Annotated in this window: 56 protein-coding genes (2 of these 56 cut by a window edge); 24 read left to right on the top strand and 32 right to left on the bottom strand. The window is 58.2% G+C overall.

The features are described from left to right. On the bottom strand, positions 1-580 hold the 5' end (the start) of the coding sequence (gene pitA / locus NWV12_RS20765; protein ID WP_023309552.1) for an inorganic phosphate transporter PitA. Its footprint begins 920 nt before the window's first position; only the first 580 of its 1,500 coding nucleotides appear in the window; its start codon is at positions 578-580; its stop codon lies off the left edge, out of view. Between the two features lie 228 nt (positions 581-808). Here pitA and NWV12_RS20760 point away from each other — a divergent pair, with 228 nt between their 5' ends. Next, positions 809-2,005, top strand: coding sequence for an NAD(P)/FAD-dependent oxidoreductase (locus tag NWV12_RS20760; RefSeq protein WP_033147086.1), 1,197 nt, complete (start codon positions 809-811; stop codon positions 2,003-2,005). Between the two features lie 32 nt (positions 2,006-2,037). Here the strand turns inward: NWV12_RS20760 and NWV12_RS20755 are convergent, their stop codons facing one another. Together NWV12_RS20755 and NWV12_RS20750 are read right to left on the bottom strand one after the other, a co-directional pair. Next, entirely contained in the window at positions 2,038-2,976 is a 939-nt protein-coding gene (locus NWV12_RS20755; RefSeq protein WP_048981461.1) for an NAD(P)-dependent oxidoreductase, read from the bottom strand. Continuing rightward, entirely contained in the window at positions 2,976-3,668 is a 693-nt protein-coding gene (locus NWV12_RS20750; RefSeq protein ID WP_048981460.1) for an RraA family protein, read from the bottom strand. Before NWV12_RS20750 ends, NWV12_RS20755 begins: the two co-directional genes overlap by 1 nt. A gap of 169 nt (positions 3,669-3,837) precedes the next feature. Between NWV12_RS20750 and NWV12_RS20745 the strand changes: the two genes are divergently transcribed. Further along, a complete protein-coding gene (locus tag NWV12_RS20745) occupies positions 3,838-4,575 on the top strand; it encodes an IclR family transcriptional regulator (RefSeq protein WP_048981459.1) in 738 nt (245 codons plus the stop codon). Between the two features lie 37 nt (positions 4,576-4,612). On the opposite strand, the gene NWV12_RS20740 is transcribed toward NWV12_RS20745, so the two are convergent. Further along, the gene (locus NWV12_RS20740; protein ID WP_048981458.1) at positions 4,613-5,947 is read right to left on the bottom strand and encodes an MFS transporter; all 1,335 of its coding nucleotides are present in this window, start codon (positions 5,945-5,947) and stop codon (positions 4,613-4,615) included. Between the two features lie 317 nt (positions 5,948-6,264). Here NWV12_RS20740 and NWV12_RS20735 point away from each other — a divergent pair, with 317 nt between their 5' ends. Then, positions 6,265-6,663, top strand: a complete 399-nt coding sequence (locus NWV12_RS20735) for a potassium channel family protein (protein WP_048981457.1) — start codon at positions 6,265-6,267, stop codon at positions 6,661-6,663. Positions 6,664-6,829: 166 nt separating this feature from the next. Next, complete coding sequence (locus tag NWV12_RS20730) at positions 6,830-7,855, top strand: TerC/Alx family metal homeostasis membrane protein (RefSeq protein ID WP_024908851.1); 1,026 nt, start codon at positions 6,830-6,832, stop codon at positions 7,853-7,855. A gap of 60 nt (positions 7,856-7,915) precedes the next feature. Here the strand turns inward: NWV12_RS20730 and NWV12_RS20725 are convergent, their stop codons facing one another. After that, positions 7,916-8,578 (bottom strand): HAD family hydrolase, encoded by a 663-nt coding sequence (locus NWV12_RS20725; RefSeq protein ID WP_014885577.1) that lies wholly within the window; start codon positions 8,576-8,578, stop codon positions 7,916-7,918. Positions 8,579-8,898: 320 nt separating this feature from the next. Between NWV12_RS20725 and NWV12_RS20720 the strand changes: the two genes are divergently transcribed. Beyond that, positions 8,899-9,345 (top strand): NlpC/P60 family protein, encoded by a 447-nt coding sequence (locus tag NWV12_RS20720; protein ID WP_223862644.1) that lies wholly within the window; start codon positions 8,899-8,901, stop codon positions 9,343-9,345. 5 nt (positions 9,346-9,350) lie between these two features. On the opposite strand, the gene NWV12_RS20715 is transcribed toward NWV12_RS20720, so the two are convergent. Then, positions 9,351-10,145: an SDR family NAD(P)-dependent oxidoreductase gene (locus NWV12_RS20715; protein ID WP_045403298.1), complete on the bottom strand. Its 795-nt coding sequence runs from the start codon at positions 10,143-10,145 to the stop codon at positions 9,351-9,353. Positions 10,146-10,177: 32 nt separating this feature from the next. Further along, positions 10,178-11,059 carry a LysR family transcriptional regulator gene (locus NWV12_RS20710; RefSeq protein ID WP_048981455.1) on the bottom strand — a complete coding sequence of 294 codons (882 nt, stop codon included), beginning with the start codon at positions 11,057-11,059 and terminating at the stop codon, positions 10,178-10,180. 99 nt (positions 11,060-11,158) lie between these two features. Here NWV12_RS20710 and NWV12_RS20705 point away from each other — a divergent pair, with 99 nt between their 5' ends. The 8 genes from NWV12_RS20705 (at position 11,159) to arnF (ending at position 19,364) form a co-directional block, all read left to right on the top strand. After that, on the top strand, positions 11,159-11,662 hold the full coding sequence (locus NWV12_RS20705) for a phenolic acid decarboxylase (protein ID WP_008503103.1): 504 nt from the start codon (positions 11,159-11,161) through the stop codon (positions 11,660-11,662). Between the two features lie 326 nt (positions 11,663-11,988). Beyond that, positions 11,989-13,128 carry a UDP-4-amino-4-deoxy-L-arabinose aminotransferase gene (gene arnB, locus NWV12_RS20700; protein ID WP_023309541.1) on the top strand — a complete coding sequence of 380 codons (1,140 nt, stop codon included), beginning with the start codon at positions 11,989-11,991 and terminating at the stop codon, positions 13,126-13,128. A 1-nt stretch (position 13,129) separates the two neighbouring features. Next, entirely contained in the window at positions 13,130-14,113 is a 984-nt protein-coding gene (arnC, locus tag NWV12_RS20695; RefSeq protein WP_029740674.1) for an undecaprenyl-phosphate 4-deoxy-4-formamido-L-arabinose transferase, read from the top strand. Beyond that, positions 14,110-16,092 (top strand): bifunctional UDP-4-amino-4-deoxy-L-arabinose formyltransferase/UDP-glucuronic acid oxidase ArnA, encoded by a 1,983-nt coding sequence (arnA, locus tag NWV12_RS20690; protein WP_048981454.1) that lies wholly within the window; start codon positions 14,110-14,112, stop codon positions 16,090-16,092. The genes arnC and arnA overlap by 4 nt, the downstream gene beginning before the upstream one ends. Further along, complete coding sequence (gene arnD / locus NWV12_RS20685) at positions 16,089-16,991, top strand: 4-deoxy-4-formamido-L-arabinose-phosphoundecaprenol deformylase (protein ID WP_023309538.1); 903 nt, start codon at positions 16,089-16,091, stop codon at positions 16,989-16,991. The genes arnA and arnD overlap by 4 nt, the downstream gene beginning before the upstream one ends. Then, entirely contained in the window at positions 16,988-18,643 is a 1,656-nt protein-coding gene (gene arnT / locus NWV12_RS20680; RefSeq protein ID WP_048981453.1) for a lipid IV(A) 4-amino-4-deoxy-L-arabinosyltransferase, read from the top strand. The genes arnD and arnT overlap by 4 nt, the downstream gene beginning before the upstream one ends. Further along, positions 18,643-18,978 (top strand): 4-amino-4-deoxy-L-arabinose-phosphoundecaprenol flippase subunit ArnE, encoded by a 336-nt coding sequence (arnE, locus tag NWV12_RS20675; protein WP_039263049.1) that lies wholly within the window; start codon positions 18,643-18,645, stop codon positions 18,976-18,978. Before arnT ends, arnE begins: the two co-directional genes overlap by 1 nt. Then, the gene (gene arnF / locus NWV12_RS20670) at positions 18,975-19,364 is read left to right on the top strand and encodes a 4-amino-4-deoxy-L-arabinose-phosphoundecaprenol flippase subunit ArnF (protein ID WP_047059881.1); all 390 of its coding nucleotides are present in this window, start codon (positions 18,975-18,977) and stop codon (positions 19,362-19,364) included. The genes arnE and arnF overlap by 4 nt, the downstream gene beginning before the upstream one ends. On the opposite strand, the gene acpT is transcribed toward arnF, so the two are convergent. The 20 genes from acpT to NWV12_RS20570 all read right to left on the bottom strand — a co-directional run bounded on the left by acpT (position 19,312) and on the right by NWV12_RS20570 (position 36,404). Next, positions 19,312-19,929: a 4'-phosphopantetheinyl transferase AcpT gene (gene acpT / locus NWV12_RS20665; RefSeq protein WP_048981452.1), complete on the bottom strand. Its 618-nt coding sequence runs from the start codon at positions 19,927-19,929 to the stop codon at positions 19,312-19,314. The two genes, arnF and acpT, sit on opposite strands and share 53 nt — an antisense overlap. Before the next feature lie 2 nt (positions 19,930-19,931). Next, positions 19,932-21,161, bottom strand: coding sequence for a beta-ketoacyl-ACP synthase (locus NWV12_RS20660; RefSeq protein WP_048981451.1), 1,230 nt, complete (start codon positions 21,159-21,161; stop codon positions 19,932-19,934). Continuing rightward, positions 21,158-21,889 carry a 3-ketoacyl-ACP reductase FabG2 gene (locus NWV12_RS20655; RefSeq protein WP_048981450.1) on the bottom strand — a complete coding sequence of 244 codons (732 nt, stop codon included), beginning with the start codon at positions 21,887-21,889 and terminating at the stop codon, positions 21,158-21,160. The genes NWV12_RS20660 and NWV12_RS20655 overlap by 4 nt, the downstream gene beginning before the upstream one ends. Then, positions 21,886-22,359, bottom strand: coding sequence for a 3-hydroxy-fatty acyl-ACP dehydratase (locus NWV12_RS20650; protein ID WP_048981449.1), 474 nt, complete (start codon positions 22,357-22,359; stop codon positions 21,886-21,888). The genes NWV12_RS20655 and NWV12_RS20650 overlap by 4 nt, the downstream gene beginning before the upstream one ends. Next, the gene (locus tag NWV12_RS20645) at positions 22,356-23,525 is read right to left on the bottom strand and encodes a beta-ketoacyl-[acyl-carrier-protein] synthase family protein (RefSeq protein ID WP_048981448.1); all 1,170 of its coding nucleotides are present in this window, start codon (positions 23,523-23,525) and stop codon (positions 22,356-22,358) included. Before NWV12_RS20645 ends, NWV12_RS20650 begins: the two co-directional genes overlap by 4 nt. Position 23,526: 1 nt before the next feature. After that, complete coding sequence (locus NWV12_RS20640) at positions 23,527-24,105, bottom strand: DUF3261 domain-containing protein (protein ID WP_033146845.1); 579 nt, start codon at positions 24,103-24,105, stop codon at positions 23,527-23,529. Next, positions 24,102-26,426, bottom strand: coding sequence for an MMPL family transporter (locus NWV12_RS20635; RefSeq protein ID WP_048981447.1), 2,325 nt, complete (start codon positions 26,424-26,426; stop codon positions 24,102-24,104). Before NWV12_RS20635 ends, NWV12_RS20640 begins: the two co-directional genes overlap by 4 nt. Further along, a complete protein-coding gene (locus NWV12_RS20630) occupies positions 26,395-27,000 on the bottom strand; it encodes an outer membrane lipoprotein carrier protein LolA (protein ID WP_048981446.1) in 606 nt (201 codons plus the stop codon). The genes NWV12_RS20635 and NWV12_RS20630 overlap by 32 nt, the downstream gene beginning before the upstream one ends. Next, a complete protein-coding gene (locus NWV12_RS20625) occupies positions 26,997-27,419 on the bottom strand; it encodes a thioesterase family protein (RefSeq protein ID WP_023309526.1) in 423 nt (140 codons plus the stop codon). Before NWV12_RS20625 ends, NWV12_RS20630 begins: the two co-directional genes overlap by 4 nt. Positions 27,420-27,422: 3 nt before the next feature. Next, entirely contained in the window at positions 27,423-29,114 is a 1,692-nt protein-coding gene (locus NWV12_RS20620) for a glycosyltransferase (RefSeq protein ID WP_048981445.1), read from the bottom strand. Then, complete coding sequence (locus NWV12_RS20615; RefSeq protein ID WP_045888417.1) at positions 29,105-29,458, bottom strand: hydroxymyristoyl-ACP dehydratase; 354 nt, start codon at positions 29,456-29,458, stop codon at positions 29,105-29,107. Before NWV12_RS20615 ends, NWV12_RS20620 begins: the two co-directional genes overlap by 10 nt. Further along, positions 29,445-30,806 (bottom strand): AMP-binding protein, encoded by a 1,362-nt coding sequence (locus NWV12_RS20610; RefSeq protein ID WP_048981444.1) that lies wholly within the window; start codon positions 30,804-30,806, stop codon positions 29,445-29,447. Before NWV12_RS20610 ends, NWV12_RS20615 begins: the two co-directional genes overlap by 14 nt. Then, positions 30,799-31,386: a hypothetical protein gene (locus NWV12_RS20605; protein WP_029740658.1), complete on the bottom strand. Its 588-nt coding sequence runs from the start codon at positions 31,384-31,386 to the stop codon at positions 30,799-30,801. Before NWV12_RS20605 ends, NWV12_RS20610 begins: the two co-directional genes overlap by 8 nt. A 6-nt stretch (positions 31,387-31,392) precedes the next feature. After that, positions 31,393-31,644 (bottom strand): acyl carrier protein, encoded by a 252-nt coding sequence (locus tag NWV12_RS20600; RefSeq protein ID WP_024908875.1) that lies wholly within the window; start codon positions 31,642-31,644, stop codon positions 31,393-31,395. 10 nt (positions 31,645-31,654) lie between these two features. Next, a complete protein-coding gene (locus tag NWV12_RS20595; protein WP_008503081.1) occupies positions 31,655-31,912 on the bottom strand; it encodes a phosphopantetheine-binding protein in 258 nt (85 codons plus the stop codon). Then, on the bottom strand, positions 31,893-32,708 hold the full coding sequence (locus tag NWV12_RS20590) for a 1-acyl-sn-glycerol-3-phosphate acyltransferase (protein WP_033146839.1): 816 nt from the start codon (positions 32,706-32,708) through the stop codon (positions 31,893-31,895). Before NWV12_RS20590 ends, NWV12_RS20595 begins: the two co-directional genes overlap by 20 nt. Further along, positions 32,705-33,427 (bottom strand): beta-ketoacyl synthase chain length factor, encoded by a 723-nt coding sequence (locus NWV12_RS20585; protein WP_048981443.1) that lies wholly within the window; start codon positions 33,425-33,427, stop codon positions 32,705-32,707. The genes NWV12_RS20590 and NWV12_RS20585 overlap by 4 nt, the downstream gene beginning before the upstream one ends. A 66-nt stretch (positions 33,428-33,493) precedes the next feature. After that, on the bottom strand, positions 33,494-34,558 hold the full coding sequence (locus NWV12_RS20580) for a methyltransferase (protein WP_048977523.1): 1,065 nt from the start codon (positions 34,556-34,558) through the stop codon (positions 33,494-33,496). 69 nt (positions 34,559-34,627) lie between these two features. Beyond that, the gene (locus tag NWV12_RS20575; protein WP_048981442.1) at positions 34,628-35,017 is read right to left on the bottom strand and encodes a lipoprotein; all 390 of its coding nucleotides are present in this window, start codon (positions 35,015-35,017) and stop codon (positions 34,628-34,630) included. Positions 35,018-35,354: 337 nt separating this feature from the next. After that, positions 35,355-36,404: an AI-2E family transporter gene (locus tag NWV12_RS20570; protein WP_032662225.1), complete on the bottom strand. Its 1,050-nt coding sequence runs from the start codon at positions 36,402-36,404 to the stop codon at positions 35,355-35,357. A 145-nt stretch (positions 36,405-36,549) separates the two neighbouring features. Between NWV12_RS20570 and NWV12_RS20565 the strand changes: the two genes are divergently transcribed. Further along, positions 36,550-37,767 (top strand): MFS transporter, encoded by a 1,218-nt coding sequence (locus NWV12_RS20565; RefSeq protein WP_039263064.1) that lies wholly within the window; start codon positions 36,550-36,552, stop codon positions 37,765-37,767. Between the two features lie 4 nt (positions 37,768-37,771). On the opposite strand, the gene NWV12_RS20560 is transcribed toward NWV12_RS20565, so the two are convergent. Further along, positions 37,772-38,329 carry a DcrB family lipoprotein gene (locus tag NWV12_RS20560; RefSeq protein ID WP_023309515.1) on the bottom strand — a complete coding sequence of 186 codons (558 nt, stop codon included), beginning with the start codon at positions 38,327-38,329 and terminating at the stop codon, positions 37,772-37,774. 72 nt (positions 38,330-38,401) lie between these two features. After that, a complete protein-coding gene (locus NWV12_RS20555) occupies positions 38,402-39,067 on the bottom strand; it encodes a 7-cyano-7-deazaguanine/7-aminomethyl-7-deazaguanine transporter (RefSeq protein WP_023309514.1) in 666 nt (221 codons plus the stop codon). Between the two features lie 167 nt (positions 39,068-39,234). On the opposite strand from NWV12_RS20555, the gene tusA reads away from it, so the two are divergent. Continuing rightward, on the top strand, positions 39,235-39,477 hold the full coding sequence (tusA, locus tag NWV12_RS20550; RefSeq protein ID WP_008503071.1) for a sulfurtransferase TusA: 243 nt from the start codon (positions 39,235-39,237) through the stop codon (positions 39,475-39,477). Positions 39,478-39,541: 64 nt separating this feature from the next. Here the strand turns inward: tusA and yhgN are convergent, their stop codons facing one another. Further along, positions 39,542-40,135 (bottom strand): NAAT family transporter YhgN, encoded by a 594-nt coding sequence (yhgN, locus tag NWV12_RS20545; RefSeq protein WP_003861574.1) that lies wholly within the window; start codon positions 40,133-40,135, stop codon positions 39,542-39,544. A 179-nt stretch (positions 40,136-40,314) separates the two neighbouring features. Between yhgN and asd the strand changes: the two genes are divergently transcribed. The 6 genes from asd to glgP all read left to right on the top strand — a co-directional run bounded on the left by asd (position 40,315) and on the right by glgP (position 51,036). Further along, positions 40,315-41,418: an aspartate-semialdehyde dehydrogenase gene (asd, locus tag NWV12_RS20540; RefSeq protein ID WP_033146834.1), complete on the top strand. Its 1,104-nt coding sequence runs from the start codon at positions 40,315-40,317 to the stop codon at positions 41,416-41,418. 249 nt (positions 41,419-41,667) lie between these two features. Next, on the top strand, positions 41,668-43,854 hold the full coding sequence (glgB, locus tag NWV12_RS20535) for a 1,4-alpha-glucan branching enzyme (protein ID WP_048981469.1): 2,187 nt from the start codon (positions 41,668-41,670) through the stop codon (positions 43,852-43,854). Continuing rightward, on the top strand, positions 43,851-45,824 hold the full coding sequence (glgX, locus tag NWV12_RS20530) for a glycogen debranching protein GlgX (RefSeq protein WP_101744693.1): 1,974 nt from the start codon (positions 43,851-43,853) through the stop codon (positions 45,822-45,824). The genes glgB and glgX overlap by 4 nt, the downstream gene beginning before the upstream one ends. A gap of 17 nt (positions 45,825-45,841) precedes the next feature. Beyond that, positions 45,842-47,137, top strand: a complete 1,296-nt coding sequence (glgC, locus tag NWV12_RS20525) for a glucose-1-phosphate adenylyltransferase (protein WP_023337914.1) — start codon at positions 45,842-45,844, stop codon at positions 47,135-47,137. Beyond that, entirely contained in the window at positions 47,137-48,570 is a 1,434-nt protein-coding gene (glgA, locus tag NWV12_RS20520; protein ID WP_039263066.1) for a glycogen synthase GlgA, read from the top strand. The genes glgC and glgA overlap by 1 nt, the downstream gene beginning before the upstream one ends. 18 nt (positions 48,571-48,588) lie before the next feature. After that, positions 48,589-51,036: a glycogen phosphorylase gene (gene glgP / locus NWV12_RS20515; protein WP_029740650.1), complete on the top strand. Its 2,448-nt coding sequence runs from the start codon at positions 48,589-48,591 to the stop codon at positions 51,034-51,036. 95 nt (positions 51,037-51,131) lie between these two features. On the opposite strand, the gene glpD is transcribed toward glgP, so the two are convergent. Further along, the gene (glpD, locus tag NWV12_RS20510) at positions 51,132-52,640 is read right to left on the bottom strand and encodes a glycerol-3-phosphate dehydrogenase (RefSeq protein ID WP_048981441.1); all 1,509 of its coding nucleotides are present in this window, start codon (positions 52,638-52,640) and stop codon (positions 51,132-51,134) included. 302 nt (positions 52,641-52,942) lie between these two features. Between glpD and glpE the strand changes: the two genes are divergently transcribed. The 3 genes from glpE to NWV12_RS20495 are packed head-to-tail and all read left to right on the top strand — an operon-like array spanning position 52,943 to position 54,928. Beyond that, on the top strand, positions 52,943-53,275 hold the full coding sequence (gene glpE / locus NWV12_RS20505) for a thiosulfate sulfurtransferase GlpE (RefSeq protein WP_006177908.1): 333 nt from the start codon (positions 52,943-52,945) through the stop codon (positions 53,273-53,275). A 47-nt stretch (positions 53,276-53,322) separates the two neighbouring features. Beyond that, entirely contained in the window at positions 53,323-54,153 is an 831-nt protein-coding gene (gene glpG / locus NWV12_RS20500; protein WP_048977532.1) for a rhomboid family intramembrane serine protease GlpG, read from the top strand. 16 nt (positions 54,154-54,169) lie between these two features. Then, positions 54,170-54,928 (top strand): DeoR/GlpR family transcriptional regulator, encoded by a 759-nt coding sequence (locus tag NWV12_RS20495; protein WP_008503060.1) that lies wholly within the window; start codon positions 54,170-54,172, stop codon positions 54,926-54,928. Positions 54,929-54,990: 62 nt separating this feature from the next. Here the strand turns inward: NWV12_RS20495 and malT are convergent, their stop codons facing one another. After that, positions 54,991-56,706: the 3' portion of an HTH-type transcriptional regulator MalT gene (gene malT / locus NWV12_RS20490; RefSeq protein WP_048981440.1), read on the bottom strand. 990 nt of this gene lie beyond the right edge of the window; the window shows 1,716 of its 2,706 coding nt (coding positions 991-2,706); the start codon falls outside the window, past its right edge; it ends in the stop codon at positions 54,991-54,993.

Here is a 56,706-nt window from a genome sequence, read left to right as displayed (position 1 = left end):
GCGTCAGGTGGATACGCGCACGTTTTTTCGTGTTACTCCAGTAGCGACGCAGGATGAAAATCAATCCCCCCGCGACTACCAGACCCACGATAGGGGAGATGATCAGGGAGCCGAAAATGCCCAATACTTTAGGCAGGTTCAGCGCATCAACAACCGATGTCCCGGTCATCAGGGCGTTGGTTAACCCGATACCGATAATCGCGCCGATGAGGGTGTGAGAACTGGATGCAGGCAGGCCAAAATACCAGGTACCGAGGTTCCAGATAATTGCAGCAAGCAGCATTGAGAACACCATAGCGAGGCCATGGCCAGAACTAACGTTAAGCAGCAGATCCGTTGGCAGCATATGCACGATGGCATACGCAACGCTCAGTCCGCCCAGGAGAACACCAAAAAAGTTAAATACCGCCGCCATAACAACCGCAAGCTGCGATCGCATTGCGCGAGTGTAGATAACCGTCGCTACTGCGTTTGCAGTGTCGTGGAAGCCGTTGATCGCTTCGTAAAACAGTACAAAAACCAGAGCAAGCAATAATAAAAGCCCGGTATGTAAATCCAGGCCGGCAAACAAATGTAGCATAGGACGTTACGCCATTTTGAGGACATGAACGCGGCGCATTATCCAGGACAAATGCGCGGCGGGCAAAGTGAAATATAGACTTTTTTTGACATACCACCTGATTTGAGAAAAGCACTAGAAAGGATATTCTTTAAATTTCAATGAAATGGCTTTGTAATATCTTTTTACGCTGGTGTGACCACAGAGGAAACTTTACAATCCGCGGCAGTTAACAAAGAGGGTTTTGACGTGGAAAGGTTTGATGCCGTGGTAATTGGCGCCGGTGCGGCGGGTATGTTTTGTGCGGCAATGGCCGGACAGGCGGGTCGTCGCGTGCTGCTGCTGGATAACGGTAAAAAGCCCGGCCGTAAGATCCTGATGTCCGGCGGCGGGCGCTGCAACTTTACTAATCTGTATGTTGAACCCGCGGCCTATTTGAGCCAAAACCGTCATTTTTGTAAATCTGCGCTGGCGCGCTACACCCAATGGGATTTTATCGACCTTGTGGGTAAGCACGGTATCGCGTGGCATGAAAAGACGCTGGGGCAGCTGTTCTGCGACGACTCCGCGCAGCAGATTGTCGATATGCTGGTGGCCGAGTGCGAGAAGGGCGGCGTCGTCATGCGCCTGCGCACGGAAGTGCTGGAGGTCGCGCGCGACGACCAGGGCTATACGCTGCAGTTGAACGGTGAAACCGTCAGCGCTGACAGCCTGGTGATCGCCAGCGGCGGCCTGTCTATGCCGGGGCTGGGCGCCTCCCCGTTCGGCTATAAGATTGCCGAACAGTTTGGCCTGAAAGTCTTGCCCACGCGCGCCGGGCTGGTGCCGTTTACGCTGCATAAACCGCTTCTGGAACAGCTTCAGACGCTGTCTGGCGTGTCCGTTCCCTCCGTCATTACCGCCGAAGACGGGACGGTGTTTCGCGAAAATCTGCTCTTTACCCATCGCGGCCTCTCCGGCCCGGCGGTACTGCAAATCTCCAGCTACTGGCAGCCGGGGGAGTTTGTCACGGTTAACCTGCTTCCCGATTGCGATCTCGACGCGTTCCTTAACGAGCAGCGTACCGCGCACCCGAATCAAAGCCTGAAAAACACCCTGGCAATGCAGCTGCCAAAACGTCTGGTGGAATGTTTGCAGGCGCTGGGGCAGATCCCGGACGTGTCGCTCAAGCAGCTTAACAGCCGCGAGCAGGAAACGCTGGTCGAGACCCTGACAAACTGGCGCGTTCAGCCAAACGGCACCGAAGGCTACCGCACGGCGGAAGTGACGCTGGGTGGCGTTGACACGAATGAGCTCTCGTCCCGCACCATGGAAGCGCGCAACGTGCCGGGGCTCTATTTTATTGGCGAAGTGATGGATGTGACCGGCTGGCTCGGCGGGTACAACTTCCAGTGGGCATGGGCAAGTGCCTGGGCGTGCGCTCAGGCGCTGGCAGAAGACAAGTGACATAAGAGCACAGCCACTCGTCACGGTTGGCTTTACGAGCTGACGGTGGTGACGTCTGTCACAGCAAGAATATTGCTCGCGGCCACGGTCCCCATCCTGATATATGACGCTGCGGTAACGCCGCCAATATGCGGTGAAATAACCACGTTTTCTACGGACTGCCAGAGGTGCGGCGCGGTCAGCGGCTCGTGGGTAAAGCTGTCCAGCGCGGCGCTGTGCAGCGTGCCATCCCTGAGCGCCGCCAGTAACGACTCATCGTGGATCAGTCCACCGCGTGCCGTATTGACCAGAATTGCGTTCCGCTTGCAGTGTGCGAGCGTTTCGCTATTGATCATCCCCCGATTCTCATCGGTCAGCGGACAGTGCAAAGAGATGACATCGGAACGGGAAAGAAGTCCGTTCAGCGTTTCTGCGCGTTCGCACAGGGCAGGCATAGTCTTAGCATAGGGATCGTAAGCCAGCACCTTCATGCCGAAAGCGTGACCAATAGTCGCCACGCGCGAGCCGATAGCACCCAACCCAATTAGCCCTAACGTTAAGCCCTCCAGTTCAATGGATTTATGCGTCGCCTTATCCCAGTGCCCGTTTCGCAACCGCTTGTCCAGAGGCACCACTGACTTTGCGCAGGCGAGGATCAGCGCCCAGGTATGTTCAGCCACTGCCGCCGCGTTTGCGCCTGGCGCAGACCGGACGGCGATGTTGCGCTCGGCCGCTGCCGTCTGGTCTATCACATCGATCCCGCTTCCGTGCTTGGAAATAACCTGCAAAGCCGGGGCGGCATCCATAACTTTCTCGGTGATCCTGCCGTAACGTACCAGGATCGCCACAGGATTGTGTCGTTTACATAGCGCGATCAGGTCATCTTCTGTGGGCTGGCGGCCCGCAAACACCACTTCAAAGCCCTGTAACATCACCATGGCCTGCTCCGCCAGGTCGCTTCCGGTAACCAGCACTACGTCTTTGCCCCCCATCACAGCGTCTCCCCGTCGCTCAACATACCTGCCTTACGAAGCGCGTCATCAAGCCAGTGTGGACGTAAATCGCCTTCACGGATGGCAGCAAGACGCCGGGTCTCCATCTCCAGCTTTTCTTTTGCCAGAGCGATAACCTCCTGAACCTCATCGCGCGGGATGACGACCACGCCGTCGATATCCGCGACAACCAGGTCTCCGGCCTGAACCGTCGCCCCGGCGACTGAAATGGGATGATTAACCCGGCCAGAAATTAACTTTGTCGGGCCGCAGGGGTTCAAACCGGCAGAAAAGACGGGGTAGTGACCTTTGCTCAGGGTGTCGGCGTCACGTACAGCGCCATCAATAATAATGCCCGCAATGCCGCTCGCCTGAGCCTGAGTGGCCATGATTTCCCCAAGCAGCGCGCAGCTCAGGTCGCCTTTGCCATCGACGACCAGGACATCGCCGGGCTGCGCCACCGCCATCGCGGCATGAATCGCCAGATTATCACCCGGACGGACTTCAACGGTGATGGCCGGACCCGCAACGGACATGTGTGGGGCCAGCGGTTTGATGCGGCCATGAAGCGTACCGCGGCGACCGGCCACGTCGGCCAGAATAGCTGCCTGATACTCGGCAGCCCGACGAACGTCCTCGGCAGAAACACGCTCGAAATGGCGATTAATCGGTTTTTTTTCATTAACGGACATAAATGCCTCCATATTGTTTTACTGAGTACAATGCAGGTGTACAGAACAAAACAACTATAGCGGTGTTGCTTTCCTTTTAGCCAGACCCGAGGTGGCGTTTGTGATGTAAACACGAAGTGACTCACAAAATTTGAGGTACACTCACTGCCGGGCTAACAAGGAGATAATGATGGGGAATGAAGGCGTTGTAGCGGTTGAAAAAGCGCTGGCTTTACTGGATTGCTTCCGTCCTGGAGATGAGAGCCTGACGCTGACCGCGCTGGCACAGCTGTCGGGTTATCACAAAACCACGGTTTACCGCTTGATGAATTCTCTTGAACGGATGAATTACGTCGTCAGGCATGAAGACGGCAATTATGCGCTGGGCCCACGTCTGCTTTACCTCGGCAAGCTGTATGAACAATCTTTCCATCTTTCCCGGGTGGTTCAGCCAGAGCTTCAGGCCTTATCCCTGGCGTCTCAGGAGAGTGCCAGCTGGTATGTGCTGGAGGGAGGGCAGCGGCTTTGCCTGTTTCGCGCTGAAGCGTCGCATGGCCTGCGACACAGCAATCTTCCCGGCAGCCAGTTCCCGCTCGATAATTCGGCCATCAGTAAGGTATTACGCCATTGGGGGCTCAATGAAAGCCTGCCGGAGGGAGAAGCTGAACTCCCATTCTACACGTCAGGCGCGCGCGATCCCCACACCGCTGCGTTTGCGATGCCTGTCTTCGGCGTTCACGACAAGCTGGTTGCGGCGTTAGCCCTGACCGGCCCCATCTCGCGGCTGACGGAAGATCGTCGTGAGAAGGAGATAGGGCAGTTGATGAAGGTGGCTGCAAGCCGTCTGTCGCAGAAAATGGGCGCCAGCAAGCCCTTCTGTCAGCAGTTCTTTGGTGAAACGAGCGACGCGGCGGAAGAAAATCTTTAAATGCAGAAGCGGGACAAATGTCCCGCTTCTGTCATCGTTAATGCGTGACCTGTTTTTCGTGTAGCTGAGCGCGGCGGGCCTGCCGCCCCATAATGAGCACCGCGATACCCCCGGCCACGCACAGCGCGGCCAGCGGAAGCATTGCCAGCGTGTAGCTGCCTGTCCGCTCATTGATAATGCCGTACGCGTTTACCATCACCGCCCCACCTATCAGGTTTGCGATGGCGCCAATCGCGGCCAGTCCCGCCGCCGCTGAGGTACTGCTCATCCAACCGGACGCCAGCGCCCAGAAAGGCCCTTTCATTGAATAAGCGCCTATCAGCATAATGCTCAGGATAACGATCGTGGCAGACAGCGAGACGCTTACAAAGGCGGCGAACACACCTGCGGCAATCATGAACAGCGTGAGTGCGGTATGCCAGCGGCGTTCGTTGGTACGATCGGAATTCCGTCCCCATACAATCATCAGAACCGATGCCAGACCGTAAGGAATGGCGTTAAACAGACCTGTCTCAAGGTTATCCAGATGGAAGGATTTCAGCAGTTGAGGAGACCAGACGCTGATCGTGGTGCCCGCGGAAGATGCACCCGCGTAAATCAGGGCCATCAGCCAGATTTGACGATGCTTTAGCAACTGCCACGTGGTCTGGTGTCCGATACTCTTTTGCTGATTGCGCTCGGTTTCCAGCGTGGTTTCCAGCCACTGTTTCTGTTCGCTGCTGAGCCAGCTCGCCTGATGAGGGCGATCCCGGAGAATAAACCAGGCTGCAATACCCAGCAGCACCGCCGGCAAGCCTTCAATAATGAACAGCAGATGCCAGCCGCGAAGGCCCAGCCAGCCATCCAGTGACAGTATCAACCCGGAAAGCGGGGAGCCGATGAAGTTAGCGAGCGGGATGGCGACCATAAAGGACGCAATAATGCGTGCGCGGTAGCGGGACGGGATCCACCAGGTCAGATACAGCACGACGCCCGGGAAGAAGCCCGCCTCTGCAGCACCGAGAAGAAAACGGACGATATAGAGCGACGTGGTGTTCTGCACCAGGGCCATACACATGGAGACGATGCCCCAGCTGATCATAATGCGCGGGATCCACAGCCGGGCGCCGACTTTCTGCATGGCCAGGTTGCTGGGTACTTCAAACAAAAAATAGGCCACGAAATAAAGACTGCTGGCGAAGCCAAACGCGGCTTTGCTGAGGCCAAGGTCCTCATTCATCTGCAGCGAAGCCATGCCGATATTCCCGCGATCGATAATGGAGACCAGGTAACTGACAATCAGAAACGGGAGAATACGCCAGATCACCTTCCGCATCGTCTCTCTTTCTATGTCCTCGGTGGCGGTAGCGCCGTTACGTAAATGTTCTGTCATTGTGTCCTCGCAGGGTTTGTTCTTTGTTTTATTAGGTACAACTCAGTTTTATTAAACAAAACCACTATAGCGACGGCGCGTTATTTTTATCCAGTTAATGGAAGGTTTGAATGATGTAAATAAGAGGTGACTCACAGATAGTGCGCTGCAGATATATCGCTCACAGCAGTCGAACCAGCCTCAAAGAGGGCTCTCTACAAGGGAGATAATCACGCAACGCAATTATTGCACCAACTTTTCCTCGTCATTCAACTAAGCTTCGACCAGGTGCCCCGCCTCGTTCGCGGGGCCAGATTCCTTTTGGTCGAGCACGCATCATGCAGCTACTCAGTATTATTATTTTGCTTACCCTTACCGTGGTGATCCATTCGCTGTGGATGTTTGGCGTTTTAAAGTTCATCAAATTAGAAGTCGATTCGGCGGTACGCATCGTTTTACGCAATGTCAGTATCGTGATCTCCATGATCTTCGCCCACCTCCTTGAGGCCGGACTGTTTGCTGCGTTTTATTATGTCATCGACGCGTTTAATGACTGGAACACCAGCTTCTATTTTTCACTGGTCAGCTACGCTACCGTGGGATACGGCGACGTCACGTTACCCCAGCACTGGCGGCTCATCGGCGGAGTGGAAGGGCTGGTGGGCGCGTTGATGGTGGGCTGGTCTGTGGCGGTTCTGGTGGCGGTGCTGCAGCGTTTGCGCGGCATGAGCGCCTAAACGGCAGATGCGCGATCCCCGTCTGGTAAGGTAAAGTACTCCTCCTTGCGCGGCCCGAAGGTCGCGAATTTGAGGGCGAAGAGGCTGATTAACGGCCCGCCCTTTTCTGTTCCTGGTTTACGCCAGTTTGCATGGTGTTGTGTTTTGTCTGCCAAAAGGGTGTTGTATGTCTGCTGCTCATCTCGGTTTCCCGACGGAAACCGTTGTTGTCTTTGTGGTGATGGCCGTAGGGGCGATGTTTATCGACCTCTTTATGCACCGTCACGATAAACCCGTCTCGCTGAAAAGCGCGGCGATGTGGTCCATTTTCTGGGTCATGATGGCGATGGCCTTCGCCGGATTCCTGTATGTTCACCACGGCGCCGAGATGGCGAGCCTGTTCCTCACCGGCTACGCGCTGGAAGAGGTGCTCTCCGTCGATAACCTGTTTGTGATGATGGCAATCTTCGCCTGGTTCGGCGTGCCGGATAAGTACCGTCACCGCGTGCTCTACTGGGGCGTGCTGGGGGCGATAGTCTTCCGCGGCATCTTTGTGGCTATCGGCACCAGCCTGCTAAGCCTGGGGCCGTACGTTGAGGTGATCTTCGCGCTGGTCGTTGGCTGGACGGCGGTGATGATGCTCAGGCGCAATGAAGAGAGCGACGAAGTGGAAGATTACTCGGGTCATCTCGCCTATCGCCTGGTGAAGCGCTTCTATCCGGTTTGGCCGAAAATCAGCAGCAACGCCTTTATTCTGACCCAGAAAGAGGTGGATGCGGAGCTGGAGAAACCGGAAAACCAGGACGTGATGGTCGGACGCGTGAAGAAGGCGAAGCGCTATGCGACGCCGCTGCTGCTTTGCGTAGCCGTCGTCGAGCTCTCTGACGTCATGTTCGCGTTTGACTCCGTGCCGGCCATTATTGCCGTGAGCCGCGAGCCGCTGATTATCTACAGCGCCATGATGTTCGCCATTCTCGGCCTGCGTACGCTTTACTTCGTGCTGGAAGCGCTGAAGCAGTATCTGGTGCACCTCGAGAAAGCCGTGGTTCTGCTGCTATTCTTCGTGGCGTTCAAGCTGGGGTTAAATGCCACCGATCACTTCTGGCATCACGGTTACAGCATTGGCGCCACGGCCAGTCTGTTTGTGGTATTAGGCGTGCTGGCGCTGGGGATTATTGCGAGCGTGATGTTCCCGGGGAAACGTGAGGCCTGATGTACCGCCTTTCTCCCTCTCCCTGTGGGAGAGGGCCGGGGTGAGGGCACCGGACCGCACCTAACCCTTAATCGGTGAATTCCGACGCTTTCGCGGGTGATGGAAGTGCCGCCAGTGCGGATCCTGCGCCGCCGCCAGCAGTTCGTGGTCGCCGCGGGTGTCGCCCCAGGCGCGCAGGTGATAGGCGTTCAGATCGCCATACACTTTTTCCAGCCTTGCCACCTTCTGGGCGCAGCGGCAGTTATTGCCCGTGATGCGCCCCGTCAGCTTGCCGTCTTTCACTTCCAGCTGCGTGCCAATCAGCTTAATGCCGAGCTTATCAGCCCACGGCTGGAGCACCAGCGCCGGGGATGCGGAACAGATGGTCACCTCCGCACCGGAATTTACCTCAGCCGCCACCGCCAGAACCCCTTCGGGGCGCATCAGCTTGTTCCAGTATTTTTCGCAAAAGGCTTCCGCCTGCTGGCGCAGCCAGTGTTCATCCACGCCCGTCAGGAAGGTTTTAATCAGCACTTCCTTCAGCTCATCGCGCGTCAGCTTGCGACGCACGCAGTGGAGCGTGGGCAGCGCCATGCGCACCAGGCGGCCCGCGAAGTAACGTTTGCCGAAGGCAAAACGCAGGAAAGGAATAAAGCTGTCGTGGTGCGTTAATGTCCCGTCAAAGTCGAAGACAGAGAGCACGCTGGATTTAGCCACCGTCTCGTCGGCAATCATATTGGTCATAAATACGTCTTAGCTGAAATACACATTCTGCGGATCAGTTTACCTGCTTTAGCTGGACAGTCCTTATATCACCACTCTTTTTTTCTCGATCTTGCGATCTCAAAGTGAGTCCATTTTTGGCCTCGATAACAATTGGTGAAAAAACGAGCTGTCTATATTATCGCCACATCGCAAGATATTTAGGGGAACCATTGGCCCCCACAGGTAAGGAAAAACTCACTCACTACTTCTTTCTTGATATGACTCTTAGATCGCTTATTTCAATCCTCACGTTAAGTTTTGCTTCGTTTTCTGCGTTCAGCTTTCAGCTTTCAGCGTCGATGTTATCGATGAACAGCGAGCTGGCGGCATCACCGGCGAAATCTGCGCTGGTGCATCAGGAAACAGGTCCGCTGCGCTCGCGTATTCTCGATCAATACCAGAAATGGAAAGGCACCCAGTACCGATGGGGCGGAACCACGCATCGCGGGGTGGATTGCTCCGCGCTCATGCAGCACCTGTTCACCGATGCGGCGCATCTTAATTTGCCGCGCACGACGAGTGAACAGATCCATCGCGGCGTGCAGGTCGCCCAATACCGCCTGAGAGCCGGCGATCTGGTCTTCTTCCAGACGGGCCCGAACCGCAAGCACGTCGGCGTTTATATTGGCAAAAACCAGTTTATTCATGCCTCAACCAGTCAGGGCGTAACGGTCTCAACCCTGACGGATGATTACTGGCAGGCACACTACATTACCGCCCGTCGCATCGCAGGCAGTGCGGCCTGACAGCGTCAGATGATGTCATCCACGACGCCACCGTCGACGCGCAGCGCCGCGCCCGAGGTGGCGGAGGCCTGGGTCGAACAGACATAAATCACCATATTGGCCACCTCTTCAACCGTGGCCGCGCGCTGGATAACCGAGCTGGGGCGGTTGGCCATCACAAACTCTTTCGCCAGCTGCTCCAGCGATTTGCCGGTTTTTTCGATTTCATCTTTCATCATCTCGGCGAAACCGTCAGACATCGTCGGGCCCGGCAGGACGCTGTTGACCGTCACGCCGCTCCCCGCCACAAACTTCGCCAGACCGCGCGCCAGCGAGAGCTGCGCCGTTTTGGTCACGCCGTAGTGGATCATATCCGCCGGAATATTGCAGGCCGACTCTGACGAGATAAACACCACGCGTCCCCAGCCTTTCTGCACCATACCCGGCAGCAGGGCGCGGGACAGACGCACGCCGGACATCACGTTGGTCTGCCAGTAACGCTCCCAGGTTTCATCGTCGGTGGCATAGAAGTCCTGCGGACCGTAAATCCCGGCGTTGTTGACCAGAATATCGACGTTATTCGCCACCTTCAGAAGCGACTCGACCCCTTCCGCCGTGCTGAGATCGGCAATCGCGGCACGCACCTGTACGCCCGGCACCACCTGCTGGAGCTGCTGAATGCCTTTATTCACCGATTCAGTGCTGCGGCCATTGACGATCACTTCCGCACCGCTTTCTGCCAGACCTCTGGCAATGGCGAACCCGATCCCGCCGGTTGAGGCGGTCACCAGCGCCACTTTCCCCGCAAAGTCGATTTTCATCATCTGCTCCTTCTCGTTTTAACGTTCGGACCTTAAAGCGTAGCAGGTGAGGATGACGGCTCCTGGCTAAAAAGGCGCAACAGCGTCTCAACCTGTTCATCAAGCGGGGCGAGGGAACGTTTAACAATCAGGTGAAGCGGCGTTGCCCTGCGCGCGCCGTGGCTCAGCGGCAGCCGTTTTAGTACACCCTGATCCAACTGGGTCTGGATGCGTTCCTCTGGCAGCCAGCCGTAGCCGACCTGAGAGACGACGGCTTCAATCGCGGCATCGATGGTGGAGAAGGTCCACGACTCGCCGGCAGCACGCGCGGCGGGCCGGCTGTCCGCAATCTGGATGAGCGGCCACGGGCGCAGCATCTCATCATTGAGCGGCGCGTCGAGGAGAAACAAGGGGTGCCGGGAATGGGCCACGGCAACAAAGTCGATATTCATCAGCCATTCTCCGAGCCCGGTAATGTCCTGGCGGCGGGTTAAGACCATCACATCGGCTTCGTCGTTAATGGCATCAGCGCGGGTATTTTCCAGCACCTCGGTCAGACGTACCTGAGTCTGCGGATACTGCTGCTGGAACTGACGAAGAATAGCGAACAGGCGGCGGCGCGGGAAAATGGAGTCCACCACCAGATCTAACCGCGTTCGCATCCCGTTGCGAAGGGTCGCTGCGCGCGTCTCAACGTACGAAAACGCTTTCAGCAGCGGTTTAACCTGGTTGAGAAGAAGTTCTCCGGCCGGAGTTAACACCGCCCGTCGCCCCTCCGGGACCAGCAGCGCCACGCCGAGCCGCTCCTGCAGCAGCGACAGGTTATAGCTCACCGAGGACTGGCTGCGGTGGGTTTCTTCCGCGGCTTTGGCAAAGCTGCCCGCTTCCACCACTCTTTCCAGTAAAGCCCATTGTTCCAGCGTCGTCTTATGCATGATTTATCTAAAATTTGGATGGATTTGATTAAAACATAGCGTTATTCATTCATTTTTTGAAGGGGTACGATCGTCTCATCAAAACAAAGGAGACATCTTATGAACACCTTCGATAAACACGACTTAAGCGGCTTTGTTGGTAAACATCTTGTATATACCTACGATAACGGCTGGAACTACGAGATTTACGTAAAAAATGAGACCACGCTTGATTACCGTATTCACAGCGGTCTTGTGGCCAACCGTTGGGTGAAAGATCAGCAGGCTTATATCGTGCGGGTAGGCGAGAGCATCTATAAAATTTCCTGGACCGAACCAACCGGTACCGACGTCAGCCTGATCGTGAACCTGGGCGACAAGCTGTTCCATGGCACCATCTTCTTCCCACGCTGGGTCATGAACAATCCGGAAAAAACCGTCTGCTTCCAGAACGACCATATTCCGTTGATGAACAGCTATCGCGATGCGGGTCCGGCGTATCCAACGGAAGTGATTGATGAATTTGCTACGATCACCTTTGTGCGCGACTGCGGAGCCAATAATGAAAGCGTTATTGCCTGTGCGGCCAGTGAATTACCGAAAAACTTTCCAGATAATCTCTAATAAGCGCGACAATTAACTAAAAAGAAAAGTTCCCGGCTATTTCATATTATTTTGAAATGGCCGGGATTTTTTTTGTTTGTTGATGATTGGTTTAAATGAATCCATTTCAAAATGTTGCGAAAGATCACATTAAAAATATTTAATATTAATTTAACTTGTTGTTTTTCAACTAGCTGCTAGTTGTCTTATAACGTTGCAAACGTTGTCTTAATTTTTCCCTAAGGAAAGAGAGCTACTTTGATATAAGTTTATGGTTCGTTGAAATAAACGGGCTGGCATTTGGTTAATATCAAAAACATGCCATTTTTATTGCAAGGAAATTAATAATGAGTGATTTTCTGCCTTTTTCGCGGCCGTCGATGGGCGCTGAGGAAATTGCGGCGCTTCAGGACGTTTTGATGTCGGGCTGGATCACCACTGGGCCTAAGAATCAGGAACTTGAAGAGGCATTCTGTCAGCTTACCGGGAATCAGCATGCGATTGCCGTCTGTTCAGCCACCGCGGGTATGCACGTCACGCTGATGGCGCTGGATATTGGCCCGGGCGATGAAGTCATTACCCCTTCCCAGACCTGGGTATCCACGCTGAATATGATCGTGTTGCTGGGTGCCACACCGGTTATGATTGATGTGGACAAAGATACATTAATGGTGACGCCAGAAGCCGTTGAAGCCGCCATTACCCCGCGTACCAAAGCCATTATTCCCGTTCATTATGCCGGCGCGCCGTGTGAAATCGACGCCATTCATGCCATCGGTGAACGTCACGGTATTCCGGTTATTGAAGATGCGGCCCATGCCGCCGGAACCTACTACAAGAACCGTCATGTGGGATGGAAAGGAACGGCGATATTTTCCTTCCACGCCATTAAAAATATGACCTGCGCGGAAGGCGGCTTAGTCGTCACGGATAATGCCCAGCTGGCGCAGCGGATCCGCAGCCTGAAATTCCATGGCCTGGGCGTAGATGCCTATGACCGCCAGACGCACGGCCGCGCGCCGCAGGCGGAAGTGATCGCGCCGGGCTATAAATACAACCTGGCGGACATCAACGCCGCGCTGGCGCTGGTGCAGTTAGGCAAGCTGAAAGAGGCCAACAGACGCCGCCAGGAAATTGCTGAACGCTACCTGCGTGAGCTTGCCGATACGCCGTTCCAGCCGCTCACCATTCCGTCATGGCCGCACGTGCACGCCTGGCACCTGTTTATTATTCGCGTTGACGAAGCGCGCTGCGGAATTTCCCGCGACAACCTGATGGCGGCGCTGAAAGAGAAAGGCATCGGTACCGGCCTCCACTTCCGCGCGGCGCACACCCAAAAATACTACCGCGAGCGTTTTCCTGATGTATCGCTCCCGAATTCTGAATGGAATAGCGCGCGTATTTGTTCTCTCCCTCTTTTCCCGGACATGACTCATGACGACACAACCCGCGTCATTACCGCACTCCATCAGCTTGCAGGACATTGATATGTTCAGTGCACCGCCTGTACAAAAAGTTTCCGTGGTAATCCCGGTTTATAACGAGCAGGAGAGCCTGCCCGAACTGATCCGTCGTACAACCGCCGCCTGCGACACGATGGGCAAGGCTTATGAAATTCTGCTGGTAGATGACGGCAGTAGCGATAATTCCGCGCTGATGCTGACCGAGGCCGCGCAGGCCGAAGGCAGCCATATTGTTGCCGTGCTGCTCAACCGTAACTACGGCCAGCACTCGGCGATTATGGCGGGGTTTAGCCACGTTACGGGCGATCTGGTCATCACCCTGGACGCTGACCTGCAAAACCCGCCGGAAGAGATCCCGCGTCTGGTTGCCAAAGCCGATGAAGGCTATGACGTGGTCGGCACGGTACGTCAGAACCGTCAGGACAGTCTGTTCCGCAAGCTGGCCTCACGCACCATCAACCGCCTTATCCAGCGCACGACCGGTAAAGCGATGGGCGATTACGGCTGCATGCTGCGCGCCTACCGCCGCCATATTGTCGACGCCATGCTGCACTGCCATGAGCGCAGCACCTTTATTCCGATCCTCGCCAACACCTTTGCCCGCAAGGCAACGGAGATTCCGGTTCTGCACGCCGAGCGCGAGCACGGGGAATCGAAGTACAGCTTTATGCGTCTCATCAACCTGATGTATGACCTCATCACCTGCCTGACCACCACGCCGCTGCGTCTGCTGAGCGTTTTCGGCAGCATCATCGCCGTGGCCGGGTTTGCGCTGTCCGTTCTGCTGGTGGTGCTGCGCCTGGTCTTTGGCCCGCAGTGGGCGGCGGAAGGGGTCTTCATGCTCTTTGCCGTGCTGTTTATGTTCATCGGCGCCCAGTTTGTCGGGATGGGCCTTCTCGGTGAATACATTGGCCGTATCTATAACGATGTTCGCGCGCGTCCGCGCTACTTTATTCAACGTGTTGTCCGTCAGGAACACAAAGCATCTCAAGAGGAAATTCACCCATGAAAGCTGTTGTATTTGCCTATCACGATATGGGGTGCACGGGCACGCTGGCCCTGCTGGAAGCGGGCTATGACATTGCGGCAATCTTTACCCATCCGGACACGGCCGGAGAGAATAACTTTTTTGGCTCCGTGGCGCGTATCGCCGCCGAGCGCGGGATCCCGGTTTATGCACCGGACGATGTAAACCATCCGCTGTGGGTGGATCGCATCCGCGCGCTCGCGCCTGACGTAATCTTCTCGTTCTACTATCGCAACCTGCTCTCTGACGAGATCTTAGGTCTGGCCGCAAAAGGCGCCTTTAATCTTCACGGTTCTCTGCTGCCCGCCTACCGCGGCCGCGCTCCGCTGAACTGGGTGCTGGTGAACGGTGAAACGGAAACGGGCGTGACGCTGCACCGCATGGTGCGCCGTGCGGATGCGGGCGCTATCGTGGCACAGCAGAAGGTCGCTATTGATGCGGACGAAACTGCGCTGCAGCTGCATCAAAAGCTGAATGCAACGGCACAGACGCTGCTGCGTGATGCACTTCCAGGCATCCTCAATGGCACCTTCAGCGAGACCGCGCAGGATGAGAGCAAGGCAAGCATCTTTGGCCGCCGCGCGCCGGAAGATGGTCGTCTGGACTGGAACAAGCCTGCCCGCCAGCTGCACAACCTGGTGCGCGCCGTGACCGACCCGTGGCCGGGCGCGTACAGCTTTGCGGGCGTAAGCAAATTTATCGTCTGGAAATCCCGCGTGCGTGACGATATTCCGGCTGCCAAACCGGGCACCGTCGTCTCTGTCTCTCCGCTGATTGTGAGCTGCGGCGAGCAGGCGCTCGAGATCGTCACCGGACAAACCGACAACGGCCTGTACGTTCAGGGCACGCAGCTGGCGCAGTCTCTGGGTCTGGTGGCTGGGGCGCTGATCACCAGCGCACCGGTTGTTGCCATCAAGCGCCGTACCCGCGTGCTGATCCTCGGCGTGAACGGCTTTATCGGTAACCACCTGACGGAACGTCTGCTCAAAGACGATAACTACGAAATCTACGGTCTGGATATTGGCTCTGACGCCATCAGCCGTTTCCTCGACAACCCGCGTTTCCACTTCGTGGAAGGGGATATCAGCATCCATTCCGAGTGGATTGAATACCACATTAAAAAATGCGACGTGGTGCTGCCGCTGGTCGCCATTGCCACGCCAATCGAGTACACCCGTAACCCGCTGCGCGTGTTCGAGCTGGACTTCGAAGAGAACCTGAAGATCATCCGCGACTGCGTGAAATACGACAAGCGCATCATCTTCCCGTCCACGTCTGAAGTGTACGGCATGTGTACCGATAAGAACTTCGATGAAGACACCTCCAACCTGGTGGTCGGGCCGATCAACAAACAGCGCTGGATTTACTCCGTCTCCAAACAGCTGCTGGACCGCGTGATTTGGGCCTACGGTGAGAAAGAAGGCCTGCGCTTTACCCTGTTCCGTCCGTTCAACTGGATGGGCCCGCGTCTGGATAACCTGAACGCGGCGCGTATCGGCAGCTCCCGTGCGATCACCCAGCTGATCCTGAACCTGGTGGAAGGCTCGCCAATTAAGCTTATCGAAGGCGGGAAACAGAAACGCTGCTTTACGGACATCAGCGACGGTATCGAAGCGCTGTTCCGCATCATCGAAAACAAAGATAACCGCTGCAACGGTGAAATCATCAACATCGGTAACCCGGAAAACGAAGCGAGCATTCGCGAGCTGGCAGAGATGCTGCTGGCCAGCTTTGAGCGCCATCCGCTGCGCGACAAGTTCCCGCCGTTTGCCGGTTTCCGCGAAGTGGAAAGCAGCAGCTACTATGGCAAAGGATATCAGGACGTTGAGCATCGTAAGCCAAGCATTCGCAACGCGAAGCGCTGCCTGAACTGGACGCCGACGGTGAAAATGGAGCAGACCATTGACGAAACGCTCGATTTCTTCCTGCGCACCGTGGAGCTGTCGGAACAGGCCTCATGAAAAAAGTCGGTTTACGCATTGATGTCGACACCTTCAGGGGAACGCGTGACGGCGTACCCAAACTGCTGGAACTGCTGAACAAACACGATGTGCGTTCCAGCATTTTCTTCAGCGTGGGGCCTGACAACATGGGACGCCATTTATGGCGTCTGATTAAACCGGCATTTCTGTTCAAAATGCTGCGCTCGCGCGCAGCATCCCTCTACGGCTGGGATATTTTGCTGGCTGGCACCGCCTGGCCCGGCAGACGCATCGGCGCGGGTAATGAAGCCGTTATCCGCGAGGCGGCGCAGCATCATGAGGTGGGTCTGCACGCCTGGGACCACCATGCCTGGCAAGCCTGGGCGGGCGTCTGGGATATCCCGCGCCTGTCCCGTGAGGTCGAGCGTGGGATGCTGGAGCTGGAGGCCATTACCGGTCAGCCCGTGCGCTGCTCCGCCGTGGCGGGATGGCGTGCGGATCAGCGCGTCGTGAAGGCCAAAGAAGCCTTTGCGTTTCGCTACAACAGCGACTGCCGCGGAACCGGACCCTTTTTGCCGCTGTTAGGTGAAAATCGCTACGGAACGGTGCAAATTCCGGTTACGCTTCCCACCTGGGATGAAGTGGTCGGGCGCGAGGTGAAGGCGGATGAGTTCAATCGCTACATTCTGGACCGCATCCATCGTGACGCCGGCACGCCGGTGTATACCATCCATGCCGAAGTGGAAGGGATTGCGTATCAGCATGATTTCGATGAACTGCTGACGATGGCCGCTCAGGAGGGCATTGAATTTTGCCCGCTGAGCGAGCTGCTGCCGGACGATCTCAGCACCCTGCCCGTGGGCAAAGTCGTCCGTAATGAAATGGCTGGCCGGGAAGGCTGGCTTGGCTATCAACAAACCGTGAGTCCGGTCCCATGAAAACAGCCCGTTATGGCTTAGCGCTTCTCGCACTGTTTATCGTTTACTACCTCATTCCGGTCGATATTCGTCTGCTCTGGCAGCCTGATGAAACGCGCTATGCGGAAATCAGCCGCGAAATGCTGGCATCCGGAGACTGGGTAGTCCCGCATTTTCTGGGGCTGCGTTACTTTGAAAAACCGATTGCTGGCTACTGGATCAACAGCATCGGGCAGTTGCTGTTCGGGCACACCAACCTCGCCGTGCGCGCCGGATCTATATTCTCAACCGGGTTAGCGGCGCTGCTGGTCATCTGGATGGCCTGGCGTCTCTGGCGAGATAAGCGGACCGCCATTTTCTCCGGTCTTATCTTCCTGACCCTGTTCCTGGCGTATGGCATCGGCACGTATGCGGTGCTGGATCCTATCATCACCCTGTGGCTGGTGGCGGCGATGTGCAGCTTCTGGCTGGCCTCACAGGCCCAAACCGTTGCCGGAAAAGCGGGCGGCTATGTGCTGCTTGGGCTGGCCTGCGGGATGGGGGTGATGACCAAAGGCTTCCTGGCGCTGGCGGTACCGGTGATTGGCGTGCTGCCGTGGGTGATCGCCCATAAGCGCTGGAAAGAGGTGCTGATTTTTGGCTGGCTCGCGATCCTGAGCTGCGTGCTGATTGTTCTGCCGTGGGGGCTGGCCATTGCGCAGCGTGAACCTGACTTCTGGCGTTATTTCTTCTGGGTTGAGCATATTCAGCGTTTTGCCCAGAGCGACGCGCAACACAAAGCCCCGTTCTGGTACTACATACCGTTCCTGATCGCGGGCAGCCTGCCGTGGCTTGCGCTTTTGCCCGGTGCGATTCGTCTCGGCTGGAATGACCGACAAAACGCGGGTGGCGGATTCTATCTGCTGGGATGGGTAGTGATGCCGCTGCTGTTCTTCAGCATCGCCAAAGGCAAGCTGCCGACCTATATCCTGCCGTGCTTTGCCCCGCTGGCTATCCTGATGGCGCGCTATGCCTGCCTCGCGGCGGAAAAAGGTGCCAGAGCGTTACGCATTAACGGCGGGATTAACCTGGCGTTTGGCGTTATCGGCGTGGCGGCGGCGCTGGTGGTCTCGCCGTGGGGGCTGTCTAAGCATCCGGTCTGGATGTCGGTCGAACTGTATAAAGTCTTCTGTGCGGTGGTGGCGTTCCTCATCTGGGCCGCGGTAGGCTGGTTTACCTTCAGACAGAGCCAGCAGCGCTGGTGGCTGGCGGCACTGTGCCCCGCAGGGCTGGCGCTGCTGATTGGTTTTGCCATTCCTAACCTGGTGGTGGATTCCAAACAGCCGCAGTCGCTGGTCGATACCGTGCGCGAGCCGCTTCAGGAAAGCCGATTCGTGCTGGCCAATAACGTGGGCGTGGCCGCGGGCCTGGCGTGGGAGCTGAAGCGTAATGACATCACGCTGTTTGGTCAGAGCGGCGAACTGCGCTACGGGCTGGATTATCCCGATGTGAAAGATCGTTTTGTCAGTGAGGACGACTTCGCGCAGTGGCTGGCGGAGCACCGTCAGCAGGGGCGCGTATCGCTGGTGATGCTGCTGTCAAAACGCGACGATATTTCACGGGCGAATTTACCGCAGCCGGACAATCTCTATATCCAGGGGCGTCTGGCCTTGCTGGAGTACCTGCCGAAGTGATGACCTGGATCTGGCTGATACTGGCAAGCCTGCTCAGCTGCGCGGGGCAGCTGTGCCAGAAACAGGCCACCCGTCCGGCGAAAGCCGGGCGGCGCGGGGCGCATATCGCGCTGTGGCTTGGCCTGGCACTGCTGGCGCTGGGTAGCGGGATGCTGGTCTGGCTGGTGGTGCTGCAACGCCTGCCTGTCGGCATCGCGTACCCTATGCTTAGCCTCAATTTTGTCTGGGTGACGCTGGCGGCGAAGGCGTTCTGGCGTGAGCACGTTGCTGCGCATCACTGGCTGGGAGTAGGGTTCATCATCATTGGGATTGTTATCCTGGGAGGGAGCCTGTGAAAGGAGCGTTCTGGGCCTTATGCAGCGTGCTGTTAGTCAGCGCGGCGCAGCTGTTGCTGCGCAATGCCATGCAGGCATTGCCACCGGTCAGTGAGATCCTGGCGTTTGTTTCCGCGCTGTGGCACTTCTCGTCCGGCACGGGCGCGCTGCTGCTGGGGTTGACGGGGTACGTGGCCTCGATGGGCTGCTGGTATCTGGCGCTGCATCGCATGGCGCTCAGCAAAGCGTATGCCCTGCTGAGCCTCAGCTATATTCTGGTGTGGGCCGCCGCGATCCTGCTGCCCGGCTGGGGAGAGCGCTTCTCCTGGCACGGGCTGGTGGGCGTCGGGTTTATTATTCTGGGTGTGTTAGTGATTTTTCTGCCCCGAACGTCCCAACGTGAATAATCGACTCGTGGGTCAGGGTGTAAGGGGTCGATGTGCAGACGGCAAGGCTCAGCGAGCCGACCTGTAGCTGGCTTACCGCGTGCGTCTGCGCCGTGCTGTCGATGCTGACAATCTGCCAGGCGCTGCCGCCACGCTGTTTCACAATCGCTTCTTTCCGCGTCCAGATACGCCAGAAGGCGGAAAGCCGTTCCTCGGGCGCTTCACGCTCCAGCTCGTCATGCTCGGTCATGCTGAATACCGCATTAGCCAGCGCCTGCCAGTTCTTCCTCGGGCGAATCACTTCGATATCGCAGCCGACTTCACCTTCATCGCTCATCAGCAGGGCGATATCGTCACCGCTGTGGCTCAGGTTGAACCACAGCGGATGACCCTTCGCAAAGGCCGGTTTGCCCTGCTCGCCGTAAATGATGTCGGGGAGCGGGCGAGGGGATAACGTTCTGGCGAGCAGCGTTCTCCCGGCCAGCCAGGAGGCCTGTCGGGCACCCTGAGGCGCCCTGTCTGCGAGCGCTGACGCCAGCGGGTCCGCGCAAAGGGTGGAGATTTTTCCCAGTACAAACTGGTACATAGTTACGCCCAGCGTTTAATGATGATCGAGGTGTTGATGCCGCCAAACGCGAAGTTATTGCTCTGCAGATACTCGCAGTCAATCTGGCGGGCTTCTCCCATAATATAATCTAAAGCACCGCATTGCTCATCCGGCTGCGTTAAATTGAGCGTCGGGGCAAACCAGCCTTCACGCATCATCTGCAGGCTCATCCACGCTTCCAGCGCGCCGCAGGCACCCAGCGTATGGCCAAAATAGCTCTTCAGCGAGGAAACCGGCACGCTGTCACCGTAGATGGCGGCAGTGGCCTGGCTTTCGGCGATATCGCCGCGATCGGTGGCGGTACCGTGCGCGGAGATATACCCCATATCCCGGGCGCTTAATCCCGCCATGGCCAGCGACTGCTCCATGCAAATCTGCATGGTGTCACGCTGAGGCTGGGTGATATGGGCCGCGTCACAGTTGGTGGCAAAGCCCACGATCTCACCGTAGATTGTCGCCCCGCGCGCTCTGGCGTGCTCCAGCTCTTCCAGAATCAGGGTGCCTGCGCCTTCCCCAATGACCAGACCATCGCGCTGCGTATCGAACGGTGAAGGGGTGGTTTTGGGTTCGTCGTTACGCTGACTGGTGGCAAACAGCGTGTCAAACACCGCCGCTTCAGACGGACACAATTCTTCCGCGCCCCCCGCGACCATCACGGTCTGATACCCGTGGCGAATCGCCTCCCAGGCGTAGCCAATCGCCTGGCTGCCGGAGGTACAGGCGCTCGACGTCGGGATCACGCGGCCGCGTAGCCCAAAGAACAGGCCGGTATTCACCGCCGTAGTGTGCGGCATCATCTGGACGTAGGTTGTCCCGGTGATGTTATTGGTGTGCTTTTCGGTGAGCATGGTCGCGAATTCGCTGACCGGACCGGTGCTGCCAGTCGAAGAACCGTAGGCGATACCGGTTTGACCGTTGGTGAGCACCGCTTCGCCAATCAGCCCCGCCTGCTCCAGCGCCAGCTCGGTGGCGCGGGTCGACATCAGCGACACGCGGCCCATGGCGCGAATACGCTTGCGGGTATAGTGTTCCGGCAGCGTGAAATCGTCGATCGGCGCGCCCAGCAGGGTATGCAGGCCATCGTACACCTGCCATTCCGGCATTTTACGCACCGCGTTTTCATACGCCAGCAGCCTGCTGGAAACGGATTGCCAGGTTTCGCCAAAGGCGGTCACGCCGCCCATGCCCGTAATCACCACGCGACGCGTCATAGCATGCCTCCGTTAATGGAAATGACCTGGCGGGTAACGTAGCCCGCAATATCTGACATCAGATAGCTTGCCAGCCCGGCGACCTCCTCAGCCTGGCCCATCCGTTTCATTGGGATGATGGACATGGCTTCCTTCAGCGCGGCCTCTTCCATCTCAATCATGCCGGTATCAATCAGCCCCGGGGCAATGCAGTTGACGGTGATTTTGCGTTTTGCCAGCTCAATCGCCAGCGCTTTGGTGGCGCCGATAATGCCCGCTTTGGCCGCGCTGTAGTTCACCTGTCCGCGGTTGCCCATCACGCCGGACACGGACGATAAGGTGATAATGCGCCCGCCTTTACGGGTGCCAATCATCGGCATAATGCAGGGGTGAATGACGTTATAAAAACTGTCGAGATTGGTGTGGATCACGCTGTCCCAGTCGTCTTCGCTCAGCGCCGGAAAGGCGCCGTCACGGGTAATTCCGGCGTTGCTGACCACGCCATACCATGCGCCATGGGCTTCAATCTCCTGCTCCAGCACCTCGCGGCACTGTTCGCGGTTGCCCACATCAAAGGCGAGTAAACGACCGTTGCCACCCGCCTGCGTGATGGCGTCCAGCGTATCCTGCGCGCCTGCGGCATCACGATGGTAATGCACGCCTACGGTAAACCCGTCGGCGGCAAGCTGACGAGCGATGGCGCGCCCTATGCCTTTGCTGGCCCCGGTGACCAGTACGGAACGACTCATGCGTTAGATCCCTGATTAAAAAGCGATGTTAATTCTTCTGCGCTCGGCTGGAAGGTGTTGACCCGGCCCGTGGCCAGCGTCTCTTCATTAGCGGAAATCGCGCATTCAAAGCTGCCGAAGCGTTCGTCCTGCATCAGCAGCTTAACGGTGATGTCCAGCGTCAGGCCTGCGGCGAAACGCCCGCTGGCGCAGACCAGCTCGCGCGCGCCGAGCACCATGCCCAGCGCGATATGTTCCTGCCCCTGCTGCTGGCGATGCCAGCCTGACCAGACGCCGACGGTCTGCGCCATCAGCTCGAGCGCGTACCAGCCCGGCAGATCGCCATCGGCGTTGAGAAACGGCGCCAGCACGCTTTGCCCGTTGACGGCCACGCGGCAGACCGCCGTGTCGTCCGAAACGTTCTCAACGGACCCCAGCAGCATCATCGGCGCCTCGTGCGGCAGATAGGCTTCGGGTGATAAGTAGCTCATGAGGCTCTCCCCAGCAGAATACTGGCGTTGTTACCGCCAAACGCGAACGAGTTAGACAAAATGACCGGCTTTTTCAGAGCGGTGCGCTGGTGCAGCAGGCCGCACGACGCCAGCGTGTCGTCCGGCGCGTAGCGGGCGAAGTCCTGCGGCGGCAACGGCAGGTCGCGCGTCAGAATCAGCCAGCTTAGGGCCGCTTCGGTAATACCGGCGGCGCCCAGCGTATGGCCGGTAAGGTGTTTGGTTGAGCTGCACGGCACGCTTTCCCCGAAGAGATCGTGAACCACCTGCGATTCAATCTGATCGTTGAGCGGCGTGGCCGTGCCGTGCAGGTTGATGTAGCCGATATCCTGCGGCTGCATATCCGCTTCGTTAAGCGCCTGCGCGATAGCCCTTATCGCCCCTTCACCCTGCGGATGCGGGGCGGAAATATGGTACGCATCGCTGGATTCGCCCGTTCCGAGCAGCGCCACGTCCGCGGGCTCCCGGCTCAATACCATCAGCGCGGCGGCTTCACCAATGGTGATCCCCCGGCGGTCGCGACCAAACGGCTCGCAGAGCGTAGGGGAGAAGGATTCAAGGCTGTTAAAGCCGTTGACGGGCATCCGGCTCAGGGTATCGGCTCCGCCGACAATGGCGATGTCCACCAGCCCGGCTTCAATCAGACGTTTGCCGCCGATCATCGCCCGCGCGCTGGAAGAGCAGGCCGTGGAGATCGTATAGGCCGGGCCTTCGAGCTGAAGCCAGTTGGCGAGGAAGCGGGACGGATCGCCAAGCTCCTGCTGCGGATACTGCCAGCGCGTGCTCGCTTCGCCATGGGTCATGCGGCGCACGTGCTCATCGCCCTCATCCAGCCCGGAGGTGCTGGTCCCCAGCACCACGGCCACGCGGTCGCGACCGACGCGGGCGATGGCCTCGTCAACGGCGGGCTGAATCTGCGCCAGCGCGGCCAGCAGCAGCTGGTTATTGCGGGTACGGTGTGCGGCGAAGGCGTCCGGGATGTGCGGAAGCTCGCCTTCCACGCCGCCCAGAACGGCTTCGGGTAAACCCTGCAACCAGCCGGTCCGGGCGTGCATCCCCGGCGCCACGCCTGCCGTCAGGTTCGCGGCAATCTCGTCAGGCGAGTTGCCCAGCGCGTTGACCATGCCAACAGCGGATATATAAATCATCTCAGTCACCCAGATATTGAATGGTGATGTGGTATTTAAAGACGTGTTGCTCGATGCTGATCGGCTCGCGCTTGCCTTTGCGCTGCAGGTAGACAATCTCCGTCACCAGCTTGCCGCTGGCGTTACGCAGCTCGCGCCGATCGCCATTGTCCGTTAACGTCCAGCCCTTCGGCAACTGCGGCTGCCAGGCGCTAATCGGCCAGTGGCTGAGCATCACGTCGGCCAGCACCTGGCTGGCGGGCGGCAGCTGCGGCACGACGATCGACTGCTCGGTATGAATACCGGTCTCATCGTACGTTGCCAGGAACAGACGAATGCCCACGGAAGAAAGCCCGGCCAGCGTCACCTTATGCGCATCCGCGTTGAGCATCACCAGCAGGGACTGCGTTTGTCCGTTAAAGCTGCCGGTCAGCAGCTGCTGGGAGCTCACCGCCGGGCTAATGCCGGGCGGCGGCAGCGTCACTCTGGTGCCCGGCTGGAGCCAGGCCTGAGGCCGCGTCTCTTTGGTATCGGTCGAATGGCTGCAGCCCGCCAGCAGCAGCGCCGCGGCCAGCGCAACGGCGCGATAAAAAGCGTTCATTTACGTTTTCTCTCTTTCTTATCCGGCATCGCCAGCGGAGCCAGCAGGAAGGCGGTAAAAATACCGCTCACCAGCACGATGCCAAAGCTGCTGATGGCCTGGGTGGCGCTGAAGACGAGCATGCCCAGCGTCAGCAGCGTGGTCATCATGGCCAGCGTAATCGCCAGCATCGAGGTCAGCGGCGTACCGCGCGGGTTGCTGAAAAACAGCGTGTAGTTAATGCCAATGCCGAGCACCAGTACCAGCGCCAGCAGTGAGAACAGATTCACCGGGTGGCCCGTTACGGCCAGCACCGCCAGGCCGCAGCTCAGCGACAGCACGGACGGCACCAGGCTTATCAGCCCTTTACGCCAGCCGAGGCGCAGCATCGCCCCGCAGGCAATCACCGCCAGCGCGGCAAACAGTAGCCCCGTCAGCAGCGTGCGGTAGAGGGCAAACAGGCTGTCAAAGCTGGCTTTGCGATCGACCCAGACGACGCCGTCATGGCGCGCGGCCAGTTCACCGAGGTAAGCGCTGTTTTTCGCGCCGTCCACCGGCACCAGCACGCCGCTTTCCCCGTTGGGCAGGGTCAGCCAGAGCAGACGCCAGCCTTCGCTGGCCGGGCTTTTAAGCCACGCGTCCACGCTGACCGGCATGGCGTCGAGATTCGGGGATACGGCGCTGAGCCCGGCGCTTTTCAGCACGTTAGTTACCGCAGGGGCAGCGTCGTGCAGCAGCGTAAGATCGCTTTTCTGGCGCGCCAGCGAGTTCAGCGGCAGCGTACGCCAGCGGGCGATCTCTCCGGCTTTTTGCGCCTGTGCCAGCGCCGGGGTAAAGGCTTCCAGCCGCTCCAGCGTTTGCTGAGGCGAGGCGCCATGAACCACAAACCATTTCTGATCGACGCTCTGTCCGGTCAGGGCGGTAATGGCCTTCTCCTGCGCCAGAATATCTTTCGGCAGGGCCTGCAGCTGGGCGATGTCGTCGTCCACCCTCAGGGTGCTCATCCCCACGGCGGAGAGCAGCGCCAGCGCGACGGGCAAACCCACGGACAGTTTTTTATTGCGTCGCCACGCGGCCAGCCAGCGCAGCATGATAACCATCAGCGGAACCGGGCGCACCGGTAATCCCCGGCACAGCCACGGATGCCAGAAAATCACCGTCAGGCAGGAGGCGCTCAGCCCCACGGCGGCGAACACCGCCATCTGGCGGATCCCGGGGAAGGGGGCCAGCATCATAATCAGGTAGGCGGCGACGGTCGTCAGCAGCGCCAGCAGCAGCGCATTGCGCACTTTCGCCAGGCTTTGCCAGGGGGAGTGCTCCGCGCCGTGCACCATCCGTTCGGTCAGGTAGTAGAGCGTGTAGTCGGCTGAAATACCGATGATGCTCATGCTCATCACCAGCGTCATCAGGTGCAGTTCGCCAAAGAGCAGCAGGGTCACCACCGTACCCGCCAGCGCGCCGATGGCAATGGAGAGCACGCTCAGCAGCAGCGGGCGCAGAGAGCGGAACACCGCCACGATGAGCAGGAACACGCCAAGCAGGGTGGCGATGCCCAGCGTCGAGACGTCACGTTTGGCCTGCTGGCTGGCGTAATCGCTGTAGAACACGGTCCCGCGAGAAAGCAGCTGCGCCTGCGGGAAACGCGCTTTTAGCGTCTCCTGCAGCGCGTTAAGCGTCGTCACCAGCCGGTGGGTCTGCTGCATATCAAATGACGAGCCCGCCAGCTCGCCGTGCAGCAGATACCAGTAGTTTCCCGCCTCATCCTGTGTGACCAGCCAGCCGTCCATCAGCCGCAGCTTCTGGCCATTTTGCGCCAGAGCGAGCTGCGAGCCGCGCATCAGCATCAGGGGATCGTTTTGCAGCTCTTTGCCGCTGACGCCGGAGAAGGCCGAATAGAGCTGAGATAAAATCCACTGCGCCTGCGCTTCTCCGCCGTTTTGCAGGCGGGCGCGGGTGGCGGGATCGATCAGGCCATTTCGGTGCTGCCAGAAGAACTCTCCCCAGGCCTTTTGCCCGGCGGCGTCCATCGGGCCTTTGACCTCGCTGAGCGAATCGCTGCTTTGCAGCAACGCCAGCCACTGCTGCGCCACGCGCGGATCGGGCTCTTTGCCGGGGCTGACCAGCCAGACCAGCTGGCGGTCGAGACGCTGCATAAACCCGTCGTTGAGCGCCGACGGGATCGCCCCCAGCGTCTGCTTCGGCAGCATGGCCAGCACGCTGCTGTTCAGACGCGCGCCGGGCAGAAGCGACAGCAGCACGCCCAGCAGAATCAGGCATAGCGTGGCCCACAGCAGCGCCGGGCGCAGGGATTTACGGTGCGGCAAAGCGTTGGCGTTCGTCATCGGTCAGGCTGGCGGGCGTCAGTTGGTGGCGTGAAAGGGCGATATCGGTACGGTCGCCCTGTTTGTCGTTGAGGCGAATCGTCTCCAGATAGGTCGCGCCGCCCAGATCGAGGGTGGCGAAAATCTTGTCCAGCGGCGTCGTTTTTGGCGTAAGCACCAGCGACCAGCGGCCGGCGCCCAGGTCTTTAAAATCGATGCGGAAGTTCTCTTCAAGCACCCTGCGATCGGCCTGGAACAGGGCCCGCAGAAGATGGTTGAACTGGAACATCTGCGGATTATTGTCGGCGGTGACGGTCTGCGGCGGCTGGCCGTTAATGGCCTGAACCATCCGCTTGTCGTCCAGCAGGAGCGTCATCGGAAACGGCGCTTTTTGATCCCACAGCAGGCCGCTGTCGCGGGCGATCAGCATCTCGCCCTGCGAGCGCAGCGGCTGCGGCATATCTTTTATGGTGCGAACCTGTTCGAAGTGCGCGCGCACGACGGGCTGCCCGGTGAAGCGCTGCTGCAGTTCATCCAGCGTCACGGCGCTGACCAGCGGGCTGACGAGAAGCGCCAGCAAAGGCAACCATTTCATGGCGTCACTCCCATTCGTTCAAACAGTATTGCCGGGCTCACAAAGCACATCTCGCGGGTGGCTTCTTCCACCGCCACCTGGATGGTGTAGCCGGTCGTGGTGCGTTTGCCGGTCTGCGCATCGAAAATTTGATAGGCAATGCGCAGGCGGTTTTCATACTCTTCAACGTGCGCGCGGACGCGAATACGCTGCTCAAAGGTCACCGCATCGCGGTATTTCACCCGGGTATCGACGACGGGCCAGACGTAGCCGGAGGCCTTCATCTGGCGATAGCCATAGTCAAACTGATTGAGCAGCGCCTCGCGGGCGATCTCAAAGTAGCGGAAATAGTTACCGTGCCAGACCACGCCCATCATATCGACGTCGTGGAACGGAACGGTGATCTCAACTTCAGTCGTAAAGCGGGGATCGGTCAGCACCCTTTACTCCTTCTCTCTGGACTCTGGCAGATGCCAGAAATCGAAAAAATTAAACCAGTCGAGCGGCGACATGAGGGCGTAATGCTCCAGCCGCTGCGCGTAGCGATCGACGGTCTCCTGCAGCGCCTGCTGGCGTTCACCGCGCGGCAGGTGCAGCGGGTCGGCAAACGGTTCGCTGTGCAGGACGAGCTTACCCTGCTGGCGCAGGGCAAAAATCAGCACCACCGGGCAGCGCAGGATGGAGGCCAGGATAAACGGCCCCTGTGGGAACGGCGCTGGCTGGCCCATGAACGGACTCCAGATCACGCGCCACTCGCCGCCACGCTGCGGATTCACCGCGATGCGGTCGCCCACAATCGCGACCCATTCTCCCCGCTCAAGCTTCTCTTTGATGGCAATCGCGGTGTCCGGGCCGATGTCGGTAACCGACATCAAATTCACGCCCGCCTGGGGCGCCATTTCGCTCATGATTTGCTTAAAGCGCCGGGCGTTTTCGCTGAAGACCAGGGCGGTGATAGTTTTGCTGCCGTCCAGCTGGGCCAGCGCCCGGCAGGCCTCAACGTCGCCAAGATGCGAGGCCAGCAGCAGCTTGCCCTGCGGCGCCGCGACGTTAAGCGTTTCGCTCGCGCCGGGGGCAAAGACCACGTCGCGATCAAACTTCAGCTCACCGCGCCAGCTGGCGACTTTATCCAGCATCGCGTTGCCGAAGCGCATGAAATGGAAAAAGCTGTTGAGCCGCGGGGGAACGGGCATGTTCCGCTGACGCAGCTCGTGCTTCACTCTCTCAATCCACTGCCGCGAGGCCAGCCGCGCCGGACGTGCGATAAGCCAGTACACGCCGATGACCGGCCACAGCAGCACGGTAAAGGCCCGGCGGCCCATCAGCTTCCAGACGCGCAGCATCAGGCGCATGCCCCACAGGCCCTTGACCTCGTCCTGCTGCGCCCAGTGCTGGCGGCGTCGACGGAAAAGCAGGCCGGGCATGCGGGGCAGCATGCCGAAGAACAGCCGGGTATGCATCAGGGAGATCCGCACGTTATCTTTTAACGCGTCGAAGTGGGACAACCCGTCCTGCGGGTAGGTGACGCGGGTGGGCAGAAAGATGCTGGTGTTGCCCTGCCAGTAGAGACGGACCATCACTTCGGTGTCAAAGTCCATCCGTTTGCCGAGCGTTTCACGCGCCGCCAGCCGCAGCGTGGGCGAGACCGGGTAGACCCGAAAGCCGCACATGCTGTCTTTAAGCTGCAGGGATAAGGTCTCAATCCACACCCAGACGTGGGTTACCCAGCGCCCGTAGAGCCGCGAGCGCGGAATGGAATCATCGTAAATGGGCTGGCCGGAGATCAGCGCGTCCGGGTGGCGCTCCGCCAGCGCCAGCAGTTTGGGGATATCTTCGATGGCGTGCTGACCGTCCGCGTCCACCTGCACGGCGTGGGTATAGCCCGCGCGCGCGCACTCCTCCAGCCCCCTGATGACCGCGGCACCTTTCCCGGCGTTTTGCGCCAGGCGGACCAGCGTTACCTGCGGCTGCTCCGCCGCCAGGCGCTCGAGCTCCTGTCGGGTGCTCGCTTCGCTGCCGTCATCCACCACCAGGCACGGCAGGCCAAACGGCGCGAGACGCGACAGCACGCGGGCGATCATGGCGCCGTGGTTGTAGCACGGGATCAGCACGCAGGGGCGAAAGATCACTGACATAGCCGAATTTTCCCGCTGCTGGCGGTATGGCGCTCCGCCCCGGCGTGACGCTGGTAGCTGAAGGTCAGCATCTGACGTTCGGCATGCCACTCAAGCACCAGCGTCACCGTGGTTTCCGGCAGCAGAGGCGCCTGGAACTTCACGTTTTGAATGCTGTGAAAGCGGTAGCCCGGCGCCAGTAACGTCGTGGCGTAGTGCATCACCCAGTCAAGCTGCGCAACGCCGGGCAGCAGCGGCTGTACGGCAAAATGGCCCTGAAACCAGAACAGCGCCGCGTCGAGATGCAAAATGATTTCCAGCTTCTCCGGCTGTGTCTGGCGGCGCTCAATTTCATGAATTTTCATGAAATAACTCCTCTAGCTGCGCATAGACACGCTTGTTCATACTGTTTACCGGCATTTCATCGACAATGCGCCAGTAGCGCGGAACGGCGACCGGCTCAAGCCACGGCAGTAGGGCGCGACGCCAGGCGAACTCCTGCGCTTTTTTATCCTGCATATAGCCGCGCTGGCGAACCGCTTCGTCCAGCACCAGCAGTGCGCCAATCCCCTGACGGCCTCCGCGCGTGACCGGCAGCGCAGCCGCTTCGCAAATGCCGTCGAGCTCCAGCAGGCGACGTTCGATCTCGTTAAGCGAGATGCGCTTTTCTTCAATTTTGACCACCCGCCCGCGACGACCGGCGATGCTGAACAGCCCCTCGCTGTCGAAGTGCAGGATATCGTCCAGCTGGAGTCCTTCAGCCTCGTGGATCAGTGGCGACGTGACGCGACAGGCGTCATCTTCCTGATGGAAGATAACGCCGGGGAACGCCAGCCACGGGACGTTATCCTGCTGGCGATGGCGCCAGGCGAGGATCCCGGTTTCGGTGCTGCCATAAATTTCATCCGGGCAGATGTTAAGCCAGCCCGCGGTGGTGGCGACGTCACACCACGGCAGCATTCCGCCTGCTGAAATCAGCATTCTGACGGGCGGCGCGGGCAGCTCCGTATCCAGGCGCTTCAGGAACGCCGGGCTGCTGATGAACAGATAATGCCGGTCATGAGGAAGGGCGGCCAGCTGCTCGGCGTAGTAGAGCATTGCGGCATGCAGCGGCAGGCCCAGCGCCATCGGCAATACGATGCGGAAGGTCAGGCCGTACAGATGTTGCGGTACGACCGAGGCGACAACGCTACAGCCGGTCAGACGTTCGCCGAAGCGGTCAGCCAGCAGACGGGCTTCGCGATCCAGGCTGACGATGTGCTTAATCACCCGGCGCGGGGTACCCGTGGAGCCGGAGGTGAACAGTTCAACGAAGCGGCTTTCGTCAATGGCCGGCAGGGGCGCCCAGCGGCGAGCGGTCTGATGGCTGGAGGCCACCACAATCAGCTTGCCATGGAAATCGAGAGAGCGATCGCTCAGGATGCCGCTAAACAACGCCTGCTGTTCTTCAAGCTGCGAGACGCGGCTATGGCCGGGAATGACCGGCGTTTTACCGGCATGCAGCGAGGCCAGCAGCGCAACGATAAACAGGTAGCTGTTTTCAAAGCACAGCGCCCAGCGCTCGCCTTCCTGCTGACGAAGGGTTTCGACCAGCAAGGTCACGTCGTGGCGCAGCTGGCCAAGCGTCCAGGTACGATCGTCAAGCCAGGCAACGGGCATGTCGTCAGGGCGGGGCGCGTTTAGCCACTGGCCCAGCGGAAGGGGGTTAGTCATTGTGCATCTCTTTTTTTATCACCCGCTGGCGCACCAGCCACTCGGTCGCCATCAGCGTTCCCATCAGGATGTAGGCCACCATACCGTTCCACAGCGTCCACAGATGCATGTCGCCGTGGAGCACGGTGAACAGCGCCATCGCGCCGTTTCCGATGAAAAAGCCGCACCAGACGAGGGTCACCTTGCGGGTATAGCGCACGCCCTCCGGGGGCAGGTTTGGCTCGCGCAGGCGCGCCAGCCGTTCGACCAGCGGCATCGCGGTCCACAGCGAACCGCCGAACACGGCCAGCATCACAAGGTTGACGACCACCGGGTAGAACAGCAGCCACTGGTGGGTTTTCAGCAGGTAGCTTGCCGCGCAGAGCGCAATGCCCGCGAGCGCCACGCACTGCACCACATACCGCATCGGGCCAGCGTTCCGTCGCGCCTGGCGCAGCCGCAGCAGCAATACCAGCGCCATCACCGGCAACAGCCACTGCAGGCTGTTGTGCGTCAGCCCAAATCCAATCAGGAAGGGCCACGCCAGCAGCATCAGCCCCGTCAGCAGTGGGATGACCGGGAACGTCCGTCCACCACGCACGACGTCTTACTCTTCGCGCAGAAGCTGTTCGACGGCGTCTACCACATCCTGAACGGTACGAACCGACTTGAAGGTTTCCGGCTTGATTTTCTTGCCCGTTTTCTTCTGCAGATGAACAATCATGTCCACCGCATCAATGCTGTCCAGCTCCAGGTCTTCGTAAAGACGGGCTTCGGGCGTAATGTCCTGCGGGTCGATTTCAAAGAGCTTGGTCAGAAGGCCGCAGACTTCCTGATAAATGGTTTCTTGTTCAGTCATCGTTCACATCTCAGGCGCGTTGAGCGTTGATAAAGGACGCCAGCGTGGCGACGGAAAAGAAGTGCTGGCGCATCTCTTCGCTTTCGGCAGAAAGCACCACGCCATACTGGTTTTTTACCGCCAGACCCAGTTCCAGCGCGTCAATGGAGTCCAGACCCAGCCCATCGCCAAACAGCGCGGCATCGGTATCAATATCCTCTGCGGTAAGCTCGTCCAGATTCAGCGTGGTGATTATGAGATTCTTAATTTCAAGATAAAGCGCTTGCATCATTAATTCCTGACAAAGATTGAAGGCCTGATGTTAATCGATGCTGCAGATGCCGGTTTAACTGCCTTGCCGCCAGCGCCGGTTCTTGTTCATTTGCATCGTAAAATTCGTCGATGTTCACGCGGTCGCGGACATCCACGGTGAAAACAGGTTTTTCTGGCGGTACATCATACCAGTGACTTTTTTTATCCAGCAGGTGTTCGCTACAGTGGATCAGCACCACCCGCAGATCGCTGTTACAGCGCACGGCGATATTTGCCGCGCCGCGCTGGAGGGAGATAGCCTCGCCAAACCGGGTACGCGTGCCTTCCGGGAAGATTAACAGCGTGTCGCCCTGAGCCAGACGCTGCTGGCTGGCCGCGAGCAGGGGCTCGGCTTCGCTGTTAATCAGATAATCCGCCGCGCGGATAACGCCGCTGACAAAGGGATTGCGCAGCAGCGCGCTTTTCACCAGACAGTCGGTTTCGGGCATCACCGACGCCAGAATCACGTAGTCAATTAACGTGGGGTGGTTAGCCACCACCAGACAACCCCGATCGCTGCGCAGCGCGTCAAGATTGTGAATGCGATAGTCCAGTACGCCGAGGCCGCGCGCCACGGTCAGGAAGAAGCGGAAGCTGGCCGCAATGCTGCGACGCGCCAGGCGGCGACGGCTGGCGCGGTCGCGCTGGACGATCAGCAGCAGGTTGAACCAGACCAGCGACAGCAGCAGCCCGCCCACGCCAAACAGCGCGAAGCAGAAGCCGGTCATCACCAGACGCCATAACCAGTTGATACGGGCAGCCAGGCGATTCATGCGCGCGTCCATTGCCACAGCAAACGTTCGCCGGGCACCACAAACTGACGTTCCTCGCTGAGATAGCGCTGCAGGAACATCAGGCTTTGCGGCAGGGCGGGTTCTTCACCCGTGCTGCCGCTGCGGGTTTCACACTGCAATCCGTTGCCGGATTCAATCACCAGCGCCAGCGCGTAGGGCCAGGTGGGCATCTGCGGCGGTAGCGCCGGATGGTAAAATTCCGGCAGCGCGCCGTCAAAATCGACCAGCAGGACGCGGGAATAGCCCGCATGCAGCAGGCTCAGCACTTCACATAGGGCCTGCTGGAAGGTGTCCAGCCCGGCAGAAATGGATGACGAGACGATGGCCTGGCGTGCGGTGATCGTGAGATTGCCCACCGCGGAATTGTGCACGGACATCGCGAAGTCGGTGGGTGAAACGGACTGCCCGGTCGCCAGAGCATGCAGAATACGGTAGTTGCGCTCCAGCTCGCCGTGGCGGCTGGAATAGACGACGGCATCAATAGCGTGGTTTTGCAGCATGGCCAGACCAATATCCACCGCCAGCTTACTGCCTGAATTGAGGCGGCGCGCGGTCATCATGGGTAAAGCGGTCAGGCGGGGAAGCGGGGCCGCTGGGTCAACGGCCAGCTGCAGGCGCGACCATGCCTGCCACTCTGTGGCATCGCTGAGTCCTGGCGCTCTCGCCTGCCAGTCGATAATGTTCAGTGAAAATTTCATCTACGCGCGTCCGCGAAAAAAACCGTATTCAAAGGGCAGGCTGGGCCACCCGGCAGCTAAGCTGCTCTATTGTTCACGTTTGGTGCATATCAGCAGGGTATGACCGACCCCAAGGTTGTCCAGCCGCTGTTCAACGCTGAAACCTGCGCTCTCCAGGTAGCGATAGAACTTCTCTACGCTGTAAAACCGGCTATTGCCATTCGCCATACAGGTGAAATAGAGCGAGGTGGCATTCAGGCTGAAAGAGGCAGCTTCAAATTTCTGAGCATCCCAGAAAAGCTCCATGATGCACAAACGTGCGCCTGGCTTCATGGCCTGTGCGACGCGCGTCAGCATGGCGACAATCTGATCCGGAGAGAAACAATCCAGGAACTGGCTCATCCACCAGACGTCGGCGTCACCCGGCAATGTTGCTGGGCTAAGCATATCGACAGCATGGAATGCAATACGATGAGAAAAACCTGCTTTTGCGATGTTTTCCTGCGCCAGCGCTATCTGCTGCGGCAGATCGAGGATCGTCACGGCAACATTTTCGTCATAGCGGCAGCAGCGTAACGACCATTTACCCGTATTTCCGCCCACATCGTACAATTTTGTCGGCGAGCTTGCGAATATATATGGCAAAGCAGCGTCAAAAGCGGCGTCAGAATAGTAATGATCGAAGGCGAACCAGCTCTCTTTCGCCGGAGCAGGTAATTGGGATAACGCCGGGTAGATGGTTGGCCAGTTGCCAAACACGGCTAATCCGGCAGGTTTTTCCTCCTGCAGGGCGTCCGCCAGGTGAAATAGCCCCTGATAACAAACGTCCTGGGTGAAATCCATATTTACGCGGGTCATTTCGTCGTGCAGTAAAAAATGGCCCACTTTCGCCAGGAAATAACGTCCATTCTGTTGGGTAACAATTCGACCGCTTAATCCCATATCCAGCAGTACGCTGACGCCATAGCTGCCGAGCGTGCTGTGTTCGGTTATTTCGTCGAGGCTTGCCCCCGCTTTACCTTGTTTATCGAGCCAGGCGAGAACGCCTGAGTTACGCAGACAAAGCGCAGTCTGGAATAACATCGGGGCAAAGGCGATGCGCTGCGCTTCGGTAATGGCATCCAGTGCGCTGAGTGTGTCCTTTTCGTACATTCCTGCGTAACCTTTGAGGCTAATAAAAAGAGGTTATCGGGCCATACGCGGCCCGACTTTAGAAAAATATTACAGCGCGGCGCCAGTGGAGAGGTTCAGCTGAATATCGTGGTCGAGGTTATTTACCCAGCGGTTATAATTTTTGTGAATTTTACCGTCTGCCGCTTTCAGGTTAAGGCTGTTTTCATAGTTGATTGAATAGCTTGTGGCCGTGTACGGAATACTTACCTGGACCGAGTGATCGCGTGACTGCAGACGCCCCTTAATCATTCCCGGGCCGGTTTCCGTCATGATCCAGTCGCGTTTTTGGCCTGCTTTCAAAATTGCCGTTTTTACCTGATCGGCAGTATGGCCCGCGCTTACAATAGAGTGAACCTGAGCAATTGGGGCGGTACGCGCACAGCCTGCCAGTGCGCCAATGAATACGGCAGCAGCACACCATTTAACGATCTTTTTCATCAACAACTCCATATCAATAATAACAATTAAAGGTAGTGTTTTTTACAAATAATATTCATCCGGCTTTTTGTTATCGCTGGGTGTATTTTTTAATCAATATTAATGTTTACATTACGTTGACGCGAAGACGGGCATAATAGCATGGAAAATAAATAAGAATTTCATTTTTTATAATTTGCGTTAAATCATGAATTGCGTTTGAACGTAATGCGCGCGGCGTAATTAAAAACAGAATGAGTATCGCCTTAACGCAAATAAAAATACCGCGACGGATTAGGGACGCGGTAATTTACGGTGTATTACTGACGGTTTAAACCTACCTGTACAGGTAGGTCGGTTAGCCGGGTAACCGGCTTTTCGGCCTCCCCGGCCCGAGCAGGATCGCCAGCTTGCTGCCGCCTTTGGTGGTCTCCATCCAGATTTTACATACGCTGGTCAGAGGAACCGACAGCAGCATACCGACCGGGCCCAGCAGCCATCCCCAAACCAGTAAGGATAAAAACACCACCAGCGTCGACATGCCCAGACGGTGTCCCATCATGCGCGGTTCAAGAATATTGCCCAGCACCATATGCACGACGAGGAACAGCGCGCCGACCAGCATGCATTCGTAGAAACCGTTAAACAGAAACGCCTGAATCATCGGCGGCACGGCGGAAAGCACCGCGCCAATATTGGGCACGTAGTTCAGCAGAAAGGCCAGCACGCCCCACATCAGCGCGAACTGCACGTCCATCAGCATCAGCCCCAGCCAGACAATCACCCCGGTCCAGACGCTCAGGAGCGTTTTCAGCGCCAGATATTTGGAGACGCCCTTCAGGGCCCGGTGTAACCCGGCAATGTGAATTTGCGGATTGTTCAGCGCAAAGCGCAGCTTATAGGGGACGTGGCGGACTTCGAACAGCATAAACACAACGGTCATGACCAGCAGCAGAATGCTGGCCATCGCGCCGGAAAGCCCCGTCATCAAGGTGGTGGCGTAGGTCATGACCTTCTCGGAGTCCATCCTGCGCAGCATCCGTTCGGGTGAGATATGCAGATTGAGGAAGGGCACCATCTCCTGCAGCGCGACAATTTTACGCGTCAGCTCTTTGTTGTACTGCGGCAGCATGGTGGAGAATTCGCTCAGCGATGCCGCCAGCACGCCGAAGAGCGCCGTCAGGCCAATCAGCATGACAATAACCACGATGGTGATGGCTACCGGACGGCTGACGCCCCGGCGTAAAAACCAGGTGACCAGAGGATTAAGCACGATGGCAAAAAAGAGCGCCAGCAGGAGCTGAACAATAATGTCAGCGGCAGCATGGATACCCGCAAGGATAACCACCAGACAGGCGAGTTTTAATAAGATGTGGAGTCCTGCTTTGTCGGACGGGTTAGCGATCATGCGTGTTCCTTAATATGATGACCCGATAAGTGTAGTGCCCGGGCTTCGCTTCGTCTGGCACCGTTAATCTGAAAGTCGGGGCTGATTTTCTTATTGCGCCGTGGTAATAGTGAAACACTGTTGTAAAAAATCCAGGTAGAACCCCATGCCCGAACCTGCCGCTGAACCGGCACTGAGCGGACTGCGCCTCAATCTGCGCATCGTTTCCGTTGTGATTTTCAACTTTGCCAGCTATTTGACCATTGGCCTGCCGCTGGCGGTCCTGCCGGGCTATGTCCATGACGTGATGGGCTTCAGCGCCTTCTGGGCGGGGCTGGTGATTAGCCTGCAATATTTCGCCACGCTCCTCAGCCGCCCGCATGCCGGGCGCTACGCGGACGCGTTCGGTCCAAAAAGCATCGTAGTGGTGGGGCTGTGCGGCTGTTTTCTCAGTGGCCTGAGCTACCTGCTGGCTGCCGCAACCGGCCACTGGCCGCTGGTCAGCCTGGCGCTGCTCTGCCTGGGCCGCGTCATTCTGGGCATTGGGCAAAGTCTGGCGGGAACCGGCTCGACGCTGTGGGGCGTGGGTGTGGTAGGCGCGCCGCACATTGGCCGGGTGATCTCCTGGAACGGGATTGTCACCTACGGTGCGATGGCGCTCGGGGCGCCGCTCGGCGTGGCCTGCTATGCGCTTGGCGGGCTGTATGGGCTTTCCATCACCATTATGGCGGTCGCGCTGCTGGCAATCCTCTTTGCGCTGCCGCGTCCGAAAGTGAAGGCCAGCAAAGGCAAGCCGCTGCCGTTTCGGGCGGTGCTGGGGCGCGTCTGGCCGTACGGCATGGCCCTGGCGCTGGCGACCACCGGCTTCGGCGTGATTGCGACCTTCATTACCCTGTTCTACGACGCCAAAGGCTGGGACGGCGCAGCCTTTGCGTTAACCCTGTTCAGCTGTGCGTTTGTTGGTGCCCGCCTGCTTTTCCCTAACGGCATCAACCGCCTTGGCGGGCTGAATGTGGCGATGATCTGCTTTGCGATAGAGATTGTCGGGCTGCTGCTGACCGGAATTGCGATGGTGCCCTGGGTCGCGAAAGTGGGTGTGTTCCTCGCGGGGGCAGGCTTTTCCCTGGTCTTCCCGGCGCTGGGCGTGGTGGCGGTAAAAGCCGTGCCGCAGCAGAATCAGGGGGCGGCGCTGGCGACCTATACGGTGTTTATGGATATGTCTTTAGGCATTACCGGCCCGCTGGCGGGGCTGGTGATGGCTTGGGCAGGAGTTCCGGTAATCTATCTTGCCGCGGCGGGTCTGGTGGTGATTGCGCTGCTGCTGACGTGGCGGCTAAAAAAATGGCCCCCGGTGCAGGCACCGGAGGCCACGTCATCGTCGTGAAGCGTTACTGGATCACGATGGTGTTAATGATGTTTTCAGCAGCCGTCTGCGCTTTCTGCTGATCTTCGGCTGGCAGGGTGATCTGCAGGGTCAGCAGTTTGTTATCAACCTTGCCCAGCACCACAGAAGAGTATGCGGTCTGACCTTTTGCAGAGATGATGCTGTCGAGCTGTTGCAGCGTGTGGCCTTTCAGCTCGATGGATTTATTGGTCACGACCTGCAGCTGCGGATCGCGGCCGCGCTGCTGATCTTCCAGACGTTTGGACAGGACGGCCAGGTCTTCGCTGGTGTCGTCGCCCACAATCACAATGACCGCTTTCTGCCCGGTTGCGTCGGAGTAAACGTGCATGTTATTCGCCTGGGTGCCCAGCTTGCCGCTCTGATCGGTCATATCGGCTGGCAGAGAGAAGCTGAGTTTGCCATCCATCAGATTCACCGGCTGGCCGGTCGCGTTGCTCTCTGCGGATGCGCCCTGAGCAGGCGTTTTCGTGTCGCTGTTATCACAGGCTGCAAGACCCACAACCAGCAGGCCAATCCCGACATATTTAACCAGATTGCGCATTGACTTCTTCCTTTCGATAAACGGCCATAACGGCTCATTCGCTCATCTTATCACAACTGATAAAGCGAACCCTTAACCAGCCTGCAATGCCGTGATTTCAGATTTATCTGCCAGCCTTTTCAGCAGCATATTGAGCAGCACGCCGTACATCGGCAGGAAGAAAACAATGCTGATGAGGACCTTGAAGCAGTAGTCCACCAGCGCGATTTCCATCCAGTGTTCGGCCATGAACGCATCCGGGCTGCGCCAGAAGGCGATGAAGAAGAAGGCCAGCGTATCGCTCACGTTACCGAACAGCGTGGAGGCGGTTGGCGCCATCCACCAGCGATGATTCTGACGCAGGCGGTTAAACACATGCACGTCGAGGATCTGCCCCAGCGCGTAGGCCATAAAGCTTGCTGCGGCGATACGGGCAACAAACAGGTTGAAGTGGGTTAACGCCTCAAAGCCCTGCCAGCTTCCCATATAAAACAGTGACGAAACCACGTACGAGATGAACAGCGCCGGGAGCATGACCGAAAAAATAATACGGCGAGCCAGCGGTGCGCCAAAAATACGCACGGTCAAATCCGTCGCGAGGAAAATAAACGGGAAGCTGAATGCGCCCCAGGTGGTATGAAAACCAAAGATGGAGATTGGGAGCTGCACCAGATAGTTGCTGGAGGTGATCACCAGCAAATGGAAAAGCGAAAGCCAGAACAACGCTTTTACGCGCTGTGATTCAGAAAACGACGTCATATTGTGACCTTTTTATACGTTGGGGTGAGGGAACCCAATAAAAACCGCAGCATGATACTGCTTTGGCAGGACATTGCAATGGTTAGTTTTTACGCAATCGTTAACCTGGTTTGCATTGATCGCAACCGGGCGTAAACTACAGCCGTTTTTACCAGACCGAGAAGACCATGACCGACCTGTTTTCCAGCCCAGACCACACTCTTGATGCCCAGGGCCTTCGCTGCCCGGAACCGGTAATGATGGTACGTAAGACCGTGCGCAACATGCAGACCGGTGAAACGCTGTTGATTATTGCCGACGACCCGGCCACGACCCGCGATATTCCCGGTTTTTGTACCTTTATGGAGCATGAGCTGGTGGCACAGCAGACCGAAGCGCTGCCGTACCGGTATTTGATTCGTAAGGGTTAGATGGGCTGTCCTCTGCGGCCTGATGCCCTCATCCCGCCCCTCTCCCAAGGGGAGAGGGAGAACGTCATCCTTTCATCCACGCGCGGATCCCGTCCAGGAACATCTGCGTTGCCATCATCACCAGAATCAGCCCCATCAGGCGCTCCAGCGCGTTCACCCCTTTCTCACCCAGCAGGCGCAGGAACAGCGACGACTGCAGCAGGATGATAAACGTCCCGCCCCAGGCGATCAGCAGGGCAATCACCAGATGGCTCATCTGGTTCGGATACTGATGCGACAGCAGCATCAGCGTGGCCAGAATGGTTGGCCCGGCGACGAGTGGAATCGCCAGCGGCACGATAAACGGCTCTTCACCCGCGGGCAGGCCGCTGCTGCTGCCTTCCGCGCTTGGGAAAATCATCTTAATGGCAATCAGGAACAGAATAATCCCGCCGGAAATCGACACGGTTTCGGCGCGCAGGTTGAGGAACGCGAGAATTTTTTCACCGGCAAACAGGAAGATAAACATCACCAGCAGGGCGATGAGCAGCTCGCGGATCATGATCGCCCGGCGGCGCTTCGGCTCGGTGTGCTTCAGCACCGACATGAAGATAGGCAGGTTTCCCAGTGGATCCATAATCAGGATCAATAAAACCGCCGCGGAAATGATTTCACTCATCTTTAAATTATCCCTGATACTTAGTAGTGTTATTCCGATGATTAGCGCTTTTTCTGATTGCCGGGCAATCATCGATTAATTTCGCTTGCGACTTTGGCAGCATTTTGTAATGTGAAGCATATCCCAGTTCAATACTGGCTTGCACAATCAGCACACACCCTCAGCAGGAAAAAAATGCTATGAAAAACGTTGGTTTTATCGGCTGGCGCGGTATGGTCGGCTCTGTACTCATGCAACGCATGGTTGAAGAGCGCGATTTCGACGCTATCCGCCCGGTCTTCTTCTCCACTTCCCAGCTCGGCCAGGCTGCTCCGTCCTTTGGTGGTACCACAGGCACGTTGCAGGATGCTTACGATCTGGAAGCGCTGAAGGCACTCGACATTATTGTGACGTGCCAGGGCGGCGATTATACCAACGAAATCTATCCAAAGCTGCGTGAAAGCGGCTGGCAGGGCTACTGGATTGACGCGGCCTCTTCGCTGCGCATGAAAGACGATGCCATCATCATTCTCGACCCGGTGAACCAGGGCGTCATCACCGACGGCCTGAACAACGGCGTGAAAACCTTTGTCGGCGGTAACTGCACCGTCAGCCTGATGCTGATGTCCCTCGGCGGCCTGTTCGCGCAGGATCTGGTTGAGTGGGTCTCCGTGGCGACCTACCAGGCGGCGTCCGGCGGCGGTGCGCGTCACATGCGCGAGCTGCTGACCCAGATGGGCCAGCTGCACCAAAGCGTCGCGACCGAGCTCGCAAACCCGGCGTCCGCGATCCTTGATATCGAACGTAAGGTCACTCAGCTGACCCGCAGCGGCGAGCTGCCGGTGGACAACTTCGGCGTACCGCTGGCCGGTGGTCTGATCCCATGGATCGACAAACAGCTGGATAACGGCCAGACCCGCGAAGAGTGGAAGGGCCAGGCTGAGACCAATAAAATCCTCGCGACCGCGAACACCATTCCGGTTGACGGTCTGTGCGTGCGTATCGGCGCGCTGCGCTGCCACAGCCAGGCCTTCACCATTAAACTGAAAAAAGATGTGTCTATTCCGACCGTGGAAGAGCTGCTGGCCGCGCACAACCCGTGGGCGAAAGTGGTGCCAAACGATCGCGATATCACCATGCGCGAGCTGACCCCGGCTGCCGTTACCGGCACGCTGACCACGCCGGTTGGCCGTCTGCGCAAGCTGAACATGGGGCCGGAGTATCTCTCCGCGTTCACCGTCGGCGACCAGCTCCTGTGGGGCGCCGCCGAGCCGCTGCGCCGCATGCTGCGCCAGCTGGCGTAATAATTTGTTAACTACCGGGGGTGATTTTCACCCCTTTTTTTTGCGTACTACATGGAGTAACACGCGTATGTCTTATTTTTTATCAGGAGTCATCTAGAGCGTTGGCTATGCTTTAAGGAAGAGTCATTTCTTACCTGAGGTTCGAACGGAGCAGAATGGATGCACATTTTTGTGCTGTCCCGTTCAGGTCACATTAAAAGTCGTCCCGGAGCGCTTAAAAAGGACGACATAAAAAACAGGATGAATACCATGTCCGATCGTGTGGATAGAGACGTGATTAATGCGCTTATTGCGGGTCATTTTGCTGACCCCTTTTCTGTGCTTGGGATGCATCAAACTGAGGATGGCCTTGAAGTTCGGGCACTGTTACCGGATGCCACAGAAGTCTGGGTGATTGAACCCAAAACCGGCCGCAAGGTCGGTAATCTTGAATGCCTCGATTCCCGTGGCTTCTTCTCGGGCGTAATGCCCCGCCGTAAAAACCCTTTTCGCTATCAGCTCGCCGTTCTCTGGCACGGTCAGCAAAACCTGATTGACGATCCTTACAGCTTTGGCCCTCTGCTTAAAGAGATGGACGCCTGGCTGCTCTCCGAAGGAACGCATCTTCGCCCTTATGAAACGCTGGGTGCCCATGCCGATACCATGGACGGCATTACCGGCACGCGATTCTCCGTGTGGGCGCCTAACGCCCAGCGCGTCTCCGTTGTTGGCCAGTTCAACTACTGGGACGGCCGCCGCCACCCGATGCGCCTGCGCCGGGAAAGCGGCATCTGGGAGCTGTTTATCCCCGGAGCGCACCCCGGGCAGCTTTATAAATTCGAGATGATCGACGCCAACGGCAAGCTGCGCATTAAAGCCGACCCGTATGCCTTCGAAGCGCAGATGCGCCCGGATACCGCGTCGCTGATTTGCGGCCTGCCGGAGAAGGTCGTCCAGACGGAGGAGCGCAAACAGGCCAACCGCTTTGATGCGCCCATCTCCGTCTATGAGGTACACCTTGGCTCCTGGCGTCGCCACACCGATAACAACTTCTGGCTGAGCTACCGTGAGCTTGCCGACCAGCTGGTGCCGTATGCCAAATGGATGGGCTTTACCCACCTTGAGCTGCTGCCGGTCAACGAGCATCCGTTCGACGGCAGCTGGGGCTATCAGCCTACCGGGCTGTATGCGCCAACGCGCCGCTTCGGCACGCGCGATGACTTCCGCTATTTCATTGATGCCGCGCACGCCGCCGGGCTGAACGTCATCCTCGACTGGGTACCGGGCCATTTCCCGTCGGATGATTTTGCGCTGGCAGAGTTTGACGGCACGAAGCTGTACGAGCACAGCGACCCGCGCGAAGGCTATCACCAGGACTGGAACACGCTGATCTATAACTACGGTCGCCGTGAGGTCGCAAACTATCTGGTCGGGAATGCCCTGTACTGGATCGAGCGGTTTGGCATTGACGCCCTGCGCGTCGATGCGGTGGCGTCGATGATCTACCGCGACTACAGCCGCAAAGAGGGCGAGTGGATCCCGAACGAGTTTGGTGGCCGTGAAAACCTGGAAGCGATTGAATTCCTGCGCAATACCAACCGCATTATCGGCGAACAGGTGGACGGTGCCGTGACCATGGCGGAAGAGTCGACCGACTTTGCGGGCGTCTCCCGTCCGCCGTCATTAGGCGGCCTGGGGTTCTGGTACAAGTGGAACCTGGGCTGGATGCACGACACGCTCGACTACATGAAGCTGGATCCGGTTCACCGTAAGTATCATCACGATAAGCTGACGTTCGGGATGCTCTACAACTACACCGAAAACTTCATGCTGCCGCTGTCGCACGATGAAGTGGTGCACGGCAAAAAATCCATTCTCGACCGCATGCCGGGCGACGCGTGGCAGAAGTTTGCCAACCTGCGCGCCTACTACGGCTGGATGTTTGCCTTCCCGGGCAAGAAACTGCTGTTTATGGGCAATGAGTTCGCCCAGGGACGCGAGTGGAACCACGACGCCAGCCTCGACTGGCATCTGCTGGAAGGCGGCGACAACTGGCACCACGGGGTGCAGCGTCTGGTGCGCGACCTGAACCTGACCTACCGCCACCACAAAGCGCTGCACGAGCTCGACTTCGATCCGTACGGCTTTGAGTGGCTGGTGGTGGACGACCACGAGCGCTCGGTGTTTGTCTTTGTGCGCCGTGACAAAGCGGGTAACGAGATCGTCGTCGCCAGCAACTTCACGCCGGTGCCGCGCGAGCACTACCGCTTCGGCATTAACCAGCCGGGCAAATGGCGCGAGATCCTGAATACCGACTCGATGCACTACCACGGCAGTAACGCCGGTAACGGCGGGCTGGTACAGAGCGACGCCATCGAAAGCCACGGGCGACCCAACTCCCTGAGCCTGACGCTGCCGCCGCTTGGCACCATCTGGCTGATGCGGGAGGGCGAATGACGCAGCTTACGGCAGGTAAACCCGAACCGCTCGGCGCGCGTTTTGACGGAAAGGGTGTCAATTTCACCCTCTTTTCCGCTCACGCTGAGCGGGTAGAACTGTGCGTGTTTGATGGGGAAGGTAACGAGCACCGTTACGATTTACCCGCGCGCACGGGGGATACCTGGCACGGCTACCTGGCCGGAGGACGGCCAGGCATGCACTATGGCTTTCGCGTACACGGTCCGTGGGATCCGGCGCAGGGGCACTGGTTTAACCCGGCGAAGCTGCTGATCGACCCGTGCGCGCACCGCGTGGACGGCGAATTTAAAGACGACCCGCTCTTCCACGTGGGCTACGGCGAGCCCGACCACCGCGACAGCGCGCCCGTCGCGCCAAAAAGCGTGGTGGTGAACGATCTTTATGACTGGGAAGACGATGCCCCGCCGCAGACGCCGTGGGGCAATACCGTCATTTATGAAGCCCACGTTAAAGGGCTGACGTACCTGCACCCGTCGATCCCCAAAGAGATGCGCGGCACCTATAAGGCGCTCGGGCATCCAACCATGATCGCCTACCTGAAGCACCTCGGCATCACCGCTCTGGAGCTGTTACCCGTCGCCCATTTCGCCAGCGAGCCGCGCCTGCAGCGGCTGGGGCTAAGCAACTACTGGGGCTACAACCCGCTGGCGATGTTCGCGCTTGAGCCACGCTATGCCGCCCATCCGGAAAAGGCGCGGGACGAATTTCGCGATGCGGTGAAGGCGCTTCATACGGCGGGCATTGAGGTCATTCTGGACGTCGTGCTGAACCACAGTGCCGAAAGCGATCTCGACGGTCCGACGCTCTCCATGCGCGGAATTGATAACCGTAGCTATTATTGGATCAGGCAGGATGGCGATTATGAGAACTGGACCGGCTGCGGTAACACGCTCAACCTCAGCCATCCGGCGGTCACGCATTTTGCTTATGAATGCCTGAAATACTGGGTGGAAACGTTCCACGTCGACGGTTTTCGTTTCGATCTGGCGCCAGTGATGGGGCGCACGCCAGCGTTCAGCCAGCAGGCGCCGCTGTTTGAGGCGATAAAAAACTGTCCGGTGCTCTCGCAGGTGAAGCTCATTGCCGAGCCGTGGGACATAGGGGAAGGCGGTTATCAGGTCGGGAATTTCCCGCCGCTGTTTGCCGAGTGGAACGATCACTACCGCGATGCCGCACGCCGCTTCTGGCTGGAACGGAATCTGTCGCTGGGGGAGTTCGCCGAACGCTTTGCCGCTTCAAGCGATCTCTTTAAGCGCGACGGCAAACGCCCGTCGGCCACCGTCAATCTGTTGACGGCACACGACGGTTTTACGCTCAGGGACTGCGTTTGTTTCAATCAGAAACACAATGAGGCAAACGGCGAAGAGAATCGCGATGGCACTAACAATAACCATAGCTTTAATCATGGTATAGAAGGGTTAGGCGGTAGCCTGGACGTCATCGAGCGGCGACGCGCCAGCGTTCATGCTTTGCTGACAACGCTTTTATTGTCGCAGGGCACGCCGATGCTGCTGGCAGGCGATGAACACGGCCACAGCCAGCACGGTAACAACAATGCGTATTGCCAGGACAACACGTTAACCTGGCTCGACTGGGGTGAAGCCAACAGCGGGCTGATTCATTTTACCGCTGCGCTGATCCATCTTCGCCAGCAGATCCCCGCGCTGACCGCCGACCGCTGGTGGGAAGAGGGTGACGGCAACGTTCGCTGGTTGAATCAAGACGCGCAACCGTTAAGCGCGCAAGAGTGGCAACACGGCGTACCACGCCTGCAAATCCTGCTGTCGGATAAATGGCTGGTCACGCTGAACGCGACGGATGACGTCGCAGAGATTGTTTTACCTGAAGGGGAATGGCGAGCTGTTCCCCCCTTTGCCGGAGCGGATAATCCGGTAGTAATGGCTGTCTGGCACGGGCCTGCGCACGGAGTGTGCGTATTCCAAAGATGATAAAAAAGGAGTTAGTCATGGTTAGATTAGAGAAGAACGATCCCTTAATGTTGGCGCGCCAGCTACCATTAAAAACGGTTGCCCTGATACTTGCGGGTGGACGTGGTACCCGTCTGAAAGATTTGACCATCAAGCGCGCGAAACCGGCCGTTCACTTTGGTGGTAAGTTCCGTATCATCGACTTTGCGCTCTCCAACTGCCTTAACTCGGGCATTCGCCGTATTGGCGTCATTACGCAGTATCAGTCGCACACGCTGGTTCAGCATATCCAGCGCGGCTGGTCATTCTTCAGCGAAGAGATGAACGAGTTTGTCGATCTCCTTCCCGCTCAGCAACGCGTCCACGGTGAGAACTGGTACCGCGGAACGGCGGATGCAGTGACGCAGAACCTCGACATCATTCGCCGCTATAACGCGGAATACATCGTGATCCTCGCCGGGGACCATATCTACAAGCAAGATTACTCCCACATGCTCATCGACCACGTCGAAAAAGGGGCGCGCTGCACCGTAGCGTGTCTGCCTGTGCCCGTTGCTGAAGCGACGGCGTTTGGCGTGATGCACGTGGATGCCGACGACAAAATTATCGACTTTGTTGAAAAGCCGGCGAACCCGCCAACCATGCCGGGCGATGACACTAAATCGCTCGCCAGCATGGGGATTTATGTCTTTGATGCAGATTATCTTTATGAGCTGCTGGAAGACGACGATAAAGACGAAAACTCCAGCCACGACTTCGGTAAAGACATCATTCCGAAAATCACTAAAGCTGGCATGGCCTATGCACATCCTTTCCCGCTGTCCTGCGTGCAGTCCGACCCCAATGCGGAACCTTACTGGCGCGATGTGGGAACCCTGGAAGCCTACTGGAAAGCGAACCTCGACCTGGCGTCGGTCACGCCTGAGCTGGATATGTACGACCAGAACTGGCCGATTCGTACCCATATGGAATCGCTGCCGCCGGCCAAATTCGTGCAGGACCGCTCCGGGAGCCACGGTATGACGCTGAACTCGCTGGTGTCCGGCGGGTGCATTATTTCAGGCTCGGTGGTGGTGCAGTCGGTGCTGTTCCCCCGCGTGCGAATAAATTCATTCTGTAATATCGATTCGGCAGTCTTGCTGCCTGATGTCTGGGTAGGGCGCTCGTGCCGTCTGCGTCGCTGCGTTATCGATCGTGCCTGCGTCATTCCAGAAGGGATGGTGATTGGTGAGAACGCGGAAGAAGACGCGCGTCGTTTCTATCGTTCGGAAGAGGGGATCGTGTTAGTCACACGGGAAATGTTGCGGAAGCTGCAGATCAAACAGGAGCGATGATGCAGGTTTTACATGTATGTTCTGAGATGTTCCCGTTGTTAAAAACGGGCGGTCTGGCAGATGTTCTGGGTGCATTACCGGCGGCGCAAATCGCCGGAGGCGTGGATACCCGAGTCCTGCTGCCCGCCTTTCCGGATATCCGGCGCGGTATTCCCGATGCAAAAGTGGTGACCCGCCGTGAGACCTTCGCCGGACGCATCACCCTGCTGTTTGGACATTACAATGGCGTAGGGATTTACCTGATCGACGCGCCGCACTTATACGAGCGACCGGGCAGCCCGTATCACGATACGAACCTGTTCGCCTACACCGATAACGTGCTGCGCTTTGCGCTGCTCGGCTGGGTCGGGGCAGAAATGGCGACGGGGCTGGATCCGTTCTGGCGCCCGGATGTGGTGCACGCGCACGACTGGCACGCCGGGCTTGCCCCGGCGTATCTCGCGGCGCGCGGCCATCCGGCGAAATCGGTCTTTACCGTGCATAACCTGGCGTATCAGGGGATGTACTATGCCCATCACATGAGTGAAATCGATCTGCCATTATCGTTCTATAACATGCACGGGCTGGAATTTAACGGGCAGATCTCGTTCCTGAAAGCCGGGCTGTATTACGCCGATCATATTACCGCCGTGAGCCCAACCTACGCGCGTGAGATCACCCAGCCGGAGTTTGGCTACGGCATGGAAGGGTTGCTGCAACAGCGCCACCGCGAAGGCCGCCTGTCAGGCATTCTGAACGGCGTGGATGAACAGATCTGGAGCCCGGAAACCGATCTCCTGCTGGCGGCGCGCTATGGCCGTGATTCCGTGGAAGACAAAGCGGAGAACAAACGCCAGCTGCAGATTGCGATGGGCCTGAAGGTTAACGATAAAGTGCCGCTGTTCGCGGTGGTCAGCCGCCTGACCAGCCAGAAAGGGCTGGATCTGGTGCTGGAGGCGCTGCCCGGTTTACTGGAGCAGGGGGGACAGCTGGCGCTGCTCGGCGCGGGCGACCCGGTGCTGCAGGAAGGCTTCCTTGCCGCCGCGGCGGAACATCCGGGGCAGGTGGGTGTGCAGATTGGCTATCACGAAGCGTTCTCGCACCGCATCATGGGCGGCGCGGACGTCATCCTGGTGCCGAGCCGTTTCGAACCCTGCGGCCTGACGCAGCTTTACGGCCTGAAATACGGCACGCTGCCGCTGGTGCGCCGCACGGGCGGACTGGCGGATACCGTATCCGATAGCTCTCTGGAAAACCTGGCGGACGGTATCGCCAGCGGGTTTGTCTTTGAGGACAGTAATGCCTGGTCGCTGCTTCGGGCGATTCGGCGTGCTTTCGTCTTGTGGTCCCGTCCATCGCTCTGGCGTTACGTTCAGCGTCAGGCGATGTCCATGGACTTTAGCTGGCATGTCGCGGCGCAGTCATACCGCGATCTCTATCAACGCTTGATGTAACGAGGCGAAGTTACTGATATGAACGCTCCATTTAGCTACTCTTCACCCACGCTCAGCGTTGAGGCGTTAAAGCACTCCATCGCCTACAAGCTGATGTTCACCATCGGGAAAGATCCTGTTATCGCCAACAAGCACGAGTGGCTGAACGCCACCCTGTTTGCGGTGCGTGACCGTTTAGTGGAACGCTGGCTGCGCTCAAACCGCGCCCAGCTCTCGCAGGAAACGCGTCAGGTTTACTACCTGTCGATGGAATTTTTGATTGGCCGCACGCTGTCCAACGCGCTGTTGTCGCTCGGTATTTATGACGACGTCAAAACCGCCCTGGAGGAGATGGGGTTAGATTTAGAAGAGCTGATCGACGAAGAGAACGACCCGGGGCTCGGCAACGGCGGTCTGGGGCGTCTCGCTGCCTGCTTCCTCGACTCGCTGGCAACGCTGGCGCTGCCGGGCCGCGGCTACGGTATTCGCTACGACTACGGTATGTTCAAACAGAACATCGTCGACGGGCGCCAGAAAGAGTCGCCGGACTACTGGCTGGAGTACGGCAACCCGTGGGAGTTCAAGCGCCACAATACGCGCTACAAGGTGCGCTTTGGCGGACGTATCCAGCAGGAAGGCAAAAAGTCCCGCTGGGTAGAAACGGAAGAGATCCTGGCCGTGGCCTACGACCAGATTATCCCCGGCTATGACACCGATGCCACCAACACGCTGCGCCTGTGGAGCGCCCAGGCCAGTAGCGAAATTAACCTCGGTAAATTCAACCAGGGGGACTACTTTGCGGCGGTGGAAGACAAAAACCACTCCGAGAACGTGTCCCGCGTGCTGTACCCGGATGACTCGACCTACTCCGGCCGCGAGCTGCGCCTGCGTCAGGAGTATTTCCTCGTCTCCTCGACGATTCAGGACATCCTCAGCCGCCACCATCAGCTGCACAAAACCTACGCCAACCTGGCGGAGAAAACCGCGATCCACCTTAACGACACCCACCCGGTGCTCTCCATTCCGGAGCTGATGCGCCTGCTGATCGACGAACACAAGTTCAGCTGGGATGACGCGTTTGAAGTGACCTGTCAGGTATTCTCCTACACCAACCACACGCTGATGAGCGAAGCGCTGGAAACGTGGCCGGTAGACATGCTCGGCAAAATCCTGCCGCGCCATCTGCAGATTATCTTTGAGATTAACGACTACTTCCTCAAGACCCTGCAGGAGCAATACCCGAACGATACCGGGCTGCTGAGCCGCGCATCCATCATTGATGAATCGAACGGGCGCCGCGTGCGCATGGCCTGGCTGGCGGTCGTCATCAGCCACAAGGTCAACGGCGTGTCCGAGCTCCACTCGAACCTGATGGTGCAGTCGCTTTTTGCGGACTTCGCGAAAATCTTCCCGACGCGGTTCTGCAACGTGACCAACGGCGTCACGCCGCGCCGCTGGCTGGCGCTGGCCAACCAGCCGCTCTCTGAGGTGCTGGACGAGAATATCGGCCGTACCTGGCGTACCGATTTGAGCCAGCTGAGCGAGCTGGAACAGCATATTGATTTCCCGACGGTGAACAAAGCCGTGCGCGAAGCCAAGCTGCTAAATAAAAAGCGTCTGGCGGTCTGGCTGGCGATGCACCTCAACGTGGTGGCAAACCCGAAAGCGCTGTTTGACGTTCAGATCAAACGCATCCACGAATACAAGCGTCAGCTGATGAACGTGCTGCACGTGATCACCCATTACAACCGCATTAAGGCCGATCCAACGGCCGAATGGGTGCCGCGCGTGAAGATCTTCGCCGGTAAGGCGGCTTCCGCCTACTACATGGCCAAGCACATCATTCATCTCATCAACGACGTGGCGAAGGTAGTCAACCAGGATCCGGACATTGGCGACAAGCTGAAAGTGGTGTTCATTCCGAACTACAGCGTGAGCCTGGCGCAGATGATCATCCCGGCGGCGGATCTCTCTGAGCAGATTTCCACGGCGGGTACGGAAGCATCCGGCACCAGTAACATGAAGTTTGCCCTCAACGGCGCGCTGACCATTGGTACGCTTGACGGGGCGAACGTTGAGATGCTGGAGCACGTGGGCGAAGAAAATATCTTTATCTTCGGTAATACGACGGAAGAGGTGGAGGCGCTGCGCAGGAAAGGCTACTCGCCGCGTCAATATTACGAAGAGGATGAAGAGTTACGTCAGGTGCTGACGCAGATCGCGACCGGCGTGTTTAGCCCGGATGAACCGAGCCGCTATCGCGATCTTGTGGACTCGCTGATTAACTTTGGCGATCACTACCAGGTGCTGGCGGACTATCGCAGCTACGTGGACTGTCAGGATAAGGTTGACGAGCTGTACCGTCAGCAGGAGAAGTGGACCAGCGCCGCGATGTATAACATCGCCAATATGGGCTATTTCTCGTCCGACAGGACCATCAAGGAGTATGCCGAGACGATCTGGCATATTGATCCGGTGAGGTTGTAAAAGCAAAACGGCAACCTCGGTTGCCGTTTTTAGTGTTTGTTCCCTCTCCCTGTGGGAGAGGGTCAGGGTGAGGGCATCAGCCCGCACCGATCGTATTACGACGCCAGCGACAGCTCACGCTTCCCCGCATTTTGCTGTAACCACTGCGCCACGCGAGACTGCTGCTCGGCGTTGAGCCACATCCCTTCTTTGGTACGACGCCAGATAGCATCATCCAGACGACGAACCCACTCGTGCTCAACCAGGTAGCGCAGCTCGGCTTCGTACAGCTCGTGGCCGAAATGTTCGCCCAGATCCGCAATGTCCTTCGCGTCGGCCAGGAACAGCTCGGTATTGCTGCCGTAGGTGCGGGCATAGTGGCGCGCCATCCCTTCGGTGATGAACGGGAAGCGACGGCGCAGCTTCGCGGCGTAATCATCGCGATTGTCGCCGATATCACCGCCGGGCAGTACCGCGCCTTTGGTCCACGCCGGGCCAATGCCTTTATAGTACGGTGCCAGTTTTTCCAGCGCGTGCTCGGCCAGCTTGCGGTAGGTGGTCAGCTTGCCGCCAAACACGGAAAGCAGCGGCGCCTGACCGTCAACGTCGTGAATATCGAGCGTGTAGTCGCGAGTAATCGCCTGCGGTGAGTCAGACTCGTCATCGCACAGCGGACGCACGCCGGAGTAGGTCCAGACCACGTCGTCGCGTGACAGCTGCTTCCTGAAGTGCGTGTTATACACTTTGAGCAGGTAGTTCACTTCGCTCTCGTCGATCTCGACGTTCTTCGGATCGCCTTTGTACTCCACGTCGGTGGTACCGATGATCGAGAACTCGTCCATCCACGGAATCACAAACACGATGCGCTTGTCTTCGTTCTGCAGAATGTAGGCCTGCTTTTGCGTATGCACGCGCGGTACCACAATGTGGCTGCCCTTGATCAGGCGAATGCCGTACGGCGAAGGCAGATGCATGCCGTCGTCGAAGAACTGCTTCACCCACGGGCCGGTAGCGTTCACCAGGCCGCGCGCTTTCCAGCTGAATTTCTCGCCGGTATCGATGTCTTCCGCTTCCACGATCCACAGGCCGTTTTCACGACGGGCAGCGGTCGCGCGGGTGCGGGTTTTCACCTCGCCACCTTTCTTCTCGACCATCTGGGCATTCGCCAGCACCAGACGCGCGTCGTCCACCCAGCAGTCGGAATATTCGAAACCGCGCACGATTTCAGGCTTAAGGACCGATTCTGAGCCAAAACGCAAACCTGTCGAACCCGGGAGGCTGGTGCGTTTACCCAGATGATCGTACATAAACAGACCGATTCGGATCATCCACGCCGGACGCAGATGCGGGCGATGGGGCAGGCGGAAGCGCATCGGAATCGCCAGATGCGGGGCCATTTTCAACAGCACTTCACGTTCGGCCAGCGCTTCGCTGACCAGGCGGAATTCGTAGTGTTCCAGGTAGCGCAGGCCACCGTGAATCAGTTTGGAGCTGGCGGACGACGTCGCGCAGGCGAGGTCGTTAGCTTCCAGCATCAGTACGGATAAACCGCGTCCTGCGGCATCGACCGCAATACCGGCACCGTTGATGCCACCGCCTATCACAATCAGATCTTTGGTTTCCATAACACCCTCATGCACTTTCGTTAAAGCTCAGAAATGTTCGATATCGCTCATAATAGCAAAGGAACGCGCTTTTGGTAACATCAAAAAAACAATTTAGAGTGATATGGATAACATAATGGCGTTTACCCGCCGCCAGGACGTACACTACGGGGTAAAATAGTGCGGTCTGATGCTCTCTCCCCTCACCCTAACCCTCTCCCCAGAGGGGCGAGGGGATGGTTTGCTCCCTCTCCCTTTTAGGGAGAGGGCAGGGGTGAGGGTCAGCAGGCGGCATAAAACCTGAATAAGCGAAAGAGAACACCATGGATCAGTTTGAATGTATTAACGTAGAAGAAGCCCACCAGAAGATGCACCAGGGAAAAGCGGTGCTGGTGGACATCCGCGATCCGCAGAGTTTTGCGATGGGCCACACGCCGGGCGCATTTCATCTCACTAACGACACGCTGGGCGCGTTTATGCGCGATAACGACTTCGAGACGCCGGTGATGGTCATGTGCTACCACGGCAACAGCAGCAAAGGTGCGGCGCAGTATCTGCTTCAGCAGGGCTACGACGCGGTGTACAGCGTCGATGGCGGCTTCGATGCCTGGCATCGTCATTTCCCGGCAGAAGTGGAATACGCTTTTGAGCGCTGATCCCGCTATACTGTCCCCTTTTGTGTGGAAATAAGCGACCGCTGCCCATGTTGATGATCACTTCTTTTACCAACCCGCGCGTCGCCCAGGCGTTTGTCGACTATATGGCGACGCAGGGCGTTATTCTGACCATTCAGCAACATACGCAGACCGACGTCTGGCTGGCCGACGAGAGCCAAGCCGCGCGCGTAAACGAAGAGCTGGCGCGTTTTCTTGAGAACCCCGGCGACCCGCGCTATCTGGCGGCCAGCTGGCAGTCCGGGCAGACCGACAGCGGACTGCACTACAGCCGTTTTCCCTTCCTTGCCACCATCCGCGAACGCGCGGGCCCGTTTACGCTGCTGCTGATGGCGGCCTGCATTATCGTCTTCATTATCATGAACGTGGTGGGCGACCAGAGCGTGATGATTGCCCTGGCCTGGCCCTATGACCCGTCTCTTGAGTTTGACGTCTGGCGCTACTTTAGCCACGCGCTGATGCACTTCTCGGTGATGCATATTCTCTTCAACCTGCTCTGGTGGTGGTATCTCGGCGGCGCTGTTGAAAAGCGTCTGGGCAGCGGCAAGCTGATCGTTATCACCCTTATCAGCGCCCTGCTGAGCGGCTATGTGCAGCACAAGTTCAGCGGGCCGTGGTTCGGCGGGCTGTCGGGCGTCGTGTATGCCCTGATGGGCTATGTCTGGCTTCGCGGGGAGCGTGATCCGGAAAGCGGCATCTATCTGCAGCGCGGATTAATAACCTTTGCGTTAATATGGCTAATTGCCGGATGGTTTGATCTGTTTGGTATGTCTATCGCCAACGGTGCACACGTCGCCGGGCTGGCCGTGGGGCTGGCGATGGCCTTTGCCGACACGCTCTATGCGCGAAAACGAACATAATTCTCAGGGATAATTGATGAAACAAACACAACGTCATGACGCTATTATCGAACTGGTAAAAAAACAGGGATACGTCAGCACCGAAGAGCTGGTGGAACAGTTTGCCGTCAGCCCACAAACCATCCGTCGTGACCTGAACGACCTGGCCGATCAGAACCGCATTCTTCGCCACCACGGCGGGGCGGCGCTGCCGTCCAGTTCGGTCAATACCTCCTGGCATGACCGTAAAGCCACGCAAACGGCAGAGAAAGAGCGCATTGCCCGCAAGGTCGCCAGCCAGATCCCGAACGGGGCGACGCTGTTTATTGATATCGGCACCACGCCGGAAGCGGTCGCCCATGCGCTGCTGGATCACGAGAACCTGCGCGTGGTCACGAACAACCTGAACGTGGCCAATACCCTGATGCAGAAAGATGACTTCCGCATCATCCTCGCGGGCGGCGAACTGCGCAGCCGCGACGGCGGGATTATTGGCGAAGCGACCCTCGATTTTATCTCTCAGTTCCGCCTCGACTTCGGCATTCTCGGGATCAGCGGCATCGACAGCGACGGCTCGCTGCTGGAGTTTGATTATCACGAGGTGCGCACCAAGCGCGCGATTATTGAGAACTCACGCCACGTGATGCTGGTGGTGGACCATTCGAAGTTTGGCCGAAATGCGATGGTAAACATGGGCAGCATCAGCATGGTGGATGCGGTCTACACCGACGTGATGCCGCCGGCGGGCGTGATGCAGGTGATTAAAGATAATAATTTGCAGTTAGAGTTGTGTTGAAAAGCCGTTCTCCCTCTCCCTGTGGGAGAGGGCCGGGGTGAGGGCATCAGACCGCAGAGGTCCTACACGCCATACCCCATCATCTTCAACAGCTGCTGCGCATGCTGCACCGCATCCTGTCGATGCGCCACGCCCAGCTTCTGATACAGATTGCGGATATGCGTTTTGATGGTGGTCGCCGCCACCGCAAGCTCACCGGCAATCTGCTCGTTGCTGTAGCCTGAATAGATCAGACCCAGCACCTGCCATTCGCGCTGCGTGAGCGGACTGGTGCGGATAAGCTCCGGCACTTCCGGGTGGTTCAGCAGACGTTCAACGAAGTTCTCATCAAAATGCGCGAACTTGTGCCGATGATGCTGGTTTATCTCGCGCAGAATGCGCTGGGCGCGATGCTGATCCAGCTCCGGCAGCGTGTTGAGCTGAATAAGCTGACGCAGCTGCTGCGCCATCACTTCACCTTCAATCACAAAGTGGCTGATAAAGCCGGTGCGGTTAGCCAGCTGCAGCGCTTCCAGCAGCACGCGCTGGGCATCGTTTTTACGACCCGCCTGCCAGTAAAGCTGGTTCAGCAGCAGCAGGTTGCGGTTCAGGTCGCTCATCAGACGCAGGCTGCGCGCGTTCTCGTTCAGCTCTTCCAGCACAATCTCTGCGGGCTCTACTTCACCGAGCAGGATCTGCGCGCGGGCAATGTTCCGCCACTGGCTCTGCAGGAAGTGGTTGTTAGCAAATTCCGGTTTAGGCGTCTGACGCAGCCAGTTGGCGGCGGATTTTTTATCGCCGGTCATCTGCCAGTAAATCACCCGGACCTTATCGGCGTTAGAGACCCAGTCGCTGTGATACTGACCGTTGCCGAGCAGGTTCTCCAGGCGGTTCAGATGGTTGCGGGCGTTATCGAGATCGCCGCGCGCCAGCGAGCACTGTACCAGCAGCGCCAGACACTGCAGCTGCTGCTGAGGCTGGAAGCTGGAAAGGACATCCACACCCTGGCGGGCGCAGCTTTCTGCTTCATCCAGACGCGACCATGCCCACAGCAGCTGAGCGCGAATACGCAACAGGAACTCGTGCATCGGCAGCTGTTCCAGGTGCTGTTCACGAATCAGCTGGAACGCTTTTTCCTGGTTTTCCCAGGCGGCCTGCAGGAACCCCTGCGCGAATAAAATCTCGCTCTGTTGGATCAGGCTCCACAGCGCGTAATGCCAGACATCATGTCGACGCGCCATCTGTTCGGTTTGCTGCATCAGTGAAAGGGAACGGGTGAGGTCGCCTTTGCAGTGCAGCACTTCACCGTGCACAGAGGTCGCCACGATGCGGCTGTAGAAGTTAGCCAGCGGCAGTTCATCCAGCGCGACCATCGCCAGCCGTTCAGCTTCGTCCGGGTCGCCGTCGTTAATGGCCACCTGAGCGCGCAGCGCGTTGAACTCGCCGTGCAGGGTGGTATCCATTTCGCTTTCCATCTCCTGCTCGGCGCGCGCCAGCAGGGTGTTCACTTCACTGTAGCGGTGCTGGCTCTGCATCAGCCAGGCCTGCAGCAGCACCAGACGCGGGTTCTCCAGCAGGCTTTCCCACGGCAGGGCTTTGAGAGACTCTTCCAGCAGCGTTAGTTCGCTGTGGTTAAACAGGCCCCACGCATGGTTGAGGAGGATATCGCGCAGCATGCTGGCATCACCGGCGGCCAGCGCGTGGTGGATGGCCTCGCTCGGGAAGCCTTGCGCCATCCAGCTTTCGGCAGCGGCGCGGTGGATCTCCGGCAGTTCAACCGCCAGTTCCCACTGACAGCG

The organism is Enterobacter sp. Crenshaw (genome assembly GCF_024734705.1).
Lineage (GTDB): Bacteria > Pseudomonadota > Gammaproteobacteria > Enterobacterales > Enterobacteriaceae > Enterobacter > Enterobacter asburiae_B.
The sequence above is the reverse complement of the archived record's forward strand: the minus strand, read 5'-3'. Positions and strand labels throughout refer to the sequence as shown.

Coding starts and splice junctions, on each gene's coding strand:
- NWV12_RS20755 (WP_048981461.1), bottom strand. CDS start 2,976: ATGGGGGGCAAAGACGTAGTGCTGGTTACCGGAAGCGACCTGGCGGAG.
- NWV12_RS20750 (WP_048981460.1), bottom strand. CDS start 3,668: ATGTCCGTTAATGAAAAAAAACCGATTAATCGCCATTTCGAGCGTGTT.
- NWV12_RS20745 (WP_048981459.1), top strand. CDS start 3,838: ATGGGGAATGAAGGCGTTGTAGCGGTTGAAAAAGCGCTGGCTTTACTG.
- NWV12_RS20740 (WP_048981458.1), bottom strand. CDS start 5,947: ATGACAGAACATTTACGTAACGGCGCTACCGCCACCGAGGACATAGAA.
- NWV12_RS20735 (WP_048981457.1), top strand. CDS start 6,265: ATGCAGCTACTCAGTATTATTATTTTGCTTACCCTTACCGTGGTGATC.
- NWV12_RS20730 (WP_024908851.1), top strand. CDS start 6,830: ATGTCTGCTGCTCATCTCGGTTTCCCGACGGAAACCGTTGTTGTCTTT.
- NWV12_RS20725 (WP_014885577.1), bottom strand. CDS start 8,578: ATGACCAATATGATTGCCGACGAGACGGTGGCTAAATCCAGCGTGCTC.
- NWV12_RS20720 (WP_223862644.1), top strand. CDS start 8,899: ATGTTATCGATGAACAGCGAGCTGGCGGCATCACCGGCGAAATCTGCG.
- NWV12_RS20715 (WP_045403298.1), bottom strand. CDS start 10,145: ATGAAAATCGACTTTGCGGGGAAAGTGGCGCTGGTGACCGCCTCAACC.
- NWV12_RS20710 (WP_048981455.1), bottom strand. CDS start 11,059: ATGCATAAGACGACGCTGGAACAATGGGCTTTACTGGAAAGAGTGGTG.
- NWV12_RS20705 (WP_008503103.1), top strand. CDS start 11,159: ATGAACACCTTCGATAAACACGACTTAAGCGGCTTTGTTGGTAAACAT.
- arnB (WP_023309541.1), top strand. CDS start 11,989: ATGAGTGATTTTCTGCCTTTTTCGCGGCCGTCGATGGGCGCTGAGGAA.
- arnC (WP_029740674.1), top strand. CDS start 13,130: ATGTTCAGTGCACCGCCTGTACAAAAAGTTTCCGTGGTAATCCCGGTT.
- arnA (WP_048981454.1), top strand. CDS start 14,110: ATGAAAGCTGTTGTATTTGCCTATCACGATATGGGGTGCACGGGCACG.
- arnD (WP_023309538.1), top strand. CDS start 16,089: ATGAAAAAAGTCGGTTTACGCATTGATGTCGACACCTTCAGGGGAACG.
- arnT (WP_048981453.1), top strand. CDS start 16,988: ATGAAAACAGCCCGTTATGGCTTAGCGCTTCTCGCACTGTTTATCGTT.
- arnE (WP_039263049.1), top strand. CDS start 18,643: ATGACCTGGATCTGGCTGATACTGGCAAGCCTGCTCAGCTGCGCGGGG.
- acpT (WP_048981452.1), bottom strand. CDS start 19,929: ATGTACCAGTTTGTACTGGGAAAAATCTCCACCCTTTGCGCGGACCCG.
- NWV12_RS20660 (WP_048981451.1), bottom strand. CDS start 21,161: ATGACGCGTCGCGTGGTGATTACGGGCATGGGCGGCGTGACCGCCTTT.
- NWV12_RS20655 (WP_048981450.1), bottom strand. CDS start 21,889: ATGAGTCGTTCCGTACTGGTCACCGGGGCCAGCAAAGGCATAGGGCGC.
- NWV12_RS20650 (WP_048981449.1), bottom strand. CDS start 22,359: ATGAGCTACTTATCACCCGAAGCCTATCTGCCGCACGAGGCGCCGATG.
- NWV12_RS20645 (WP_048981448.1), bottom strand. CDS start 23,525: ATGATTTATATATCCGCTGTTGGCATGGTCAACGCGCTGGGCAACTCG.
- NWV12_RS20640 (WP_033146845.1), bottom strand. CDS start 24,105: ATGAACGCTTTTTATCGCGCCGTTGCGCTGGCCGCGGCGCTGCTGCTG.
- NWV12_RS20635 (WP_048981447.1), bottom strand. CDS start 26,426: ATGACGAACGCCAACGCTTTGCCGCACCGTAAATCCCTGCGCCCGGCG.
- NWV12_RS20630 (WP_048981446.1), bottom strand. CDS start 27,000: ATGAAATGGTTGCCTTTGCTGGCGCTTCTCGTCAGCCCGCTGGTCAGC.
- NWV12_RS20620 (WP_048981445.1), bottom strand. CDS start 29,114: ATGTCAGTGATCTTTCGCCCCTGCGTGCTGATCCCGTGCTACAACCAC.
- NWV12_RS20615 (WP_045888417.1), bottom strand. CDS start 29,458: ATGAAAATTCATGAAATTGAGCGCCGCCAGACACAGCCGGAGAAGCTG.
- NWV12_RS20610 (WP_048981444.1), bottom strand. CDS start 30,806: ATGACTAACCCCCTTCCGCTGGGCCAGTGGCTAAACGCGCCCCGCCCT.
- NWV12_RS20600 (WP_024908875.1), bottom strand. CDS start 31,644: ATGACTGAACAAGAAACCATTTATCAGGAAGTCTGCGGCCTTCTGACC.
- NWV12_RS20595 (WP_008503081.1), bottom strand. CDS start 31,912: ATGCAAGCGCTTTATCTTGAAATTAAGAATCTCATAATCACCACGCTG.
- NWV12_RS20590 (WP_033146839.1), bottom strand. CDS start 32,708: ATGAATCGCCTGGCTGCCCGTATCAACTGGTTATGGCGTCTGGTGATG.
- NWV12_RS20585 (WP_048981443.1), bottom strand. CDS start 33,427: ATGAAATTTTCACTGAACATTATCGACTGGCAGGCGAGAGCGCCAGGA.
- NWV12_RS20580 (WP_048977523.1), bottom strand. CDS start 34,558: ATGTACGAAAAGGACACACTCAGCGCACTGGATGCCATTACCGAAGCG.
- NWV12_RS20575 (WP_048981442.1), bottom strand. CDS start 35,017: ATGAAAAAGATCGTTAAATGGTGTGCTGCTGCCGTATTCATTGGCGCA.
- NWV12_RS20570 (WP_032662225.1), bottom strand. CDS start 36,404: ATGATCGCTAACCCGTCCGACAAAGCAGGACTCCACATCTTATTAAAA.
- NWV12_RS20565 (WP_039263064.1), top strand. CDS start 36,550: ATGCCCGAACCTGCCGCTGAACCGGCACTGAGCGGACTGCGCCTCAAT.
- NWV12_RS20560 (WP_023309515.1), bottom strand. CDS start 38,329: ATGCGCAATCTGGTTAAATATGTCGGGATTGGCCTGCTGGTTGTGGGT.
- NWV12_RS20555 (WP_023309514.1), bottom strand. CDS start 39,067: ATGACGTCGTTTTCTGAATCACAGCGCGTAAAAGCGTTGTTCTGGCTT.
- tusA (WP_008503071.1), top strand. CDS start 39,235: ATGACCGACCTGTTTTCCAGCCCAGACCACACTCTTGATGCCCAGGGC.
- yhgN (WP_003861574.1), bottom strand. CDS start 40,135: ATGAGTGAAATCATTTCCGCGGCGGTTTTATTGATCCTGATTATGGAT.
- asd (WP_033146834.1), top strand. CDS start 40,315: ATGAAAAACGTTGGTTTTATCGGCTGGCGCGGTATGGTCGGCTCTGTA.
- glgB (WP_048981469.1), top strand. CDS start 41,668: ATGTCCGATCGTGTGGATAGAGACGTGATTAATGCGCTTATTGCGGGT.
- glgX (WP_101744693.1), top strand. CDS start 43,851: ATGACGCAGCTTACGGCAGGTAAACCCGAACCGCTCGGCGCGCGTTTT.
- glgC (WP_023337914.1), top strand. CDS start 45,842: ATGGTTAGATTAGAGAAGAACGATCCCTTAATGTTGGCGCGCCAGCTA.
- glgA (WP_039263066.1), top strand. CDS start 47,137: ATGCAGGTTTTACATGTATGTTCTGAGATGTTCCCGTTGTTAAAAACG.
- glgP (WP_029740650.1), top strand. CDS start 48,589: ATGAACGCTCCATTTAGCTACTCTTCACCCACGCTCAGCGTTGAGGCG.
- glpD (WP_048981441.1), bottom strand. CDS start 52,640: ATGGAAACCAAAGATCTGATTGTGATAGGCGGTGGCATCAACGGTGCC.
- glpE (WP_006177908.1), top strand. CDS start 52,943: ATGGATCAGTTTGAATGTATTAACGTAGAAGAAGCCCACCAGAAGATG.
- glpG (WP_048977532.1), top strand. CDS start 53,323: ATGTTGATGATCACTTCTTTTACCAACCCGCGCGTCGCCCAGGCGTTT.
- NWV12_RS20495 (WP_008503060.1), top strand. CDS start 54,170: ATGAAACAAACACAACGTCATGACGCTATTATCGAACTGGTAAAAAAA.